The 55,069-nt window shown below is 61.4% G+C and carries 57 protein-coding genes and 4 pseudogenes (2 of these 61 cut by a window edge); 40 read left to right on the forward strand and 21 right to left on the reverse strand.

Translation table 11 applies throughout. The features are described from left to right. Positions 1 to 546, forward strand: partial view of a LysR family transcriptional regulator gene (locus ACFFNA_RS30785; protein ID WP_378923590.1) — the 3' portion only. It extends 348 nt beyond the left edge of the window; 546 of the gene's 894 nt are visible here — the last part of the coding sequence; the start codon falls outside the window, past its left edge; its stop codon occupies positions 544 to 546. Between the two features lie 279 nt (positions 547 to 825). On the opposite strand, the gene ACFFNA_RS30790 is transcribed toward ACFFNA_RS30785, so the two are convergent. Then, a complete protein-coding gene (locus tag ACFFNA_RS30790; protein WP_378923591.1) occupies positions 826 to 2,280 on the reverse strand; it encodes an FAD-binding oxidoreductase in 1,455 nt (484 codons plus the stop codon). 106 nt (positions 2,281 to 2,386) lie between these two features. On the opposite strand from ACFFNA_RS30790, the gene ACFFNA_RS30795 reads away from it, so the two are divergent. Beyond that, complete coding sequence (locus tag ACFFNA_RS30795) at positions 2,387 to 3,085, forward strand: winged helix-turn-helix transcriptional regulator (RefSeq protein ID WP_378923592.1); 699 nt, start codon at positions 2,387 to 2,389, stop codon at positions 3,083 to 3,085. Positions 3,086 to 3,259: 174 nt separating this feature from the next. After that, the gene (locus ACFFNA_RS30800) at positions 3,260 to 3,706 is read left to right on the forward strand and encodes a pyridoxamine 5'-phosphate oxidase family protein (protein ID WP_378923593.1); all 447 of its coding nucleotides are present in this window, start codon (positions 3,260 to 3,262) and stop codon (positions 3,704 to 3,706) included. 167 nt (positions 3,707 to 3,873) lie between these two features. Here the strand turns inward: ACFFNA_RS30800 and ACFFNA_RS30805 are convergent, their stop codons facing one another. From ACFFNA_RS30805 to ACFFNA_RS30820, 4 genes are all read right to left on the reverse strand, one after another. After that, positions 3,874 to 4,521: a helix-turn-helix domain-containing protein gene (locus tag ACFFNA_RS30805; RefSeq protein ID WP_378923594.1), complete on the reverse strand. Its 648-nt coding sequence runs from the start codon at positions 4,519 to 4,521 to the stop codon at positions 3,874 to 3,876. Between the two features lie 61 nt (positions 4,522 to 4,582). Next, positions 4,583 to 4,963: a response regulator transcription factor gene (locus ACFFNA_RS30810; protein WP_378923595.1), complete on the reverse strand. Its 381-nt coding sequence runs from the start codon at positions 4,961 to 4,963 to the stop codon at positions 4,583 to 4,585. Between the two features lie 138 nt (positions 4,964 to 5,101). Then, positions 5,102 to 5,722 (reverse strand): response regulator FixJ, encoded by a 621-nt coding sequence (gene fixJ / locus ACFFNA_RS30815; protein ID WP_378923596.1) that lies wholly within the window; start codon positions 5,720 to 5,722, stop codon positions 5,102 to 5,104. Next, on the reverse strand, positions 5,709 to 7,229 hold the full coding sequence (locus ACFFNA_RS30820; protein WP_378923597.1) for a PAS domain S-box protein: 1,521 nt from the start codon (positions 7,227 to 7,229) through the stop codon (positions 5,709 to 5,711). The genes fixJ and ACFFNA_RS30820 overlap by 14 nt, the downstream gene beginning before the upstream one ends. A 283-nt stretch (positions 7,230 to 7,512) precedes the next feature. Between ACFFNA_RS30820 and ACFFNA_RS30825 the strand changes: the two genes are divergently transcribed. The 10 genes from ACFFNA_RS30825 (at position 7,513) to ACFFNA_RS30870 (ending at position 15,417) form a co-directional block, all read left to right on the forward strand. Further along, positions 7,513 to 7,959, forward strand: coding sequence for a pseudoazurin (locus tag ACFFNA_RS30825; protein ID WP_378923598.1), 447 nt, complete (start codon positions 7,513 to 7,515; stop codon positions 7,957 to 7,959). A 240-nt stretch (positions 7,960 to 8,199) separates the two neighbouring features. Then, complete coding sequence (nirK, locus tag ACFFNA_RS30830; RefSeq protein ID WP_378923599.1) at positions 8,200 to 9,303, forward strand: copper-containing nitrite reductase; 1,104 nt, start codon at positions 8,200 to 8,202, stop codon at positions 9,301 to 9,303. Next, the gene (locus ACFFNA_RS30835; RefSeq protein ID WP_378923600.1) at positions 9,275 to 10,246 is read left to right on the forward strand and encodes an SUMF1/EgtB/PvdO family nonheme iron enzyme; all 972 of its coding nucleotides are present in this window, start codon (positions 9,275 to 9,277) and stop codon (positions 10,244 to 10,246) included. The genes nirK and ACFFNA_RS30835 overlap by 29 nt, the downstream gene beginning before the upstream one ends. A 62-nt stretch (positions 10,247 to 10,308) precedes the next feature. Then, positions 10,309 to 10,761 (forward strand): group III truncated hemoglobin, encoded by a 453-nt coding sequence (locus ACFFNA_RS30840; protein WP_378923601.1) that lies wholly within the window; start codon positions 10,309 to 10,311, stop codon positions 10,759 to 10,761. A gap of 156 nt (positions 10,762 to 10,917) precedes the next feature. Next, on the forward strand, positions 10,918 to 12,570 hold the full coding sequence (gene ccoN / locus ACFFNA_RS30845) for a cytochrome-c oxidase, cbb3-type subunit I (protein WP_378923602.1): 1,653 nt from the start codon (positions 10,918 to 10,920) through the stop codon (positions 12,568 to 12,570). Between the two features lie 5 nt (positions 12,571 to 12,575). Continuing rightward, positions 12,576 to 13,316: a cytochrome-c oxidase, cbb3-type subunit II gene (gene ccoO, locus ACFFNA_RS30850; protein WP_378923603.1), complete on the forward strand. Its 741-nt coding sequence runs from the start codon at positions 12,576 to 12,578 to the stop codon at positions 13,314 to 13,316. Next, entirely contained in the window at positions 13,313 to 13,483 is a 171-nt protein-coding gene (locus ACFFNA_RS30855) for a cbb3-type cytochrome c oxidase subunit 3 (protein ID WP_136619210.1), read from the forward strand. The genes ccoO and ACFFNA_RS30855 overlap by 4 nt, the downstream gene beginning before the upstream one ends. Beyond that, positions 13,474 to 14,355 carry a cytochrome-c oxidase, cbb3-type subunit III gene (gene ccoP / locus ACFFNA_RS30860; protein ID WP_378923604.1) on the forward strand — a complete coding sequence of 294 codons (882 nt, stop codon included), beginning with the start codon at positions 13,474 to 13,476 and terminating at the stop codon, positions 14,353 to 14,355. The genes ACFFNA_RS30855 and ccoP overlap by 10 nt, the downstream gene beginning before the upstream one ends. A 74-nt stretch (positions 14,356 to 14,429) precedes the next feature. Continuing rightward, entirely contained in the window at positions 14,430 to 14,564 is a 135-nt protein-coding gene (locus ACFFNA_RS30865) for a hypothetical protein (RefSeq protein WP_378923605.1), read from the forward strand. A gap of 46 nt (positions 14,565 to 14,610) precedes the next feature. Next, a complete protein-coding gene (locus ACFFNA_RS30870; RefSeq protein ID WP_378923606.1) occupies positions 14,611 to 15,417 on the forward strand; it encodes a DUF2189 domain-containing protein in 807 nt (268 codons plus the stop codon). Here the strand turns inward: ACFFNA_RS30870 and ACFFNA_RS30875 are convergent. Next, positions 15,378 to 15,569, reverse strand: coding sequence for a hypothetical protein (locus ACFFNA_RS30875; RefSeq protein WP_378923607.1), 192 nt, complete (start codon positions 15,567 to 15,569; stop codon positions 15,378 to 15,380). The two genes, ACFFNA_RS30870 and ACFFNA_RS30875, sit on opposite strands and share 40 nt — an antisense overlap. 12 nt (positions 15,570 to 15,581) lie before the next feature. Between ACFFNA_RS30875 and ACFFNA_RS30880 the strand changes: the two genes are divergently transcribed. From ACFFNA_RS30880 to ACFFNA_RS30900, 5 genes are all read left to right on the forward strand, one after another. After that, entirely contained in the window at positions 15,582 to 17,717 is a 2,136-nt protein-coding gene (locus tag ACFFNA_RS30880) for a cation-translocating P-type ATPase (RefSeq protein ID WP_378923608.1), read from the forward strand. Further along, a complete protein-coding gene (gene ccoS / locus ACFFNA_RS30885) occupies positions 17,714 to 17,860 on the forward strand; it encodes a cbb3-type cytochrome oxidase assembly protein CcoS (protein ID WP_378923609.1) in 147 nt (48 codons plus the stop codon). Before ACFFNA_RS30880 ends, ccoS begins: the two co-directional genes overlap by 4 nt. Positions 17,861 to 18,050: 190 nt before the next feature. Further along, complete coding sequence (locus ACFFNA_RS30890) at positions 18,051 to 18,908, forward strand: glycosyltransferase (RefSeq protein ID WP_378923610.1); 858 nt, start codon at positions 18,051 to 18,053, stop codon at positions 18,906 to 18,908. Further along, complete coding sequence (locus ACFFNA_RS30895) at positions 18,905 to 19,894, forward strand: glycosyltransferase family 4 protein (RefSeq protein WP_378923611.1); 990 nt, start codon at positions 18,905 to 18,907, stop codon at positions 19,892 to 19,894. Before ACFFNA_RS30890 ends, ACFFNA_RS30895 begins: the two co-directional genes overlap by 4 nt. A gap of 360 nt (positions 19,895 to 20,254) precedes the next feature. Beyond that, entirely contained in the window at positions 20,255 to 22,483 is a 2,229-nt protein-coding gene (locus ACFFNA_RS30900; protein WP_378923612.1) for a mechanosensitive ion channel family protein, read from the forward strand. An 80-nt stretch (positions 22,484 to 22,563) separates the two neighbouring features. Here ACFFNA_RS30900 and ACFFNA_RS30905 read toward each other — a convergent pair. Next, a pseudogene (locus tag ACFFNA_RS30905) lies at positions 22,564 to 22,749 on the reverse strand (DUF5615 family PIN-like protein); the annotation flags it as partial. Positions 22,750 to 22,905: 156 nt separating this feature from the next. Further along, positions 22,906 to 23,049, reverse strand: a pseudogene (locus tag ACFFNA_RS30910) (LysR family transcriptional regulator); the annotation flags it as partial. 110 nt (positions 23,050 to 23,159) lie between these two features. Here ACFFNA_RS30910 and ACFFNA_RS30915 point away from each other — a divergent pair. The 14 genes from ACFFNA_RS30915 (at position 23,160) to nuoG (ending at position 37,552) form a co-directional block, all read left to right on the forward strand. Further along, positions 23,160 to 23,660 carry an NADH-quinone oxidoreductase subunit J gene (locus ACFFNA_RS30915; RefSeq protein ID WP_111547974.1) on the forward strand — a complete coding sequence of 167 codons (501 nt, stop codon included), beginning with the start codon at positions 23,160 to 23,162 and terminating at the stop codon, positions 23,658 to 23,660. Next, a complete protein-coding gene (gene nuoK, locus ACFFNA_RS30920) occupies positions 23,660 to 23,962 on the forward strand; it encodes an NADH-quinone oxidoreductase subunit NuoK (protein ID WP_111547973.1) in 303 nt (100 codons plus the stop codon). The genes ACFFNA_RS30915 and nuoK overlap by 1 nt, the downstream gene beginning before the upstream one ends. 3 nt (positions 23,963 to 23,965) lie before the next feature. Beyond that, positions 23,966 to 25,420 (forward strand): monovalent cation/H+ antiporter subunit D family protein, encoded by a 1,455-nt coding sequence (locus ACFFNA_RS30925; RefSeq protein ID WP_378923613.1) that lies wholly within the window; start codon positions 23,966 to 23,968, stop codon positions 25,418 to 25,420. After that, positions 25,417 to 25,671 (forward strand): hypothetical protein, encoded by a 255-nt coding sequence (locus ACFFNA_RS30930; protein ID WP_111547971.1) that lies wholly within the window; start codon positions 25,417 to 25,419, stop codon positions 25,669 to 25,671. The genes ACFFNA_RS30925 and ACFFNA_RS30930 overlap by 4 nt, the downstream gene beginning before the upstream one ends. Beyond that, positions 25,664 to 27,424: a Na(+)/H(+) antiporter subunit D gene (locus tag ACFFNA_RS30935; protein ID WP_378923614.1), complete on the forward strand. Its 1,761-nt coding sequence runs from the start codon at positions 25,664 to 25,666 to the stop codon at positions 27,422 to 27,424. The genes ACFFNA_RS30930 and ACFFNA_RS30935 overlap by 8 nt, the downstream gene beginning before the upstream one ends. A gap of 8 nt (positions 27,425 to 27,432) precedes the next feature. Then, a complete protein-coding gene (locus tag ACFFNA_RS30940) occupies positions 27,433 to 28,908 on the forward strand; it encodes an NADH-quinone oxidoreductase subunit M (protein WP_378923615.1) in 1,476 nt (491 codons plus the stop codon). Continuing rightward, the gene (locus ACFFNA_RS30945; RefSeq protein WP_378923616.1) at positions 28,905 to 30,344 is read left to right on the forward strand and encodes an NADH-quinone oxidoreductase subunit N; all 1,440 of its coding nucleotides are present in this window, start codon (positions 28,905 to 28,907) and stop codon (positions 30,342 to 30,344) included. Before ACFFNA_RS30940 ends, ACFFNA_RS30945 begins: the two co-directional genes overlap by 4 nt. Before the next feature lie 154 nt (positions 30,345 to 30,498). Then, positions 30,499 to 30,864 carry an NADH-quinone oxidoreductase subunit A gene (locus ACFFNA_RS30950; RefSeq protein WP_111547967.1) on the forward strand — a complete coding sequence of 122 codons (366 nt, stop codon included), beginning with the start codon at positions 30,499 to 30,501 and terminating at the stop codon, positions 30,862 to 30,864. Next, entirely contained in the window at positions 30,852 to 31,355 is a 504-nt protein-coding gene (locus ACFFNA_RS30955) for a NuoB/complex I 20 kDa subunit family protein (RefSeq protein ID WP_111547966.1), read from the forward strand. Before ACFFNA_RS30950 ends, ACFFNA_RS30955 begins: the two co-directional genes overlap by 13 nt. Continuing rightward, on the forward strand, positions 31,352 to 31,888 hold the full coding sequence (locus tag ACFFNA_RS30960) for an NADH-quinone oxidoreductase subunit C (protein ID WP_378923617.1): 537 nt from the start codon (positions 31,352 to 31,354) through the stop codon (positions 31,886 to 31,888). Before ACFFNA_RS30955 ends, ACFFNA_RS30960 begins: the two co-directional genes overlap by 4 nt. Positions 31,889 to 31,916: 28 nt before the next feature. Further along, a complete protein-coding gene (nuoD, locus tag ACFFNA_RS30965) occupies positions 31,917 to 33,131 on the forward strand; it encodes an NADH dehydrogenase (quinone) subunit D (RefSeq protein ID WP_111547964.1) in 1,215 nt (404 codons plus the stop codon). Between the two features lie 16 nt (positions 33,132 to 33,147). Then, complete coding sequence (gene nuoE, locus ACFFNA_RS30970) at positions 33,148 to 33,660, forward strand: NADH-quinone oxidoreductase subunit NuoE (RefSeq protein ID WP_378923618.1); 513 nt, start codon at positions 33,148 to 33,150, stop codon at positions 33,658 to 33,660. A gap of 4 nt (positions 33,661 to 33,664) precedes the next feature. Beyond that, complete coding sequence (nuoF, locus tag ACFFNA_RS30975; protein ID WP_111547962.1) at positions 33,665 to 34,930, forward strand: NADH-quinone oxidoreductase subunit NuoF; 1,266 nt, start codon at positions 33,665 to 33,667, stop codon at positions 34,928 to 34,930. 33 nt (positions 34,931 to 34,963) lie between these two features. Next, complete coding sequence (gene nuoG, locus ACFFNA_RS30980; protein WP_378923619.1) at positions 34,964 to 37,552, forward strand: NADH-quinone oxidoreductase subunit NuoG; 2,589 nt, start codon at positions 34,964 to 34,966, stop codon at positions 37,550 to 37,552. 56 nt (positions 37,553 to 37,608) lie between these two features. On the opposite strand, the gene ACFFNA_RS30985 is transcribed toward nuoG, so the two are convergent. Genes ACFFNA_RS30985 through nuoH form a run of 3 tightly spaced genes read right to left on the reverse strand, consistent with a single transcriptional unit; the run spans position 37,609 to position 39,678 of the window. Beyond that, entirely contained in the window at positions 37,609 to 38,049 is a 441-nt protein-coding gene (locus ACFFNA_RS30985) for a CBS domain-containing protein (RefSeq protein ID WP_111547960.1), read from the reverse strand. Positions 38,050 to 38,094: 45 nt separating this feature from the next. Beyond that, complete coding sequence (locus ACFFNA_RS30990) at positions 38,095 to 38,661, reverse strand: NADH-quinone oxidoreductase subunit I (protein ID WP_111547959.1); 567 nt, start codon at positions 38,659 to 38,661, stop codon at positions 38,095 to 38,097. 30 nt (positions 38,662 to 38,691) lie between these two features. Then, on the reverse strand, positions 38,692 to 39,678 hold the full coding sequence (gene nuoH, locus ACFFNA_RS30995) for an NADH-quinone oxidoreductase subunit NuoH (RefSeq protein WP_111547958.1): 987 nt from the start codon (positions 39,676 to 39,678) through the stop codon (positions 38,692 to 38,694). Positions 39,679 to 40,056: 378 nt separating this feature from the next. Between nuoH and ACFFNA_RS31000 the strand changes: the two genes are divergently transcribed. The 6 genes from ACFFNA_RS31000 to ACFFNA_RS31025 all read left to right on the forward strand — a co-directional run bounded on the left by ACFFNA_RS31000 (position 40,057) and on the right by ACFFNA_RS31025 (position 44,087). Then, positions 40,057 to 40,515 (forward strand): YbhB/YbcL family Raf kinase inhibitor-like protein, encoded by a 459-nt coding sequence (locus tag ACFFNA_RS31000; RefSeq protein ID WP_378923620.1) that lies wholly within the window; start codon positions 40,057 to 40,059, stop codon positions 40,513 to 40,515. A gap of 92 nt (positions 40,516 to 40,607) precedes the next feature. Beyond that, positions 40,608 to 41,708, forward strand: a complete 1,101-nt coding sequence (locus ACFFNA_RS31005; RefSeq protein WP_378923621.1) for a CapA family protein — start codon at positions 40,608 to 40,610, stop codon at positions 41,706 to 41,708. A gap of 143 nt (positions 41,709 to 41,851) precedes the next feature. Then, positions 41,852 to 42,787, forward strand: coding sequence for an oxygenase MpaB family protein (locus ACFFNA_RS31010; RefSeq protein WP_378923622.1), 936 nt, complete (start codon positions 41,852 to 41,854; stop codon positions 42,785 to 42,787). Continuing rightward, positions 42,784 to 43,512 carry an SAM hydrolase/SAM-dependent halogenase family protein gene (locus ACFFNA_RS31015; RefSeq protein ID WP_378923623.1) on the forward strand — a complete coding sequence of 243 codons (729 nt, stop codon included), beginning with the start codon at positions 42,784 to 42,786 and terminating at the stop codon, positions 43,510 to 43,512. Before ACFFNA_RS31010 ends, ACFFNA_RS31015 begins: the two co-directional genes overlap by 4 nt. Positions 43,513 to 43,550: 38 nt before the next feature. Then, positions 43,551 to 43,706 (forward strand): hypothetical protein, encoded by a 156-nt coding sequence (locus ACFFNA_RS31020; RefSeq protein WP_378923624.1) that lies wholly within the window; start codon positions 43,551 to 43,553, stop codon positions 43,704 to 43,706. A gap of 45 nt (positions 43,707 to 43,751) precedes the next feature. After that, on the forward strand, positions 43,752 to 44,087 hold the full coding sequence (locus ACFFNA_RS31025) for a 4a-hydroxytetrahydrobiopterin dehydratase (RefSeq protein WP_136619151.1): 336 nt from the start codon (positions 43,752 to 43,754) through the stop codon (positions 44,085 to 44,087). A 119-nt stretch (positions 44,088 to 44,206) separates the two neighbouring features. Here ACFFNA_RS31025 and ACFFNA_RS31030 read toward each other — a convergent pair whose 3' ends face one another. The 9 genes from ACFFNA_RS31030 to ACFFNA_RS31070 all read right to left on the reverse strand — a co-directional run bounded on the left by ACFFNA_RS31030 (position 44,207) and on the right by ACFFNA_RS31070 (position 51,870). Beyond that, the gene (locus tag ACFFNA_RS31030) at positions 44,207 to 45,127 is read right to left on the reverse strand and encodes a complex I NDUFA9 subunit family protein (RefSeq protein WP_378923625.1); all 921 of its coding nucleotides are present in this window, start codon (positions 45,125 to 45,127) and stop codon (positions 44,207 to 44,209) included. Between the two features lie 67 nt (positions 45,128 to 45,194). Continuing rightward, a complete protein-coding gene (locus ACFFNA_RS31035; protein WP_378923626.1) occupies positions 45,195 to 45,593 on the reverse strand; it encodes a hypothetical protein in 399 nt (132 codons plus the stop codon). A gap of 38 nt (positions 45,594 to 45,631) precedes the next feature. Then, positions 45,632 to 46,339 (reverse strand): GntR family transcriptional regulator, encoded by a 708-nt coding sequence (locus ACFFNA_RS31040; protein ID WP_136622356.1) that lies wholly within the window; start codon positions 46,337 to 46,339, stop codon positions 45,632 to 45,634. Positions 46,340 to 46,469: 130 nt separating this feature from the next. Then, a complete protein-coding gene (locus ACFFNA_RS31045; protein ID WP_378923627.1) occupies positions 46,470 to 47,228 on the reverse strand; it encodes an aspartate/glutamate racemase family protein in 759 nt (252 codons plus the stop codon). Between the two features lie 10 nt (positions 47,229 to 47,238). After that, complete coding sequence (locus ACFFNA_RS31050; RefSeq protein WP_111547949.1) at positions 47,239 to 47,961, reverse strand: ABC transporter ATP-binding protein; 723 nt, start codon at positions 47,959 to 47,961, stop codon at positions 47,239 to 47,241. Beyond that, a complete protein-coding gene (locus ACFFNA_RS31055) occupies positions 47,958 to 48,737 on the reverse strand; it encodes an ABC transporter ATP-binding protein (protein WP_111547948.1) in 780 nt (259 codons plus the stop codon). Before ACFFNA_RS31055 ends, ACFFNA_RS31050 begins: the two co-directional genes overlap by 4 nt. A gap of 3 nt (positions 48,738 to 48,740) precedes the next feature. Next, on the reverse strand, positions 48,741 to 49,703 hold the full coding sequence (locus ACFFNA_RS31060) for a branched-chain amino acid ABC transporter permease (protein ID WP_245446329.1): 963 nt from the start codon (positions 49,701 to 49,703) through the stop codon (positions 48,741 to 48,743). A gap of 18 nt (positions 49,704 to 49,721) precedes the next feature. Further along, entirely contained in the window at positions 49,722 to 50,588 is an 867-nt protein-coding gene (locus ACFFNA_RS31065; protein WP_111547946.1) for a branched-chain amino acid ABC transporter permease, read from the reverse strand. 79 nt (positions 50,589 to 50,667) lie between these two features. Beyond that, positions 50,668 to 51,870: an ABC transporter substrate-binding protein gene (locus ACFFNA_RS31070; RefSeq protein WP_111547945.1), complete on the reverse strand. Its 1,203-nt coding sequence runs from the start codon at positions 51,868 to 51,870 to the stop codon at positions 50,668 to 50,670. 201 nt (positions 51,871 to 52,071) lie between these two features. Here ACFFNA_RS31070 and ACFFNA_RS31075 point away from each other — a divergent pair. Next, positions 52,072 to 52,410, forward strand: a pseudogene (locus ACFFNA_RS31075) (aspartate 1-decarboxylase); the annotation flags it as partial. 107 nt (positions 52,411 to 52,517) lie between these two features. Further along, positions 52,518 to 53,012: pseudogene (locus ACFFNA_RS31080) on the forward strand (PfkB family carbohydrate kinase). Positions 53,013 to 53,969: 957 nt separating this feature from the next. Here the strand turns inward: ACFFNA_RS31080 and ACFFNA_RS31085 are convergent. Next, positions 53,970 to 55,069 carry the 3' portion of a basic amino acid/polyamine antiporter gene (locus ACFFNA_RS31085; RefSeq protein WP_378923628.1) on the reverse strand. It continues 331 nt past the right edge of the window, so the window shows 1,100 of its 1,431 coding nt (coding positions 332–1,431); its start codon lies off the right edge, out of view — the gene reads right to left on this strand; the stop codon is at positions 53,970 to 53,972.

Genomic DNA, 55,069 nt, shown 5'->3' on the forward strand with positions numbered 1-55,069 from the left:
GCCGCCCATCCGCAGATCGAGGTGCGGCTGAACAGCACCATCTGGACCGATCCCAACGTGGAATTGGCGGATCTGAGTATTCTGGCGCTCGATCCGTTGCAGCCGGTATCAGGCGCTGTGCAATTGGGAAGAGAGCGACTAATGCTTCTCTGCGATCCCGAGACCGCTCGCCAAGCCAGAGCGAGACCCAGTGCAGACTGGTTCAACGCTGCTCGGCTCATTTATGTGCAGGGCAGGATGCAATTGCTGGATCTCTGGGCGAAGAAGCAAAACATTGTCATTGCCCCACAACAGGCGCCGATCAAGGCCGACAATGCGGCAGCAGCATTGGAGATTGCAGCATGCGCTGGCGGCATCACGACGGTCATGTCGACTTATGCGGCAACCTACCTGGCCTCGGGGCGGCTGGTAGCGCCATTCGGCGCAGGGGAACTCCTGCCGGTTGCCCTGCATGTGGTCCCCAATCAACAGCGCCGGCTCTCGCGGTCCGCGACGCTGTTCCTGCAATGGCTATCAGGGGAGATTCCACTCCACGGCGAGATCTAGATTTCCGTTCAACACCGGTGCGCCCGAAAACGTATTCGTTTGATGCGCTGTTTGGTCAGGTTGTGATGCAGCGTGGCATAGCCCGACCCTACGACGATATCGCGCCACAACCTGCCGTGGGCAAGCGCAGCAATCTGTGTGTGTAAAGATCGCGGTAGGGACGCTCATTTGCTGAGCTCCCCCGCGCTGTATACCGTCCCGGCGACATCGCCATCTCCCGAAATCGCGCCCCGACGAGAGCTCCCAACGGATTCTGCTGCGCCTCCCGACAACTGGGCATTAATGAGGACACACCCTGAAGGTCCCGCTAACGCGCGTGGTACCGGGGCAGATGTTCTGGTTATGATGGAAGACGTTGTCGGGGTCGTACGTGGTCTTCACGTCCACCAGTCGATCGTAGACGGAGTCGCCGTACGCCTCGCGGACCCGGTCGGGATCCTCGTCGCCGCCGAGGAAGTTGACGTAGACGCCTTCGCGGAAGCGGGTGAGGGCAGAGAAGAACCCCCTCGTCCAGGCAGTGTCCCGGTCGCCGAAGTCCTCGCCGGGCCGCCACACAGCGTCTAGGGTGATTGCGTGCGACGCCTGCCGGTTCCCGAACGCTGTCCCGCCTTCGGCCACTCGGCTTACGGCCCCCTTGAGATGGAACATAGCCGCGTACGACCGCGGCGACGAGGAAGAGAACGCGTGCTCGGCGATCACGTCGATGAGGTCGTCGCGGAGTTCGGGGAGGTGGGTGGACTTCCAATAGTAGTTCCAACCGTGGACGACAGTCGAGTCGAGCGCGCTCTGGAATCCCACGTACGGTGTGGGCCCAACTAGATCGAGGAGAGGAGTCCGGAACGTGCGGAGCGGGCGTAGCACCTGCTCACCGTCCGTGATCGGCCCGGCATAGCAGGTACCGACCATCATCACCTGGCGCCAGTGCAGATCCGCGGGGATGACCGGTAGTGGTGGCGCGGCGCCGAACCTCACGACCGTGCCGAGCTCGTCGGGAGCGTCGCGGACGAAGTCGCGATAGAAGCGGAGGACCTCCCCGGCGTCGGTTGCGTCCCAGAGGATGGGTCCCGTCAGAACGATGGGCCCGACGGAGTGGAGGCCGAACTCGAACGAGGTGACCACGCCGAAATTGCCGCCGCCGCCTCGCAATGCCCAGAACAGGTCGGGGTGCTCGTGGTCGGATGCCCGCAACAGCTCGCCCTCGGCTGTCACGACGTCGACAGCGAGGAGGTTGTCGACCGTGAGGCCGTGCTTGCGCATCAGCCAGCCGACGCCGCCGCCCAGGGTGAGCCCGGCGACTCCGGTGTGGCTCACGATACCGCCGGTGGTGGCCAGACCGTACGCTTGCGTCTCGTGGTCGACGTCGCCCCACAGCGCCCCACCCTGCACCCAGGCCCTGCGGCCGACGGGGTCGACTCGCACGCCCCTCATGGCCGAGAGGTCAATGACGATTCCATCGTCGCAAACGGCGGTGCCCGCTACGTTGTGGCCGCCGCCGCGTATGGCGATCTCCAGATTGTGGTCGCGGGCGAAACGCACGGCCGCGACCGTGTCGGCGGCCCCGATGCATCGGGCGATCAGGTGCGGGCGCCGGTCGATGGCACCGTTCCAGACTGCACGGGCGATGTCGTAGTCGGCGTGGTCGGCACTGACCAGCTGGCCTCGGAACCCGTCGATTTCCACGACCGATGACTGCATGCTCCCGCGGCCAACTTCCGCGGTCGTCGGTGTCCTCATCGTGTCCTCCTCTCTTCGAGAGGCCACATCGGACCACTGCGGACCACGGCCGTATAGTCAAAAATCTGGACTTCACAAGCGAAGGCGGGCTTGCAACAGTAGGGTCATGAGGACATACGGCCAGTACTGCCCCATCGCTCGTGGCGCCGAGATCTTCGCCGAGCGCTGGACACCGCTGATCATCCGCAACCTGCACCTTGGCTGCGGAAACTTCAGCGAAATCCTGGAGGGCGCGCCGGGTCTCTCCCGTACCTTGCTCTCACAGCGGCTCAGACAGCTAGAACGGCTCGGTGTCGTCGAGTCAGTGCCCAAGTCCGACGGGCGCGGGCACCACTACGAGCTCAGTTCGGCGGGCCACGACCTCTTCGCGGTCTGCCAGTCGCTCGGTGAGTGGGGTGCGCGTTGGCTCGAGATCGCCCCCGAACATCTCGATCCCTTTGTGGCCCTGTGGTCCATGTGCAACGCGCTCCGCCGAGACCGACTCCCGAATCGACGCGTCGTCATACGTTTCGACTTCACCGGCCGGCCGCATCGTGAGCGCTACTGGCTACTTATCGAGCTCGGAGATACCGAAATCTGCAAGAGATACCCCGGCTTCGACGAGGACCTCTACATCACGGCGGAAGCCGAAGCCTTCGTCAAATGGCACGCCGGCCAGCTTACCTGGGCCCAAGCCATCGGCGGGGGCCGAATCCAACTCGAAGGTCCGCCGTCGCTAGTAAGGGCCTTCCCCACCTGGAACGCCCGCAGCATGTTCGCGCACATCAGGCCGGTCTCCCGCGCCGCCACGAGCCCCGCAGGGTGACATCCTCGATGCGGCCTCCCACTCACCGCATTACATTGGGGATCGACGGGGAATGTGGGGCCTGGCTGAAGAAGCTCAACGTCGCGCGGCGCGGGATATAGTGCCCCTACCTGAACAGCAATCCATGCGGACCCGGACGACAAAGAAACGACGCAGAACACAGGAGACCACAAGATGCTTATCCGTACACTCTCCGTCCTGGAATGCACCAAAATACTGACGGCCAATCGTGTGGCTCGCCTGGCATGCACCAAGGACGGGCAGCCGTATGTTGTTCCGGTGCACTATGCGTACGCCGACAATCATCTCTACGCGTTTTCCATGCCGGGAAAGAAGATCGACTGGATGCGCGCCAACCCGCTGGTGTCCGTCCAGATCGACGAACACGGCGAAGGACGGGGCTGGAAAAGCGTAGTTGTCGATGGCCGCTATGAGGAACTGCCCGACCGGATAGGCCACAAGCTCGAGCGCGACCACGCCTGGACGTTGCTGAGCAAGCACGCCGACTGGTGGGAGCCCGGCGCCCTCAAACCGGTTACGCCTCCGGTGTCGGATAGCACGCCGCACGTGTTCTTCCGGATCCTCGTCGAGCAGGTGTCCGGTCGCGAAGCACGTGAGTAGGCTGGTTTCAGTGTCTCAATACATCGCCACCGTCGAAGCGCGACGGCTGGGCCGACGTGGAAGTGCAGAAATCGCACGGCAAAACCCGAAGAACGGCTCGGAGTGGGCGCATCTGCGGCTGTGCCGTAGATGCGGTGTCGGCTGCTGCGACGACCCTGGAGTACAGATCACTCGCATAAGGAACGGAGCGCATCAGGCTTGAGGATTTCGAGGGTGCGAAGTCCGTGGAATTTGAGCACACCCTTGTCGCGCAATCTCGACAGCACTCGCGAGACCGTCTCGATGGTCAAACCCAAATAGTCGCCGATATCCTGGCGGGACATCGGCAGCTCGATGTGAGCGAGTTCTCCCTGGCGATCAGCCATGTCGATCAGGAAAGCGGCAATGCGTTCGATCGCTGTCTGCCGGCCGACCACCAGCAAATGTTCCTGGGCCCGCACCATGCAGCGAAGGGCAAGCGGCAGCAGTTCGCGCGATCTGTCCAAGCCGATCACCGGGCGGAATGTCCGCAGCCCTGTCGTAACGATCGCCTCGGCAAAGAAATGGTGGGCGAGGTCAGCTTCAAAGCCAAACATCTCTCCGGCCAGATGGAACGCCGTGATCTGCCTGCGCCCATCGGCAAGCAGCCGGTAAATGCGGACCGCGCCAAACTCGATCAGGTAGTGGGAAGTGACCTTTTCGCCTTGTGCGTAGATCTCAGAGCCTGCGTGGAAGAACGAGAGCGGCACCGGCCGGCCATCATTCGGCACGTCCAGTTGCGGGACCAGGGCGGTCAGGATCTCGTAGGGCACCCGAGTGTCGGCGATCGCGTTCATGGCTGTTTCCCAGATTTCGGTGAAACAGCAATCGCGTAGAATGCCGGCCTGCGAAATTGGGTTATGTCCTAAGGGGTTCTACGTAGTCAGTCGAAGGGTGGCCGGGCGAGAAGACCCGCACCAGGTCAATCAGGTCATTCCCCTCGACCGGTTTGGTCAGAACCGCGAACCCTTCGGTGCCGGCGGTCGTGTCACCTCCTTCTACAAGCAGGATCACCCGCCCGGCGAAACGGGCAAGCGGCTGGTGTCCAGCCGGACTGAGCCGAATTGCGCTATCATCGACGATGAGGCAGGCGGCGGCGTCTGCCTCAGATGACGCTTCAATTGTCGAAAGCGACGCATGCGATTCAACCGGGAAGCCTTCCACTTCGAGCGCGAACTCGAGCGAACGCCTGAGCCCGGGGTCGGGCGCCACTACAAGGATGGTTTTGGCGGCGGGCAAGGATCGCGGCTTTCGGACATGCCAGCGAGGTCATCCCGCCAGTCGTCTCACAGCAAGCGGCAATTTGGCGCTTCACGCCTTGCGCCAGATCAATCCTTGCAAAAATTCAGGTCGGGCGGAATTAGGCTGGGCGAAAATTCAGGCTGGACCGAAACCAGCGGCCAATGCCATCCGGACAAGCTGCGGCAGGCTTTTTGCCTGCATCTTGGCCATAACGCTGGCGCGGTGCACCTCGACGGTGCGCGGGCTGATGTTCAGGTCATAGGCAATCGACTTGTTCGGCAATCCAGCCACCACACCAGAAAGAACCTGGCGTTCACGGTCGCTCAACCGTCCAAGCCTTGTTTGGATCGAAGCGACATCGTCGACCTCCAATGGTTTATCGACAAGTTGTTCGGCCGCACGCTGGATAGCTTCGATGAGGATAACGTCCTCGAATGGCTTTTCGATGAAATCCGTTGCGCCGGCCTTCATCGCCTCAACCGCCATCGGGACATCGGCGTGACCTGTGATGACAACGGCCGGAAGCGACGCATTTGCTTTCACGAGATTGCGCAAGAGGTCCACCCCGGTCATGTCAGGCATGCGCAGGTCGGTCACCAGAACGCCATTTCTTATGCCCGATGCCGCAGCCAGAAAGTCCGTAGCGCTCTCGTGCATCTTGACGGCGAATCCGGACATCGTGAGCAGAAAAGCCAATGACTTCCTGACCGGTTCCTCGTCATCGACGATATGAACGATGTAGTCACCCGTCTCCATGCGCGTCCTCTTCCGTGAATGCGGGCAGCGTGAACCTGAACGTCGCGCCACCAGCGGCGTTCCGACTCACCGTCATCGTTCCGCCATGCGCCTCGACGATCCGCTTGGAGATCGACAGTCCAACCCCCATGCCTCCAGGCTTTGTCGTAACGAAGGGTTTGAAAAGCTGGGCGGAAATCTCCTCGGAAATACCTGGCCCGGTATCTTCGACCACGACGGCGATTTCGCCGTCTACCGCGGCGTGCGTCCGGACAACAAGTTCGCGGCGCGCGCTGTCGCGCATGGCGTCCATGGCATTTCGCATCAGATTGGTCAGCACCTGCTGGATCTGTATGCGGTCCACCATCACGGTTGCCGGCCCGGACTCGAAGTCGAACACCGTCCGCACCCCGCGCTCACGCGATCCCACCAGTGCCAGAGCCCCTGCCTCTTCCACCAGGCTGCGAATGTTCTCCGGCGCTTTCTCTGTGGCGCCTTTGGTGACGAATTCGCGAAGATGGCGGATGATCTGCCCCGCACGCAGCGACTGCCTGGCGGTTTCTTCCAATGCAGCCCTCATCTTTGTGGCCACGGCGTCGTCCATGTCGCGCAGCAGGCGGGCGCAGCCTTGAACGTAATTCGCAATCGCCGAGAGCGGTTGATTCAACTCGTGAGCGAGCGTCGAGGCCATTTCGCCAAGTTCATTGAGGCGGGCCAACCTTGCCAGTTCACCCTGGATTTCATGCAGGCGTGCCGCCGATTCCTCGCGCTCCGTAAGGTCTCGGATGAAGCCGGTAAAAAAGGTCTTGCCGCCCGACTTCATCTCACCGACCGCCAATTTCATCGGAAACGTCGAGCCGTCCTTGCGCCGGCCGGCAACGACGCGATCGATTCCGATGATCCGTTTTTCTCCCGTCGTCAGGTACCTGTGCATATAGCCGTCATGCTCGTGGCGATAAGGCTCGGGCATCAGCAAGCACACATTCTCTCCGACGACCTCAGCTTCGGCATAGCCGAACTGCCGTACCGCGGCAGCATTGAACGAAACGATCGTGCCATCCTTTTCGATGACGACGGTCGCGTCGATCACCGTATCAAGAATGGAGCGAAGATGGGCCTCCCTCGTGTCGAGCGCGCTTTCGGCCCGATCAATTGCCTTGCTGGCGCGGTGCAGCATTTCGCCCATCCAGGCGATCGCCAGGCCGACCAGGGCGAAGACAACGAGTTCAACCGGATTTTGGGCACGATCTGACTGAAGATTGTCCAGCCAGAACGCTCCACCCAAGGAAAGCGCTACGGACAACAACCCAGGCCAGATGCCGCCAGCGATCGACGCGACGAGGATAGCTGGGGTGAAGAGGGTAAATGTCGCCCGGTCTTCGAGTAGTCCCTGCAACAGAAATCGCAGCAGGACAGCGACCGCCACCATGAAAATGGCAAGCAGATAGCCCTTGCGTCCTTCGAAACGGCGAGACAGCACCGCCCGCAGGAAGCGTCCTTTGATACCGGTAATGTCCCGCGCTGGCATGAAATTTATTACCGCTGAACTGAAACGATGCCGCCAAGATCAGCCAACGTAACTGAACGGCTGTCACTTAGCGCATTTTTTCCATTCGTTGCCGAACAGAATGAGATCGAGCGCTCGCTGCGCGAGGCAGGCAAACCAGAGCTCCTCACAGGAGCGTCAGATCGCGACGTCATACCCAGATATTTCGTGCGCCGGTTTGCGCCAGCGCAAATCGCAACGCCATCTCGTGGAGTAGAAAGCCGCAACGGTTGATGCCGTGCTGAACCTAGGAAAGGACTATTCCATGAAACTGCCCCTGATCGCCGCCGCCATCGCGTTATTTACTCTGACCGGCGCAGCAAACGCTGAAGAACACGTCGTGCAGATGCTCAACAAGGGCGAGAAGGGTTCGATGGTCTTCCAGCCCGCCTACGTAAAAGCGGTACCCGGAGACACCATCAAGTTCGTTCCCACCGACAAGTCCCACAATGCCGAATCCGTCAAGGGAATGCTGCCGGACGGCGCTGAAGCTTTCAAGGGAAAGCCGAGCGAGGAGATAACCGTGACGGTGACCAAGGAAGGCGTCTATGGCGTGAAGTGCGCCCCGCATTACGGCATGGGCATGGTAGCACTGATCGTCGTCGGCAAGCCTGTGAACCTCGACGCGGCGGAAGCCGTCAAACAGACCGGCAGGGCCAAAACGGTGTTCGCGGAGCTGTTCGGCGAAGCGACCAAGGCCGCCTCCAACTGACACCTTCATCATAGATACCCTCCGGTTGGCGGTCGCCGGAGGGAACGGCCGGACGGACCACGGGGGAGGTCCAGTCCGGCCTATTTCATATGGATCGAGGTGTGCAGCGGCACACGTTCCTCTCCACACTCGCAAACCCGATAATCGCACGGAAACTGAGTGAGGTTTGCGCCAGCGCAAAGACGATCTCCGCAAGCAGGCTAGTCTCGGGCATCAAGTGATTGGCACAAGGAGATTGAAATGCTTACGCGACGTGAAGCTCTGTTGGGATCTGTCCTTACCGCCGCCGCGGTGGCAACGGCCGGCGCAATGCCGGCTGTGGCCAGCGCGAAGGAAGTAGCCGGACTGCCGCGCGAAAAGGTCACCCTCGTCGCGCCACCGTTCGTCCACGCTCACGACCAGGTGGCCAAAGACGGTCCGAAAGTCGTCGAGTTCACGATGACAATCGAGGAAAAGCCCGTTGTCATCGACGCGGATGGGACGCAGCTCAATGCGATGACCTACAATGGCTCGATCCCCGGTCCCCTGATGGTTGTCCATCAAAGCGACTATCTCGAGCTCACCCTCATCAATCCCGACACCAACACGCTTGCGCACAACATCGACTTCCACGCTGCCACCGGCGCGCTCGGCGGCGGCGGGCTGACGTTGATCAACCCCGGCGAGCAGGTAACGCTGCGCTTCAAGGCAACGCGCACGGGGACGTTTGTCTACCACTGCGCGCCCGGCGGACCGATGATCCCATGGCACGTCGTGTCGGGCATGAGCGGTGCTGTGATGGTGCTGCCGCGTGACGGCCTCAGGGACGACAAGGGCAAACCGGTGCGTTACGACCGCATCTACTATATTGGCGAAAACGACTTTTACGTCCCCCGCGACGAGCAGGGGAAATTCAAGAAATACGATACGGCCGGTGACAACTACGATGACACCGTCAAGGTCATGCGCGGGCTGATTCCGACCCATGTCGTGTTCAATGGCAAGGCAGGATCGCTGACCGGCGAGAATGCGATGAAAGCGAAGGTCGGCGAGACTGTCCTGATCGTCCATTCGCAAGCCAATCGCGATACGCGGCCGCATCTGATCGGCGGCCATGGCGATTATGTCTGGGAACAGGGCAAGTTTGCCAACCCTCCGGCAAAGGACCTGGAAACCTGGTTCATTCGCGGCGGCTCTGCCGGCTCGGCTCTCTATACGTTCCTGCAGCCGGGCGTCTACGCCTATGTGAACCACAATCTGATCGAGGCCGTGGAACTCGGCGCGACCGCACATTTTACGGTCGACGGAACCTGGGATGACGACCTGATGACCCAGGTTGAAGCCCCAAGAGCCATCACGTCGTAGTGATGAGGATCCGATCCTGAACATCGACGCGACCTTGCGCACTCTGCGCAGGGTCGCGTACGCGCCCGGACGAAATGCCATGTCTTTCAACCCCATCGTAGCCCTCGGAAGTATCGCGATTGCCGCGCTGATCGTCGTGAGTGCGGCCAGTGCGTTTGATCGGTTGGCCGGTTCGCTCGTGGCGGGCCCCGAACTTGTGACCCTCGCGCCCGGATCGTTCGACCATCCTCAACCAGGTGAATTCCTCGGGGAAGGCCATCCAGTCGCGGCGCCGCGGATCCTGGCAACGGTCAGTGTTCCGCTGAAAATCATGAAATACCAGGTGAGTGCATCGGAATACGGACAGTGCGTCACGGCCGGCAGTTGCAAGGCGTCTGACACTCTGGGCAGTGGCAATTTTCCGGTCACCGGCGTCAGCCACATCGACGCCGGGGCCTATGCGGCCTGGCTCTCGGTCCAGACAGGTGCGACATGGCGGCTGCCGACAGACGCGGAATGGGCCTACGCCGCTGGCGAGCGGTTCCGCAGCGACATCGAGGGCGGCGCCGGCGACCCCAACAATCCGGCGCTGCGCTGGCTCGCCCAGTATCGCACCGAGGCTTCGCTTGGACGGAAATCTGATCCCGAGCCAAGGGTTCAAGGGGCGTTTGGTGTCAACTCAAAAGGGTTGGCGGACGTCGCGGGCAATGTCTGGGAATGGACATCGACCTGCTACATCCATGCAACGGTAGCCGCCGACGGCACCAGCATTGTGAGTTCGATCGACAATTGCGGGGTGCATGTCGTGGAGGGCTTCCACCGCACATACATGTCGAACTTCATCCGGGATGGGAAAAGTGGTGGCTGCGCGGTCGGCACGCCGCCAGACAATCTGGGTTTCCGCCTTGTCCGCGAACATCTCAACGTCGTGCGAGCCACCCTACGGCGTCTTGGGTTCTCTTGACGCGCGGATGCCGCGTTTCGAGGCGAGGATCGGAAAAGAGCACAATCGCGGAAAGGATCAACATGAACTCATCTGCCATCGATCAGGCGCGACCGCCCGCCGAGCGGCCGTTGGCCGATCCGGGAGTTGGCCGGGCGAGCATTGGCGCGCTGGTCCGCGAGTTCTACTCCAGATTAAGGAAAAACGAACGGCTCGGGCCGATCTTCGCGCGTGAAATTACCGGCGACTGGGAGCCGCATCTCGAGAAAATGACCGACTTCTGGTGTTCCGTCATTCTCAAGACCGGCGACTATCACGGACGCCCGGTGCCTGCGCATCTGAAACTCAAGGATGTGACCGAGGCCGATTTCGACATCTGGCTGGGCCTGTTTGGCGAGACGGCGGCGGCGCTCTTTGCCCCGGAAACGGCTGCGGTCTTTGTCGATCGTGCCGAACGCATTGCAAAAAGCCTGAAGCTGGCGATGTTCTTTCGCCTTCCACCGGCTGATAATTTTTCGGCTGCCCAGGACGGCTGAGCCGGACACTTGCCCGCCGCCCCGCCGCCCGAATACGGCAATCTGTTTTGGGTGCCATCAGCTTCGTTTTTGCGCCAGATCAAATCAACCGCCGCACAGCCATGCGAAACCCGAGGGACGATTTCGCCCTGACTGGGCATCTGACGGTGGACGCACATGCTCGCTCAACTGACATCCGGCGAACGCCAACTTTCAATCGTCATGCTGATTCTGATGGCTATGGTCGGACTGGCCATGGCGGCAGCTGGTCGCGGCGATCCGATCGGCGTGCATGGCTTTATCGTGCTTGCAGCAAGCGTCGCGATGATCTTCGTCATGCTATCGGCGCTCAACGCCCCCGAGCCCTCCGCCGAACGTCTGGACCACTATTATGACGACCCGAGCAAGGTGGGCGTCATCCTGACCATGATCTGGGCCATGGTCGGCATGTTCTTCGGCGTCTGGGTAGCGAGCCTGCTTGCCTGGCCCGATCTGACCTTCGACGCGGCCTGGGCAAGTTTTGGCCGCTTGCGGCCGGTCCACACCAGCGGAGTGATCTTCGGCTTCGGCGGCAATGCGCTGATCGCCACGTCTTTCCATGTGCTGCAGCGGACCTCGCGCGCCCGGCTGCCCGACCAGTTCAGCCCCTGGTTCGTCCTGCTCGGCTACAATTTGTTCTGCGTCCTGGCCGCGACCGGCTATTTCATGGGCGTCACGCAGTCGAAGGAATATGCGGAACCGGAATGGTACGCCGATATCTGGCTGGTCATCGTGTGGGTGGTGTATTTCGCGATCTACATTCGCACACTGGCTCGCCGCAAGGAGCCACATATCTATGTCGCCAACTGGTACTACATGGCCTTCATCCTGGTCGTGGCGATCCTCCATATCGTCAACAATCTCGCCATGCCGGTGTCGCTCGGCCACGCCAAGAGCTATTCGGCATTCTCCGGCGTCCAGGACGCCATGACGCAGTGGTGGTACGGCCACAACGCCGTCGCGTTCTTCCTCACCTCCGGTTTCCTGGGAATGATGTATTACTACCTGCCCAAGCGGGCGGGTCGGCCGATCTATTCCTACCGGCTGTCGATCATCAGCTTCTGGGGCATCACCTTCATGTATATGTGGGCGGGGTCACACCACCTGCATTACACCGCCCTGCCCCAATGGGTCCAAACGCTGGGGATGACGTTTTCGCTGGTTCTCCTGGTGCCATCGTGGGCCTCGGCAGGGAACGCGCTCGCGACCCTGAACGGCGCCTGGCACAAGGTGCGTGACGACGCCACGCTGCGTTTCATGATGGCGGCGGCGGTCTTCTACGGCCTGACCACTTTTGAAGGGTCGTTCATGGCGATCCGTCCGGTCAACGCGCTTTCCCACTACACGGACTGGACCGTCGGCCACGTCCATGCCGGCGCCCTGGGTTGGGTGGCGTTGATCACCTTCGGCTCGATCTACACTTTGGTCCCAGCATTGTGGAAGCGTGAACGGATGTATTCGGCCAGACTGGTCGAGGTGCATTTCTGGTTGGCGATCTCAGGAACGGTCATCTACGTCTTTGCCATGTGGAATTCCGGCATTCTGCAAGGCTTGATGTGGCGGACATACAACGAGAACGGAACGCTCACCTATTCCTTCATTGAATCCATGGTGGCGATGCATCCCTATTACATCGCGCGGGCCTTCGGCGGGCTGCTGTTTCTGCTCGGTGCCATCACCGGCTCTTACAACATCCTGATGACGATCCGCGGCCATTCTCAAGCTGCGCTGCAACCGGGCGACGACACGCCGCAGCGCCATCTGGCGCCTGTCGCCCAGCCGGCGGAGTGAGGATCATGCCTGAATTTCACCGCAAAATCGAACGCAGCGCCATCGGCTTCGTGCTTGCCATCGTCGTGGTCGCCAGCATCGGCGGCTTCGTGGAAATCGCCCCGCTGTTCACGATCGACGACACGGTCGAGAGCGCGCCGGACATGCGGGTCTACACCCCGCTGGAGCAGGCTGGGCGCAACATCTACATGCGAGAGGGATGCTACGCCTGCCATTCCCAGATGATCCGGACATTGCGTGACGAAGTCGAACGCTACGGCCCTTATTCGCTCGCCGTTGAATCGAAATACGATCATCCGATGTTGTGGGGATCAAAGCGCACGGGCCCCGATCTGGCCCGCATCGGCGGAAAATATTCCGACGCCTGGCAGGTCGCCCACCTGATCAACCCGCGCGCGGTGGTTCCGGAATCGATCATGCCCAAATTTGGCTGGCTGCGTGACAACCCGCTGCGCATCGACGACCTTGGCGAGCATCTGGCCGCTCTCCGGGATGTCGGCGTTCCCTACACCGACGACATGATCGCCAACGCGACCCAGGATGCGCTCGGCCAAACCGCGCCGGACGGCGATTTCGCCGCCGGTGTCACCAAGCGCTACGGGCAAGCAACGCAGGTCAGGGCCTTTGACGGCAATCCGGTAACCGTCACCGAAATGGATGCGCTGGTTGCCTATCTGCAGATCCTTGGCCACCTGACCGGTGCCGCTCAGGCGGAGGTTGCCGTGCAGCCGGAGGACGCACAATGAGCTGGGAATACGAAGCCGTCGTCGGCTTCTCCAAAAGCTGGGGCCTTTTCTATCTGATCGCGATGGCCGCAGGCGTCCTCGTCTACACGTTCTGGCCGTCGAACAAGAAGCGGTTTGAAAGGGCGAAAGACAGCATTCTCGACGGAGATGACAAGCCATGGAAATAGGCGAGCGCGATCCCGTCACGGGACAGGTCACGACCGGTCATGAGTGGAATGGCATCAAGGAGCTCTACACGCCAGTTCCGCGTATTGTGTTCTTCTTCCTGGCCACCACCATCCTTTTTGCGGTGTGCTACTGGGTCCTCATGCCCGCCTGGCCGCTGGGCAGGACCTACACCAAGGGTCTGCTTGGAATTGACCAGAAAGCCAGCGTCGACCGTCTGGTGAAGGACGCGACGGTAGAACGCTCGACCTGGACGCGTCAGATCGATCAAATGGATTTTGCGGCAATTCAGGCCGATCCTTCGATGATGAAGATCGTCGAAGAAACCGGCCACACGCTGTTTGGCGACAATTGTGCGGCTTGCCATGGGACCAAAGCGACGGGCGGCCCCGGATTTCCAAACCTCACCGCCGGCGTCTGGCTCTGGGGCGGTGATCCCAGAACAATCTTTGAAACACTTCGCGTCGGCATCAACTCGACCCATCCCGATACGCGGACCTCGCAGATGTTGGCCTTTGGCCGCGATGGGGTGATCGAGAGCAAGCAACTGGCTGACGTCGTCGCCTATGTGCGGTCTCTCGGCGGCACCACCGACGGCCCCGATGCCGATCCGCAAAGCATTGCCGCCGGACAGGACGTGTTCAAACAAAACTGCGTCGCCTGTCATGGCGACGATGCCAAGGGCAAGAGCGACGTCGGCGCGCCTGATCTGACCGACAGCAACTGGATCTATGGCGGCGACCTCCAGTCCGTCACCACGACGGTCTATGGCGGCCGGCAAGGCACCATGCCTCATTGGGAGCAGCGCCTCTCCGCGACCCAGCGCAAGATACTCGCCCTCTATGTGCTTTCCCTCCGGGAGGGACCTCAGTGAGCCCCACCTTGTCGCCGAGGCCGCGATCTCGCTCCCGTTCGCGAATTGCCGCGTTCGTTTTGGTCACCGCAGGATTGGCGCTGGTCGCCGCCGCCAATGTCCATCTGGTCTACGTGTCCTTCGCGTCGCAAGCCGACTGCGTGCCGCATCTGAAGGAACCCGGCGACCCCGCGAAGAACAGCTACGCCGCGGCCAGTTCGTCGTGCTGAAGGGCAAGATGCGCGGCACGACGAAACGACAGGAAGGATCATCGGAATGAGTGATCTCCATCTCGCCACTGACGAAGAATTCGTCCGCGTCGGGTCACGCAACCGCGGTCTCCCGGCCAATGCCGCGTTCGGTTGGCTGCGCGCCGGCTGGCACGATCTGATGACGACGCCGGCCCCCAGTCTCGCCTACGGGCTGGCGGTCTTTGCCGTGTCCGCGCTGATCGTCGGCGGCCTTTTCCTGTTTCGGCTCGACTACATCCTGTTTCCCGCTACCGCCGCCTTCATGGTGGTCGGCCCGCTTATAGCAGTCGGCCTCTATGAAAAAAGCCGGTCGCTGGAACAGGGCAGAGCCATCTCTCTTGCCAGGATGATCTTCGTGCGGCCGGCCTCTGGCGGCCAGATTCTCTTCGTCGGCTTCATCATGCTCGGCCTGGCGCTGCTGTGGATGCGTGCCGCGGTCATCATCTACGCCCTGTTCTTCGGCTGGCGGCCGTTTCCCGGGCTCGACCATCTTGCCCCGATGCTTTTCACCACCACTATCGGTTGGGCAATGCTGGCCGTCGGTACGGTGGTTGGCGGAGTGTTCGCCGCATTCTCCTTCGCCATCAGCGCCTTTTCGATTCCCATGCTGCTCGATCAACGAACGGACGCGTTTACCGCGATGGGCACCAGCATTTCGCTGGTCTGGAACAATCGCCCGGTGATGATCACCTGGGGCGCAATCGTACTGTTGCTGACCCTTCTTGGTCTTGGAACCGGGCTGATCGGATTGATTGTCACCTTTCCTCTGCTGGGGCATGCCACATGGCACGCCTACAGGACGATTTCGGTTGAGCCGAGGTTGAAGGAGTAGCGGTTATGAGCTGCTGCGCACCCGGGGCCGAGGCTGCCCTCGAGATCGGCCCAGCGGGCCGGGTTTCCAGTCCGCGCGAAGAGCTTTTGCTTGTCAGTCGCGATGTTGGTGGTGGCCTTTTTCAAACCGATCTGTCGGTGCCCGAAATCCATTGCGCATCCTGCATGGCCACAGTCGAACGCGCTCTCTCGGCCTTGCCCGGCGTCGAATATGCCCGAGCCAACCTTTCCATGAAACGGACCATCGTGAAATGGCGCCCCCGCGCCGACACGGCGCCCGATCTCATTGGCTCGCTAAGGGCTGCGGGCTACGAGTCGCATTTCTTCACTGCGGACGCCGACCAGCGTAGTCCCGAATATTCCCGGCTCATCAAAGCGCTCGCGGTCGCGGGCTTCTGCGCCATGAACATCATGCTGCTGTCGGTTTCGGTCTGGTCCGGAGCCGAAGGCGGAACCCGTCAAGCGTTCCACTGGATTTCCGCAGCGCTCGCCTTGCCTGCAATTGTCTATTCCGGGCGGATATTCTTTTCCTCGGCATGGGCAGCCTTGCGAAATGGCCGGACAAACATGGATGTGCCGATTTCCATCGGTGTGTTGATGGCGTTCGGGCTCAGCCTCTACGATACGATTCATGCTGGGCCGCATGCCTATTTCGACGCGGCGACATCGCTTTTGTTCTTTCTGCTGATCGGCCGCACCCTCGACCATTTGATGCGGGAAAAGGCGCGCTCGGCCGTGGCAGGGCTTGCGAGCCTCGCACCCAGGGGAGCGATCGTGGTGGATGCCGACGGCCGGCGCTATGTCCCAATTGCCGAGATCAGGCCGGGAACCTCCGTCATCATTGCCGCCGGCGACAGAGTCCCTGTCGACGGGGTTGTCACGAAAGGCGCTTCGGAACTCGATTGTTCGGTTGTCACCGGAGAATCGGCACCCAGGCCCGCCATTGTGGGAACCCTGGTCCAGGCCGGGCTTCTCAATCTGACGGGGCCGCTGACGATAAGAGCCGGAGCCGAGGCAAAGGATTCATTTCTGGCGGAAATGATCCGAATGATGGAAGCCGCCGAGGGCGGCAGAGCGCGCTATCGTATGCTGGCGGATCGTGCCTCGGCGCTCTATTCGCCGGTCGTGCATACCATCGCTTTGCTGTCTTTTCTGGGCTGGCTGTCCATCACCAGGGACTGGCATGCGTCGGTTTCGATTGCCATCGCCGTGCTGATCATAACGTGCCCGTGCGCGCTCGGTCTTGCCGTTCCGATCGTGCAGGTCGTCGCCGCCCGGCGCCTTTTCGAAAAAGGCGTGATGGTCAGGGATGGTTCTGCTCTCGAGCGCCTCGCCGGAGTCGACACTGTGCTGTTCGACAAGACTGGCACGCTGACGCTCGGCCAGCCACATCTCGTCAACAGCGCCAGCGTTGATCCCGGTGCGCTCGCGCTGGCGGCCCAAATGGCATCGGGCTCGAAGCATCCGATGTCCGTCGCAATTCTGGCTGCCGCATCGCCAGGCTCCCTTGGAGCCTCCCCGATGGACAGCCTCGCCGAATACCCCGGCCGCGGCCTCGAAGCCAGGATGGGAACCGCCGTCTACCGCCTAGGTCGACCGGACTGGGCGGTAGGCCGCAAAATGGCGGAAGGCACGGACGGCTGGCTTTCGGTGTCGCTGCTGGTCCAGAACGGGCAGCAGCTGGCGCGGCTGGTATTTGAAGACATCATGCGAGGCGGCGCGCGTCCGACGATCGAGCGACTGCGCCGGCAGGGCCTCAGTGTCGGGATCCTGTCCGGTGACCGCAGATCTGCGGTGGCAGACTTGGCTTCGAACCTCGGCATCGATGATTTCACGGCGGAAATGCTTCCATCCGACAAGGTTGACCGGATCGCGGCTCTCACCGCCGCCCACTCCAAGGTGCTGATGGTGGGAGACGGACTTAACGACGCGCCGGCTCTCGCGGCCGCGCATGTCTCCATGGCCCCTGCGACGGCGGCCGACGTGGGGCGCAATGCAGCCGACTTCGTGTTCCTGAAAGAAAGCCTTGCGAGCGTCGCGGACGCCTACGAGATTTCGCGCAATGCCGGAAAGCTCATCCGGCAGAATTTCGCCTTGGCAGTCGGCTACAACGCCATTGCGGTGCCTCTTGCCGTGTGCGGCTATGTCACTCCGCTCGTGGCGGCGGTTGCAATGTCGCTTTCGTCTGTCTTGGTGGTGGCCAATGCCCTGCGTTTGGGTCATGCCTCCCCTGGAAACCTGCCCGCCGGGCAAGTCGCATCCGTTCATCCAGACCTGCAGCCGATAGGCGCGGGATCATGAGTTACCTGACTGTCCTTGTGCCGGTCGCAGTCTTGATGGGGCTCGCCGGACTTGCGGCCTTCATGTGGACCCTGCGGTCCGGGCAGTATGACGACCTCGACGGCGCAGCGCAGAGAATCCTTCTGGATGACGACCTTGAGTGACAAGCTCAGAGCTCGGCCCAAGGGGCCGCTTTGCGCCATAAGCGGCCGTTTTGCCTGTTTCGGAACACGCATATTCCTGAGACTTGCGATCGCGACGGGAACCGCTATGAGCGCGTGTTGCACTTCCTTGGCATGGCCACTCTGATTCTTTAGGCTGAATCCGAAAGCACACGACGAAGGATTGAGGGACTTGGTCGATCTCGATACCCACATTGCAAATGCTGCGCTTGATCGTAGTTCCCCGCGAGTCGTCGCGGTTCTTACAACACGGAACGAACAACGGTTCGTCGCCGGATGTCTCGAGAACCTCTTTCGTCAAGGCGTGCAGGTCTACGTCTGCGACAATCAGTCGACGGACCGAACGCTTGAGATTGTCCAGCGCTACCGCGGGGCCGGATTGATAGGAGTCGAAAGCATCCCGCATAACGGCTGGTATTGCTGGGAGCACCTTCTTCGTCGCAAAGAGGAACTCTTTCAGTCGCTCGAAGCAGACTGGTTCATGCACCTTGACGCTGACGAGATCCACCTTCCGCCGACTTCGCACTCATCGTTGGTCTCCGCCATTGCGGCAGCCGACGCACTCGGCTGCAACGCGATCGAGTTTTCCGAGTTCACGTTCATTCCAACCCGGGAAGCCCCCAATCACGACAATCCCAATTATCAACACACGCTGCGCACCTACTACCCGTTCCGGCCGTCCTCCCCACACTGCGTCCGTGCGTACAAGAAACAGGACGGCCCCATGGAGATTGCGTGGTCAGGCGGTCATCGCGTACGCTTTGGGGGTCCGGTGAGGCTCTACCCCGAGCGTTTTCGCATGAAGCATTATCTGTTCCTGAGCGCAGAGCACGCCGCGCGCAAGTATGCTGGCCGCCGGTACCTGAGCGAGGAGGTCATTGATCTTGGTTGGCACGGATGGCGACCCCGCTTGCGATCAGAGGATATCCGGCTGCCGGACGCTACCCAGGTGCGCGCCACTGCGACGGACGACGATCTGGACGAGGCCAATCCATGGTCGGCGCACTGGCTTGAGCGGTACGCCTCGTGAGCGATGTACGCCTCCCCCGCATCCTGGCGATCGCGGACCGACCCGGCTGGGCGATCGATCGCAAGACCCAAAATCTCCGGCGCGTGCTGGAAAGAAGGTTCGAGATCGTCGAACGATTTCAGCATGATGTGACTGAGTCCGACGTGAACGCGGCGGACATCGTGCTCATCTTCTATTGGCTCCAAATCTCGAAACTGCCCCTGCCGGAATCGGCCCTCGCCCGGCGGTCTGACAGGCTGGTCATCGGGATCTGCAGCCACGCAGAGTTGGAGGGCGAATTCCGCGAGCGCGGGCTCGCTACCCTGAACCGGCTGGCACGCGCTGTCTTTGTCAATAATCGGCGGCTTGAACACGAATACGCTCCTCTACTGCGTGTTCCGGTCCACTACACGCCCAATGGAGTCGACACGACATTCTTTTGTCCGCCACAAGAACCACAACCCTGTTCTGGCGAACTCCGCGTCGGATGGGCGGGAAGTCTCGGCAACCATGGTCCGGCACATCGCGGCTTCCACGACGTCATCGAGCCCGCGGTCGCTGCCGTGCCGGGCGCGCGACTACTGACTGCCATTCGGGAGCAACACTGGCGTAGCCATGACGAGATGCTCGACTTCTATCGGGATCTCGACGTTTATGTCTGCGCCAGTCGCAGCGAAGGAACTCCCAATCCTTGCTTGGAGGCGGCGGCGTGCGGTGTCCCCGTGGTGACGACCCGTGTGGGAAACATGCCCGAGCTGATTCGGGATGGCGACAACGGGCTGTTCTTCGATGGAACTGCGGAGGGGCTTGCGAACAAGCTCGCCCTATTGCGGGGCACGCCATCGCTCCGGTCGCGGATGGCCGTCCGCATGATCGAGACGATCCGAGAGTGGGATTGGGGCGTGCAGGCGGAGAACTACGCGCACATGTTTGCCTCGTTGCTTACTGCAGGCGGAGCGGTCGGGCCTGTGAGATGTGCGGCTTCAGATGTGCCCTGCCAAACCTGACCTTTGTAGCGCCATTCGAGATTTCCCGGACCCTTGTTCTTCCATACCTCGCTCAGCAAGGATGACGAAGCGGCGCTGCGCAAGGCTATCGAGGCCTCGTAAGGGTGCCGTTCGCTATTCCGATGGTGGCGACGATCATTGTTCCCGCGCAGACGCTCGTCCCGGCGCAAACGGTCTGGCTCGGAACGATGACGTCTTGCACCGCAACATCGGTTTCTTCAAGGTAGGGCAACAACGGACATAGATGTCGTTGCTCGCCGATTTGACCGGAAGGTTAACAGCACGATGCCACTCATGATTCGACGATTGGGAACCAGGAACCTGGCGCGCCCGGCACGACGTCTCGGAGATCTGACTGCGATGTTTGTCCTGATTGCCAGGCCGATCGTCTTTGGGATTGCCCTCTTGTTGGCTGGTCCGGTGGCACAGGCGCAGGCGCCGGCGACCGTCCCGCCTGAAAGGGTCAAACAGCTGTTCGAGCTTCTCGACGATCCGTCAGTGAAGGCCTGGGTGGCCGAACAACGAAATCAGGACGCCGGATCAACGGGAGCGCCTGCCGAGGCAGGAGCTTCGCCGACCGACGCATCGTCCGGCGCCGTGGCCGCACCAGGCCAGATGAATACGATGGCATCCTCGACGCTCGATCGGATCAGGCATCATATCGAAAGAATCGTGCGAACTTTGCCCCTGCTGCCTGGCCAGTTCGCGCGCGTTCGGGCGGAGACCATGGAGGATATGTCCAGCAAAGGGGCTGCCGGCGTATTTATCCTGATTGCGATGTTCATCGCTGCCGGCCTGGCGCTCACTTGGGCAACGTACAAACTCACCCGTCCATTTCGTCTTTGGATTATCGCGCAACCGAGGGATACGCCCAATGGGCGAGCCAAGAAGATTGGTGGTCGCACGCTTTATTCCAGCATGCTGATCGTCTCGTTCGCACTGGGCAGCGCCGGCGCGTTCATGTTGTTCGACTGGCCAATGCTTATCCGCGAGATTGTGCTGACCTTTTTGATGGCGGCAGTCGTTACGTGGGGTGTGCGCATGTACGTCACAGCCATGCTCGTCCCTTCCTTCATGAACGTCGAGAACGCCGTCGAGGTTCGTAGTTTGCCGATCACCAACGAAGTGGCTGACCATTGGTCCTATTGGCTACCCCGGATCGTCGGCGTCTTCGCCTTCTTCGGCGCCGCGTTTATCCTCTTGCCGGGTCTCGGCATCGATCAGGACGGAATGATGGTCCTGTCACTGGGCGCCGATTTCGTGCTGCTGTTGCTCTTGCTGCTTGCCATTTGGCGTCGGCCAGGAACGCAGCGAGACGGTGCGCGCCAAAGCGGTCACACGGAAGCGACATGGCTATTGACTGCTTATTTCGTCGTCCTGTTCCTGCAGCGCATCGCCGGCCTCTATACATACTTCTGGTTTACCTTCGCCGCATTCTTCCTGCCTTTGGCAATCGTGCTGACGCGGCGCGGGGTTAATTTCGTTCTGCGGCCTGGTTCGGAAGATGTCGGCCGGCCTACGATCCCGGCAGTGACGATCGCTGTCATCGATCGCGGAATCCGGATGATTTTGATCCTAGCGGCGGCTTACTTTCTCGCGCGTGTCTGGGGTCTGAACATGCAATCCATGCGAGACAGCGACACGACGACCATGTTCATATTGCGCGGCTTGATCAATGTCATGGTCATTGCCCTCGCAGCCGATTTCGGCTGGTCGATCATCAAAGCTTTGATCGAACGAAAGCTGGGCATCGAAATGCCGCACGCGGTAATCGGCGACGAGGACGTCCCGACCCTCGATCCGCATCAGGCGCGGCTGCATACGCTCTTGCCGATCATCCAAAACATTCTGCTTGCATTGATCATCGTGATGGCAGTGCTGATGATGCTCGCCTCGATGGGTATCCAGATCGGCCCGCTGATCGCCGGCGCTGGCGTCGTCGGCGTCGCCGTGGGTTTTGGCGCACAAACCATCGTCAAGGACGTGATCTCAGGCGTGTTTTATCTGCTCGACGATGCGTTTCGCGTCGGCGAATATATTTCCTCGGGCAATTACAAGGGTACGGTGGAAAGCTTCTCATTGCGCTCGGTGAAGCTGCGCCACCATCGTGGTCCGCTGTTCACGATACCGTTCGGTGAACTCGGGGCAGTCCAGAACCAGAGCCGTGACTGGGTTGTCGACAAATTCAACATCACCGTTGGCTATGACACCGATATCGACTTCGCGCGCAAGCTGATCAAGCGGATCGGCCTCGAACTGGCGGAAGATCCCGAGTTCAAAAACTGGGTGCTCGAACCAATCAAGATGCAGGGCGTACAGGAGTTCGGCGAGTACGGCATCGTATTGAGGGTCAAGGCCACAACCCGACCCGGAGGCGCCTTCGGTATGAAACGCAAATTCTATGTACGCATCCGCCAAACCTTCAAGGAGCAGGGCATCGAACTCCCATTTCCGACCGTCCAGGTCCAGGGGCTACAGAACCCACATGGGGCAGAGAATGCGCCGTTGGAGATCACACCCGAGCTAAAAATGGCCGTCGCGCAGTCGCACACTATTCGGCGCAGAAAAAAAGCTAGCACAACGGAGTAGGAAAGCTGTGACACCTGCCGGTCACAGCGCGGCTTCCGCGCAGGGCCAAAAAAATCAGTGACTTAGGTAGTCGATAATTTCAGTTTTCTGAGGTCCTTGGCATTGTTTGTGACAAAGGTGAAATCCCCCTCGATGATGCCGGGCATCAGGCCCCAGTCGGTTTCGCCGCTCAGCCCGAGCCAGTTGACGTGGTTTGCTTCATGTCCCCTTTCCTGCGCTACCGCCACGAGGGACGTGTGCAAGCACTCGTCGATCAGAAACCTCACGCAGTCACGCGCGTCTTCGAACTGGTCGAAGGACGTGGGTCGCCCCTTCAAGACCATGCGCTTCGACGACTTTATTTTCACGCCCTGCTCGGAGAGCTTCTTGGGCCGCCCGCGCACCGGATGAGCGCCCACCCTGCCTGGCAAACCGTTTAATGTCAGCGCCTCTTCCAAGCCTAGTGTTTGTTGGGCAACAGCTCCCTGAGTGACACCCAACTCTTCCGAGGCAACCCGGAAATTGAGCTGGCGCGCTGCGCTCTCGAATATGCGTAGTGAGCTTAGCGTAGCGCCAAACCACGACAATCTTGAGAAAAATCCGAGACTAGGGCACTATCCGTGAACGGAAGTGGACAGCTATCTCAAGTCCGGCCCTGTCGCGTCGCGTGACAGTTCGTGTCGGAGGAGCGGCGTCGATGGATCAGGGGTTCTTTCTTCTGTTCGCTGCGGCGTCCGTAGTCGCAGCTCTGACTTTGGTCCTGGCGCGCAATCCGGTTCACAGCGCATTGGCGCTGATGGCGTGTTTTCTGCAGATATCGGCGATCTTCGTCTTGCTCGAGGCGCCGTTGCTCGCAGTCATCCAAATTTTCGTCTATGTCGGCGCGATCATGGTCCTGTTCCTATTCGTGATCATGATGATCGATGTGCGCGAAGCGGTGTTGCAGCGGTTCTTGCCGGGCAGCAACCTGCCTGTTCTGGTGCTGCTCGTCCTGCTTGGGGTCGAGATGCTTGTACTGGTGCTCAGGAGCGACCGTTTTTCGGTCGCCGAGCCCGTCGCAATGCGCACCGGCGGTGAGGTCAGGCAACTCAGCACGACGCTTTTTGCTGACTATCTCCTGCCGTTTGAAGTCGCCTCCATCATCCTGCTGGCGGCCCTGGTAGGTGCCATCGTGCTGGCGCGTAAGGAGCCGCGGTGATGGTGCCGCTCTGGTGGTATATCGTGCTCGGAGTGGCCCTGTTCGTGATCGGAGCGGCGGGCGTACTGCTCAGACGCAATATCCTGGTCGTGCTGATGTCGCTGGAACTGCTGCTCAACTCGGTCAACGTCAATTTCATCGCTTTCGGACATTACTACGACGACTACCGCGGGCAGATTTTCGCCATTTTCGTCATCGCGATCACTGCGGCGGAGGTTGCCGTTGCCCTCGGCATCTTGGTCGCCCTCGCGAGGAACAAGTCCACTCTCAAGGTCGACGAAGTGAGCATGATGAAAGGATAGCCGGTGATATCGATCCGGCCGCTGCTTGCCGTTGCCGTCGCACTTCTGGCGGCCCTTGCAGTTCTCCTTCTAAACAAGCGCGTGAAGCTCCGCGATGCCGTCTCGCCGTTGGCCGCGACGGCCATGTTCGCAATTGTCGCCTCGATGGCGCCCACGGTGCTGGCGGGCGGGACAGTCGATTTGCGCCTGTTCGAGATTCTGCCGGGGATCGACTTCGCTTTCCGTGTCGATGCGCTCGGCATGGTGTTTGCCACCGTCTCGTCGCTGCTGTGGATCGTGGCGTCGATCTATTCCATCGGCTACATGCGGCACTTGAATGAGCATGCGCAGACCCGATTCTTCGCCTGCTTCGCCGCCAGCCTCGCCGCCGCCGCCGGGGGCGCCTTTGCCGCCAATCTGTTCACGTTGGTGATCTTCTACGAGGTGCTGAGCCTCGTTACCTATCCGCTTGTCTACCACCACGAGGACGAGGAGGGATGGACGGGCAGCCGCAAATACCTCGTCTATTTGATGGGCGCGTCGAAAAGCGTGCTTCTGGCCGCGCTGGCGTTAACTTACAGCATTGCGGGGTCACTCGACTTTGTACCGGGGGGGCTGTTGGCGGGGGTCGACGCCTCGGCGCCGCTGCTGACCGTCGTCTATTTCTGCTATCTCTTCGGCTTCGCCAAGGCCGCGGTGATGCCGATGCACGCCTGGCTGCCTGCCGCGATGGTGGCGCCGACACCGGTTAGCGCGCTCTTGCATGCGGTGGCCGTCGTCAAGATGGGTGTGTTCTGCGTGCTGCGCGTCGTGTTCCACGTCTTCGGCGCAGGGCTGGTGGGCGGGCTGGGGCTCGGCATCGCCACGGCCTATGTGGTCTCGTTCACGATCCTGATGGCGTCCATCTACGCCCTGACGCGGGACGACCTGAAGGCACGGCTCGCCTATTCGACGGTCAGCCAACTCTCCTACATCGTGCTGGGCGCGGTTCTGCTGTCGCCCGCCGCGATGGTCGGCGGGATCATCCACATCGCGGCGCATGCATTCTCGAAGATCACGCTCTTTTTCTGTGCCGGGTCGATCTACTGCGCATCTGGCAAGCGGAACATTAGCGATATGGCCGGCATCGGCCGCAGGCTGCCCTGGACGATGGGGGCGTTCTTCGTCGGCTCGCTCAGCATGATCGGGGTGCCGCCGACTGCGGGCTTCATCAGCAAGTGGTATCTGGCGCTCGGCTCGGTGGAGGCCGGCGAGACCCCGTTCCTTATCGTGCTCCTGGCAAGTTCGGTCCTGAACGCCGCCTATTTCCTCCCGATCAGCTATGTCGCCTTCTTCGGGACGGAGGCGCAGGAGAGCCCGGCGACCGTTCGTGAAATTCCGATGTTGACGATCCCGCTGGTCGCGACCGCCATCCTGTCGGTGGCGATGGGCATCTTCCCGGACTATTTTCTCGCCCTAGCGGAAAGAGTCGTCAGATGATCAAGCGCGTCGTCGATTTCTTTGGCGATGAGAGACATGCGAAAAAGCGTCGCCGGCTATTTTATCTGGTGCTCGTCCTGATCGTCATCGCCGACTTTCTGGTCTTCCGCGAACACGCCGAATACCTGTGGGAGCGGTTGCCTGGCTGGTCTGCCCTCTACGGCTTCGGCTCCTGCGTGCTTCTGATCTTCGTGTCCAAGTTTCTTGGCCATCAGTGCGGGCTGATGCGGCGCGAGGACTATTATGACTGACTTCGTCCACCCCGGCCTGCTGTTCATTCTCGGCGCGTTGCCGATCCCCATCCTGAAAGGGTCTGTCCGCAAGGCCTATGTGCTGCTGATCCCAACGCTGGCGATCTTGGCCGTGCTGACGATGCATCCTGGCAGCTACGGCGCGGCGCAGTTCATCGGGCAGCAAATCATGATCGCGAAGGTCGACAAGCTGAGTGTCCTCTTCGCCACCGTTTTCAGCATCATGGCATTGATCGGCACGGTCTATGCGTTGCATCTGACGCACGCAGCCCAGCATGTGGCGGCGTTCGTCTACGTCGGCAGCGCGCTCGGGGTAGTGTTCGCCGGCGACTACCTGACCCTGTTCCTGTTCTGGGAGGGTATGACGTTTGCCTCTGCCTACCTGGTCTTTGCCCAGCGCAGCGAGCAGGCGCTCCGCGCAGGGTTCCGCTACCTCATGGTCCATATCACGGGCAGCGTTGCCCTGCTCGGCGGCATCATTCTCCATGGGTTCGCCACCGGTTCGGTGCTCTTTGGCCCGATCGAGGACGGGCTTGGCTTCGCCACCTGCCTGATCCTTGCCGGGTTCCTACTCAACGCCGCGGTGCCGCCACTCAACGCCTGGCTGACCGACGCCTACCCGGAAGCGACAGTCACCGGGGCCGTATTCATGAGCGCCTTCACCACGAAGACCGCCGTCTATGTGCTGGCGCGGGCGTTTCCGGGGACCGATCTTCTTGTCTGGCTCGGCACGGTGATGGCGCTTTACGGCGTTGTCTACGCGGTGCTGGAGAACGATTGCCGGCGGCTCTTGGCCTATCACATCGTCAGCCAGGTGGGCTACATGGTGGTGGGCATCGGCATCGGGACCGAGATGGCGGTGAACGGCGCCGTCAGCCATGCCTTCGCGCATATCCTTTACAAGGCGCTCCTCTTCATGGGCGCGGGGGCGGTGATCCACGTCACCGGGCGGCGCAAGCTCACCGAACTCGGAGGGCTCTACAAAACCATGCCGGTAACCCTTGCGCTCTACATGGTTGGCGCCTTGGCGATCTCGGCATTCCCGTTCTTCTCAGGCTTCGTCACCAAGTCGATGGTGGTGGCCGCCGCCGGACAGGATCATCGCGCGCTGGTGGTGCTGGCGCTGACAATGGCGTCGTCAGGGACGTTCCTGCACACCGGGCTCAAGCTCCCGTACTACATGTTTTTCGGCACGGACCAAGGGCTGCAAGCGCGAGAACCGCCGCGCAACATGCTGGTTGCGATGGGTATGGCAGCGGTGCTCTGCATTGCGATCGGGGTGTTCCCCCAGACGCTCTACGCGCTTCTGCCCCATCCGGTCGACTTCGATCCCTACACCGGCGTCCATATCACCGAGAGCCTCGGCGTGCTGATGTTCACCGCCTTGGGCTTCGTCATCTTCCTCAGAGCGCTCGACCCAGAGAATACGATCAGCATCGATACCGACTGGTTCTACCGCATGGGCGCGCGGCGCTTCATGTGGCTCGCCGAAAAACCGCTGGCGCGCTACGAGAAGGCGGTGAGTGACGTGTCCGAGACCGCGGCGCTGCCCTTTCTGCACGGGATGGCACGGGCAGGACTGCGGATCGATCTGCGCGGCGTGGACGCCTTCGTGAACGCCGTCGCTCGCGCGATCCTGCGCGGCGGTGGGGCGCTGCGGCGGCTCCAGAGCGGCGTCGTGACCCATTACGCGCTGGCGATGATCGCTGGTGTGATCGCGGCTATCGCCGTATTCGCTGTGGCGTGGCGGTAGGGGGCGCGATGACGATCCCTTTGCTTAGCCTCATCGTGTTCACGCCAGCCGTCGGGGCAGCGGCGCTGATGTTTGTCCGCAACGACGATGTGGTGCGGTGGATGGCACTGGGTGTCACTGTCCTCGACTTCGTGCTTTGCATCGCCATGCTCGGCGGCTTTGACACCTCTACCCACGAAATGCAGTTCACCGAGACGCGCCCGTGGGTGCCGGCGCTAGGGATCACCTACTCACTTGGCATCGACGGGATCAGCGCACCCTTCGTGTTCCTGACCGCGCTGTTGGGCTGGATCAGCGTGCTTGCCTCGTGGGTTGCGATCGACCGCAAGGTGAAAGAGTTCATGGTCAGCCTGCTGGCCATGCAGGCGCTGATGCTGGGCGTGTTCTGCGCACTGGACCTGTTCCTGTTCTACGTCTTCTGGGAGGCGATGCTGATCCCGATGTATCTGATCATCGGCGTCTGGGGTGGCGACGGCCGGGTCTATGCAGCTTTCAAGTTCTTCCTCTACACACTGGCAGGCAGCCTCATGTTCCTGATCGGTGTCATCGTGCTCTATTTCCACGGTGGCGAGACCTTCGACATCCGCACCCTGATGGCGCAGGATTTGCCCCTGCAGGTCCAGTCATGGCTGTTCTTCGCCTTCCTGATCGCCTTCGCGGTCAAGGTTCCGATGGTCCCGGTCCATACTTGGCTGCCGGACGCCCATGTGCAGGCACCGACGGCCGGCAGCATCATCCTCGCCGCCGTGCTCCTGAAGATGGGCGCCTACGGGTTCCTGCGGTTCTCGCTGCCAATTCTGCCGGAGGCGTCGGTGCATTATTCGACGCTGATGCTGGTCCTTTCGGCGGTCGCTATCGTCTATGGCGGGTTGCTCGCCTTGGCGCAGGACGATCTGAAGAAGCTGGTGGCCTATTCCAGCATCAGCCACATGGGCTTGGTGACGCTGGGGATTTTCACGCTGAACCTCCGTGGGCTCGAGGGCGGCATCCTGCAGATGTTCAATCATGGCGTAACGACGGGCGCGTTGTTCCTGTCTGTGGGCCTTATCTACGAGCGGACCCATACCCGCAGCATCGCGGATTATGGCGGGCTGATGAAGGCGGCGCCGGTCTATACAGCGTTTCTTGCACTATTCACCCTGTCGTCGATGGCTCTGCCGGGAACGAATTCGTTCGTTGGCGAGTTGCTGGTGCTGTCAGGCGCGTTCGCAGCCAACCTCGCTGTCGGCGCTGCCGCCGTTCTAGGGGCCTTGCTGGGAGCAGCCTATCTGCTTGGCATGTATAGGAAAGTCGCGCTTGGTCCGGCCAGCATCGGCGTGCGGTTCAAGATCCGCGACGTGAACGCCCGCGAGATGGCGGCGATCCTGCCGCTAGCCGTCTTCGTTCTTTGGGTCGGGCTCTATCCGAAGCCCTTTCTCGAAATCATCGACGCCTCGGTCAAGCATCTACTAGCGCAGGTGCACGGTAAGGGGGGCGCCCAATGACCGCCGCCGCGCTTTTCCAGTCGATTCTGGCGAGCCTGCCCGAGATCGTCGTGGTTACCGGGGCCTGCATCCTGCTGATCCTGGGGCAGTTGGTGCGGAAGGGGCAGCAACAATTCCTTGTCTGGGCTTCAATCGCGGTCGTGCTGATTGCCGCCCTGGGGACACTCATGCTTGCGGGCGAGGTGCGGCCGGCCTACTCGGGCATGTTCGTCGCCGACCGCTTCGCGGTCTTCTTCAAGGTCGTGTTCTACCTGGTCACAGTTCTGACATTCCTTCTTTCGCGAAAATATGCCGAGATCGAAGGGATCGGGAGCAGTGAATACTATGTACTGCTGCTCTTGGCGCTTTCGGGTATGATGATCATGGCCTCGGCGACCGACCTCCTGTCGATCTATGTAGGCCTCGAATTGATGGTGCTCTGCACTTATGTGCTGACCGGCTTCCTGCGGCAGCAGCAGCGGTCGAACGAAGCGGCGCTGAAATACGTGATCCTTGGCGGGGTCTCGACCGGGATTTTCCTTTACGGCGTTTCGCTGATCTACGGGCTCACCGGCACGACGCAGTTGGACGAGATGGCTGCGGCGGTGACCGGTGATCCGCTCGATCCCGGATTGCTCCTGGCTGTGGTTTTTATCGTCGCGGGGCTGGTATTCAAGGTCGGCGCGGTGCCGTTCCATATGTGGGTGCCGGACGTCTATGAGGGCGCGCCGACGACGATCACCGCCTTCATGTCGGTGGGACCCAAGGCAGCAGGGTTCGCCGTGATCCTGCGGGTGTTCCTCAACCCACTGGTCGCCGCCTCGAACGTCTGGATCATCGTCGCCGTCATTGCAGCAGTGACGATGGCGCTCGGCAGTTTCGTGGCGCTGGTGCAGGACAATTTCAAGCGCCTCTTGGCCTATTCCAGCATCGCCCATGCCGGGTTCGCCATGTTCGGCGTGGCGGCCGGCGGTGCGGACGGCGCCGCCAGCGTGATGCTCTATTTGCTGATCTATGCGTTCATGAATCTCGGCATCTTCGGTATCGTCATCATGATGCGGAACGGCGATTTCTCGGGCGAGGTCATCGAGCACTACGCTGGTTTCGCCAAATCGCATCGCGGACTGGCGCTTCTGATGCTGCTTTATCTGTTCTCATTGGCCGGAATTCCGCCAACAGCCGGGTTCTTCGCCAAGTTCTACGTGCTGGTCGCCCTCGTCGAGCGTGGTTTCGTCATGCTGGCGGTGATCGCAGTGCTGCTGAGCGCCGTTGCCGCCTACTTCTACATCCGTATCGTGATGGTGATCTACATGCGCGAGCCGGAGGGCGCGTTCGACCCGGCGCTGACGCCCGCGGTCGCCGCCACACTCGCCTTCACCGCTGCCGGCACCATCGGCATCGGCCTATTTCCGGCGTGGTTTCTGAGGCTTGCGCAACATGCCGCAGTTGGCGGCTGATCGATTGGATTTGCAATGATCCGGCTGACGGAATACTCTGGCCGTGCAAGAAAGGAATGCCCAAGTCGCTTTCGAGGGCGCCCGCATCACCGGTCCCAAAGGGGTCGGTAGCGGCCAGAGCAGAGCCCTCGGTAGGTGACCGGGGCTACGCGACGTGACCGGAATGGAGTTCCTGCCGGTTCTTTTCATGGTTGCCGGAATTGTTCTGGTGGCGATGGTTACGCTTTTTGTCTCCTCGCTACTGCGCCGATCCAATCCCTATCCCGCGAAGAACATGCCCTATGAATGCGGCATGGACCCGGCGGGCGAAGCCGCCGGAGGCCGCTTCAGGGTGCAGTTCTTCATCATCGCGATCCTATTTGTCGTCTTCGATGTCGAGACGATGTTCCTCTTTCCCTGGGCCGTTGTCCTGAAACAGATCGGGTTGGTCGGCTATGTCGAGATGTTCGTCTTCATATTGCTGCTTCTCGTGGGCTTCGCCTACGCCTGGCTGAAGGGGGCGCTAGAATGGGAGGCGTAAACAACGCGATCCGCGACAGCGTGCTGTTCACCACGGCCGACAGCCTGATCAGCTGGAGCCGAAGGTCGGCGCTATGGCCCGAAACCTTCGGCATTGCCTGCTGCGCCATCGAGATGATCTCGGCGGGGTGTGCCCGCTACGATCTCGACCGCTTCGGTGTGGTGTTCCGGCCTTCGCCGCGCCAGTCCGACGTGATGATCATCGCCGGCACCATAACGCGGAAATTCGCGCCCGTGGTGCGCCGGCTCTATGACCAGATGCCGGAACCGCGCTGGGTCATCGCCATGGGCACCTGCGCCATCTCGGGCGGGGTCTACAACACCTATGCCGTGGTGCAGGGGGCGGAGACCTTCGTGCCAGTGGACGTGCATGTGCCCGGCTGCCCGCCGCGGCCCGAGGCGCTGATGCACGGCTTCCTTCTGCTTCAGGAGAAGATCAAGAAATCCAGGGCGTTGGCCGGGACGCCTCTGGACCGGGTCGCGGTGCCATGAGCGTGGAGACGTCCCTCATCCGCACCCTGATCGCGGAGCGTTTCGGGGGGGCAATCGAGGAGCTTGGCTTCTCGCATGGGGTTCACGCTTTCGCCGCTCCGCCTGACACGATCGTCCAGCTTTGCCGGTTCCTGAAGGAACACCCGGCGCTGCGGTTCGATTTCCTGTCCGACATCTGCGGGGTCGATCACTACCCCGAAGCACCGCGCTACGAGGCGGTGTACCATCTCTTTTCGCTGCCGAACAAATGGCGCGTGCGGATCAAGTGCCGCCTCCGCGATCCTCCGCGGATCCCGTCGGTGACGGGGGTCTGGCGCACCGCCAACTGGCATGAGCGCGAGGCCTGGGACATGTACGGGATCAGGTTCGAAGGCCACCCCGACCTGCGCCGGATCTATATGTGGGAAGGGTTCGAGGGCTTCCCGCAGCGCAAGGACTTTCCGCTGCGAGGCTACAAGGACAAGCTGAACCCGTTTGGCGCCGAAGGCCCACCGCCGACGCAGCCCGACCTTGCCACCAAGGACATTCCATAGGGAGGCTGTTCCACACCGAGGACTTGAGATGACCGAAGTCACGGAACTGAGCTGGCCGGAAGCCGATGCGCCCCACACCAAGGAGGTGCTTCTCAACCTCGGCCCGCAGCATCCCAGCACGCATGGGGTGCTGCGGCTCGTCCTCGAGTTGGATGGCGAATATGTCGCGCGCGTGGACCCGCATATCGGCTACCTGCACCGCGGCACAGAGAAACTGGCAGAGAGCTTCACCTACACCCAGATCTTCCCGCTAACCGACCGGCTCGACTACCTCTGCCCGCCCTCGAACAATCTGGCCTTCGCACTGGCTGTGGAGAAGCTCCTGGGCATCGAAGCCCCGATCCGCGCGCAATATATCCGCGTGCTGATGGCCGAACTGGCACGGATCTCCGGTCATCTTCTGATCACCGGCGCCCTCCCGCTGGACCTGGGCGCCATGACCGCGCTCCTTTACGCCATGCGCGAGCGCGAAATGATCATGGACTTGTTGGAGATGATCAGCGGGGCGCGGATGCACACCTCCTTCTGCCGGGTCGGCGGTGTGCGCGAGGATCTGCCCGACGGGTTCTTCCCCAAGATCCGGGAGTTCTGCGACATCTTCCCGAACCGGATCCGCGACTATGAACGGCTGGTCGATAACAACCGCGTGTTCCTGAAGCGAACGCAAGGGATCGGCGTGATCTCCGCCGCGGACGGCATCGATCTGGGACTGAGCGGCCCGAACCTGCGCGCCTCGGGCGTCGACTGGGACATCCGCCGCGACGAGCCCTATGAGATCTACGACCGGCTCGCGTTCAACGTTATTACCCGAGATGAAGGCGATTGCTACGCACGCTGGCGATGCCGCGTCGACGAAATGCGCGAGAGCGTCCGGATCATCGAGCAATGCCTCGACCAGATGCCCGATGGGCCGTTCCAGATCGACATGCCGACAATCGCCTTCCCGGTGGACAAGGATCGGGTGCACTGCTCGATGGAGGCGCTGATCCAGCATTTCGACCTGTCGGCCTATGGCTTCAAGGTGCCTAAGGGCGAGGTCTACTCGGCGATCGAGGCGCCAAAGGGCGAGCTCGGCTTCTACATCATCAGCGACGGGTCGCCAAAACCGTTCCGCATGAAGGTCCGGGCACCTTCGTTCGTCAACCTTCAGGCACTGTTCGGGGTCACCAACGCGCGCTACCTGGCGGACATGATCGCCGTGCTCGGCAGCCTCGACCCCGTGATGGCGGAGGTGGACAAGTAGCAGGGAATTGGACGCGATGACCATGCGCGAAAAGATCGAAGAGGCGGCGTCGCGGTATCCCGACCAGCGCTCGGCCATCATGCCCGCGCTTCTGATCGCGCAGAGGGAACATGGCCATCTGCCCGGCCCGGTGCTGGAAGAGGTCGCCGACATCCTCGGCGTCGAGCGTATCTGGGTCTACGAACTGGCGACCTTCTACACACTTTTCCATACCGAGCCGGTCGGCATTTTCCACCTGCAGCTCTGCGACAACGTCTCTTGCATGCTGTGCCGATCCGAGGACCTGCTGAGACACCTGGAGGAGGTGCTCGGCATCAAGAAGGGCGGCACGACGCCGGACGGGCTGTTCACGCTTTCGACCGTCGAATGCCTCGGCGCTTGCGAGATGGCCCCCGTGATGCAGGTCGGCGACGACTATCACGGCGACCTCGACATCGCTCGGATCGACGCGCTCCTGGACAGGCTGCGCGCGACGATGCGGCAGGCGACTGGCGCCGATCTCGTCGCCCCAGGACCGCCGGGAGAATAGCGCCATGTTCGAACCCGTCCTTCTCAAGAACTTGGACGTGCCGGATGGCCATCTGCTCGCGACCTATGAGGCCGGCGGCGGCTACCGGGCGCTGGCCAAGGCGCTGCGGGAGCACACACCCGACGAGATCATCGACCTCGTCAAGAAATCCAACCTGCGCGGACGCGGCGGAGCCGGATTCCCCACGGGCATGAAATGGAGCTTCGTGCCCAAGCGTACCGGCAAGCCGAAATACCTGTGCTGCAACGCCGATGAAGGCGAGCCGGGCACCTTCAAGGACCGGATCATCATGGAGCGTGACCCACACCAACTGATCGAGGGCATGGCGATCAGCGCCTACGCGATAGGGGCGGAAACCGCCTATGTCTACATCCGCGGGGAGTACACGCTGGCGATCGCGCGGCTGGAGCAGGCGATCGCTGAGGCCCATGCGAAGGGTTATCTGGGAACACGGATTCTGGGCTCGGATTTCAGCTTCGTCGTGCACATCCATTGCGGCGCCGGCGCCTATATCTGCGGCGAGGAGACCGCGATGCTCGACTCGCTCGAAGGCAAGCGGGCGCAGCCGCGTCTGAAACCGCCGTTCCCGGCGGTCGAAGGGCTTTACGCCAGCCCGACCGTGATCAACAACGTCGAGACGCTGGCCTGCGTCCCGCATATCGTGGTGCGAGGGGCCGACTGGTTCCGCGGCATCGGCCCGGACAAGAGCCCCGGCCCGAAGCTCTATTGCCTCAGCGGACAGGTGCGGAAACCGGGCCTTTACGAGCTGCCGATGGGGATACCGCTGCGCGAACTGGTCTGTGACTATGCCGGCGGGCCGCTGCCGGGGCGCAAGCTCAAGGCGGTGATCCCAGGCGGGGTCTCGGCGCCGCTGATCCCGGAACGCGGGCTGGACGTCGGGATGGACTTCGACTCGCTGGCCGCCGCTGGCTCGATGCTCGGCTCGGCCGGGGTGATCGTGATCGACGACTCGACCTGCATTGTCAAAGTCGCCACCCGGATCATCGAGTTCTTCCATCACGAGTCCTGCGGCAAGTGCACCCCCTGCCGCGAAGGGTTGAACTGGGTCGTCAAGGTGCTGCGCCGGGTCGAGGCGGGCCAGGGCGCGCCGGGCGACCTGGAACAGTTGGCGGAGCTCTGCAAGGGCATTTTCGGCAACACGTTCTGCGCTCTGGGCGACGGCGCGGCGATGGGCCTGCGGGCGGCACTGGCGCATTTCGAGGATGAATTCGTCGCGCATATCGAGGAGCGGAGGTGTCTGTTTCACTGAGGAGGACGCAGCGAGAGGACCGCGAGGAAAGCCATGGTTAGCGTGACAATCGATGAACGAATGCTGGAAGTGGAGGCGGGCTCTACGGTGCTGCAGGCCGCCGAGCGTTTGGGCATCGACATCCCGACCTTCTGCTATCTGAAGCGGCTGCCGGCGCTGGCCTCCTGCCGCATGTGCCTGGTGGAGATTGAGGGACAGCGGCGGCTACAGCCTTCTTGCGCCACCGCGGTCACCGACGGCATGGTGGTGCGGACGAACACGCAGTTGATCGACGAAACACGCTCTTCCATGCTCGACATGCTGCTCGCCAACCACCCTCTCGACTGCCCGATCTGCGACAAGGGTGGCGAGTGCGAGCTGCAAGACATGGTGATGGCATACGGGCCCCGCACAAGCCGGTTCCGCGATGCCAAGCGCGTGTTCCACTCCGAGGACATCCGTCTCAGCCCGGTCATCATCATGAACGTCAACCGCTGCATCCAGTGCCAGCGCTGCGTCCGGATGTGCGAAGAAGTCGTCGGCGCGGTCGCCTTGGGCACCGTTGAAAAAGGCATGGATACCGCCGTCACTGGCTTCGAGGGCAGTCTCGCGAGTTGCGATCAATGCGGCAATTGCGTCGAGGTCTGCCCGGTCGGCGCGCTGATGAGCTTCCCCTATCGCTACAAGGCGCGGCCCTGGGATCTGGTCGAGACCGACACGGTCTGCCCGCATTGCGGCACCGGCTGCCAATTAACCGTCGGCGCGCGCAAGGGCGAATTCATGCGGGTCCGCTCGAAGGTGGAGCACGGCATAAACCGCGAAACGCTCTGCGTGCGCGGGCGCTTCGGCCTCGACTTCGTCGGCAGTCAGGACCGGATCAAGCGGCCGATGATCCGTCGTGACGGGGCCCTGGTTCCGGTTTCCTGGGACGAAGCCGGGGACTACCTCCGCCGGCGGCTGTCGGCCGTCGCCAGCAAGGCCGCGGGCGGGCTGGCCTCGCCGCGCCTGCCCAACGAGGTGCTTTATCAGTTCCAGAAGCTGATGCGGACGGCATTCCGGACCAACAATATCGACTGCTCCTCGCGCTGGTCCACGCCCTTTGATGCGCTCGGCCCGTTGGTGGCCGCCTTCTACACCCGCGCGCCGCTGGAGGAGGTGATCGGCAACGACTGTGTGCTCGTCGTCGGTGGCAACGTGACGGACGAAAACCCAGTCACCGAATATCTGCTGCGAGACTGTGCACGGCGGCGACAGACCGGCTTACTCATGCTCTCGGCGCGGCCATCCCGCCTGGACGCCGATGCGCGGGCGGTCGTTCGCGTGCCGCCGGGCGGTGAGGCTCAGGGCCTTGCCGCGGTGGTGAGCGCACTGGGGGCGGCTGGTCAGGCATTGCCGGGCGATGTTTTTGCGGACATGGGCGCGAAAACCGGCCGGCCGGCAGCGGCCACCGACAGTGACGGTCCGGACCGTCTGGCCGCGGCGCTGCTGGAAGGCCGCAGCGTCACCGTGCTTGTCAGCGCTGACCTCTTGAGATCGCCCCAAGCGCGCGCGACGTTGTACCAGCTCAACAACCTTTTGCAGGTTCTGCGCGCACTCGGCAAGGGCCTGGCGATGCAGTTCCTGTTCGACCGTGCCAACCAACTGGGTGCCTGGGACATGGGCGTTCTGCCGACGGCGCTGCCGGGGCTGTGGGCGCTCGCCAATGATGCGGCGCGCGCAACTCTCGAACGAGCCTGGGGCGTCGAAATCCCGTCTGAACCGGGCGTGGATTTCGACGCCATGCTGGAGCTCTGTGACAGGAAGCGAATGGGTGCGCTCTATATCGTCGGAAGCGACCCCCTGATGTCCTATCCCGACCGGGGATTCGTGCAGCGGGCGCTTCGTGCCGCCGATCTCTTGATCGTGCAGGACGCGTTCCTCACGGATACGGCGGGCCTGGCGGATGTCGTGCTGCCCGCGGCGAGTTATGGCGAGGAATCCGGCACGTTCACCAACAACGAAGGCCGCACCCAGAAGGTCTGCAAGTTCCGCGAACCCGCCCTCGAGGCGCGGGACAATCTGGCGATATTCGACTTCGTAGCGGCGCTTCGCGGCCAGGCGTTGCGGCCGTCGATCCAAGGCGAAATCTTCGGCGAGATCGCCCAGCTGGTTCCGGCCTACGAAGGATTGACGCAGGACGGGCTTGGCGCCGACGGAGCTTTCACGAAGGCGGCCCTTGCGCCACCGGTTGGCGAGTTCTTCGCCCTCCCGCCTGCCCCCATTGCAGCCGACCGGCTCATACTGGTTACCGGCAACTGCCTGTTCCACAACGGATATCTTTCCGAGCGCTCAAAGATCCTGAATACGGTCGCGGATGACCCGTATGTCGAGATGAGCGCGCCGGATGCAACGCAGCTTGGCCTTGCGGATGGCGATCAGGTGGTCGTGCGGTCCGCCCAGGGCGAACTGACGGCGAAGCTCAAGGTCAACAAGCGTTTTCCCAGGGGCCTCGTGTTCGTTCCCGAGAACTACAGATCCCTGCGTCTCAACAGCCTGATGCGGCGGGGCGAATACCCATGTCCGGTGGAAGTTGAAATGGCGCACGCCGCTTTCGAGATCGCCACTGTCGCCGTGGCCGAGGCGCGGCCTGACAATCCGATCTGAGGCTTCACGGGTTCCCTGTGCAGCCTGCCCTGATCCTGCGCCTTGAGCCGGTGTCGTCAGTGATAGCCGGTCCCGGCAATGTAATCGTGCAGCACTTGCTCGTTGCTCATCAGTTCGTCGAGCCGGTGCTTGACCACGTCGCCGATGCTCACCACGCCGACAGTAGCGTTGCCATCCATGACCAGCACATGGCGCGTACGCCGTTTGGTCATGGTCGCCATCACCGACGGCAGCAAATCCTGTGTCGAACAGGTCGCCACACTGCGGTTCATGATGTCGGCGACCCGCATCAAGGGCGCCTCGGTTCCGTATTCAGCCACCGCATTGCAGCAGTCCCGCTCCGAAAGCGTGCCCAGGCATTGCCCGGGGAAACGGCTGACGACCACGAAGCCGATGTTGTTCTCCCGAAACAGCCGTAGCACTTCCACCATCGTCTGACTTGGAGTGACCGAGATGACCTCGGGAGCCTTGGTCTTCAAGATATGGCAGACCAGCATTTGAGCCTCCTGTCTGCGCGCTCCGGCTTGCCAGCTGGCGCGCCTTCACGTTCGTCGGATATTCCGCCACCAGTTGTACCCCTGCGGCTCGCTCGTCTCGACCAGCACGTCCTGCTCGGTGTTCAGACGTGCAGCGACCACGCCGCCGCCGGTCATCGCCTTGCCCGGTTTGCCGAGCAGATCGTCGCGCCCGATCACTAGGTCACGCGAGGAAAAACTCGAGAACTCGTACTGTTGGCCAAGCGCGATCGCGTCGGCCGGACAGGCGTCTTCACACAGCCCGCAGAATAGGCACCGGGCCATGTCGATCTCGAATTTTGCCGGGCGTCGGTTGCCCTTCTCGTCCTCGTAGGGGATGACTTCGATGCAGTAGCAGGGACAAATCCGCGCGCAGAGTTCGCAGGCCACGCATTTGATCTCGCCCTCTTCGTCACGCTTCAGGAAGTGATGCCCGCGGTAACGCGAATAGGGCAACCATTTTTCCTTGTCAGGATACTGCATGGTCACGGATTTGGAGAACATGTACCCGAAGGTCAGCGCCAAGCCGTTCGCCAGATCGGCGAAGAACGCCCAGCCGATCCATGTTCCAATTCTGTCCAGTGCGCGCGACATCGTCGCCCCGCTGCGGAGCCGCTACGGCCCCTAAAGGAAAGCAACACCGGTTATGATTATGTTCGCCATTGACAGAGGAAGCAAGACTTTCCAACCGATCGCCATCAGTTGGTCGTAGCGATAGCGCGGGAAAGTGAAGCGGAACCAGATAAACACATAGACGAAGAACGCGACCTTGAGCACGAACCAGACGAGCGGTGGCAACGGGACCAGCACGCCGTTCCAGCCGCCGAAGAACAGGATCACCGCCAGGACCGACGTCAAAAGCATGATGGCGTATTCACTGACCATGAAGAACGCAAAGCGGATACCGCTGTATTCGGTATGGAACCCGGCCCCCAGGTCGCCTTCCGCTTCCGCCAGGTCGAAGGGAATGCGCTGGGATTCGGCCAGCCCAGCGACGAAGAACACGAAGAACCCGACCGGTTGGTAGACGATGTTCCAGACATTGGCTTGCGCCCGCACGATGTCGAGCAGGCTCATGGATTGCGCCAGCATGACCACGCCGATGACCGCGAACCCCATCGGGATCTCGTAGCTGATCATCTGCGCGCAGGTCCTGAGACTGCCCAGAACAGCGTATTTGCTGTTCGCTGCCCAGCCTCCGAAGATGACGCCATAGACCTCGATCCCGATCACCGCGAAGACGAAAAGCAGCGCGACGTTCATGTTGGAGACGTAGAGAGTGATCTCGGTGCCGAGGACCGATACGGATTCGCCAAAGGGGACCGCGACGAACACCACGAAGGGCGGGGCGAGTGCCAGGATTGGCGCCAGTTTGAACAGGAAGCGGTCGGCCTCGGCAGGGATGTGGTCCTCTTTGGTCAAGAGCTTGACCCCGTCCGCCACCGGCTGCAGCAGCCCATGCCATCCCACACGCATCGGCCCCATCCTCTGCTGCATGCGCCCCGCGATCTTGCGTTCCAGCCAGGTCAGCGGCAAGGGCAGCAGCAGCAGGATCGCAATCAGCAACGCGACCTTGAAGACGATCAGCCCAAGAGCAACGACGAGTTCCATGATCCGAGGCCACTCGTTCAACGGGACGAGACCCGCGACCCGATTAGCACTGCGCAGTGGTCAGGCTGCGCGGGCGTGGCAATTGCCAACGGTGGCGCAACCTGTGCAATGATATCACAGCCTTGCCATCGCTGGCTACGATCCGTGCGGCGCGGCGCGGCGCGGCGCTTAGCCGGGACGGCAAGGCGAAGCGAACTGCCATTCAATATTGTCTCGTACATTTTCGATAGAGCGCTTATCCTCGCGCCCGATCAACCGTGAAGCTCGTGTCGGAATGCAGCCTCAAGGCGACGCCCGCGCTTCCTACCAGTTTTGCCTGGCACCTGGCGTTTTGGGACTGAGTGTTGCGCGGCGCGGCAACAGCGTAAGGGGCGACCTATGCAGCTCAGTTCAAGCAGCTTTGCGAACGGTACGACGATCCCGCGGCGCTTCACTTGCGACGGTGAGGATCGTTCCCCTCCCCTCGGTTGGACTGGCGCTCCAGCCGGAACCGGCAGCTTTGTCCTTCTCTGCGATGATCCAGACGATCCGGCGAAGATCTGGCATCACTGGGCGGCCTATGACATTGCGGCCGATTGTGTAGGGTTGGCCGAAGGCGCCGCCCAGCACGCTGGCAAGCAAGGCTTCAAGCAGGCAACCAACGATTTCCGGCGACCAGGTTACGGTGGTCCCTGCCCGCCGCATCGCCACGGCCGACACCGCTATCACTTCCGGTTGCTTGCGCTGTCGATCAAGCACCTGCCGCCCGGCAACGACCGATCGTGTCAGGCGGTCGAACGAGAAGCGCGCAAGCATCTCCTCGCCGAGGCGGTTCTCGTCGGAGTATATGAGCGATGATGGTCTTCGCTCGTGTGAATTCTGGCAATTGAGGAAGGCCTGCGGGTCATGAGCGGCATGACTGATCGTGATGGGCCCGGCTGGTACGCGTCATGCGGATCTTTCTCTGTGGCGATGTGATGACGGGGCGAGGCATAGACCAAGCGCTTCCACATCCGTGTGACCCTCGTCTTCACGAGCGCTATGTGCAATCGGCCATAGACTACGTCCGGATGGCGGTGGCTGCGAACCAACCGATACCGACACCGGTCGACTTCCCCTACATCTGGGGCGCTGCGCTGCAAGAATTGGAGCGGGCTCGGCCGGACGCGAGCATCATAAATCTCGAGACCAGCATTACGCGCTGCGACGCCTATGTCGCCAAAGGCATCAACTACAGGATGAGCCCCGAGAACGCCGACTGCCTCGTCGCCGCGGGGGTCGACTGCTGCGTGCTCGGCAACAATCACGTTCTTGATTGGGGGCGCGCTGGGCTGCTGGAGACCCTGGCGACGCTCAAGCGTTTGCAAATCAAGACCGCAGGCGCGGGGCGCAATGCCGCCCAGGCAAGCGCCCCGGCGATTTTGGCAGACACCGACGCAGGGCGCGTACTTGTTTTTTCGTTCGCCTCGAAGACGAGCGGCGTCCCTCGACATTGGGCGGCGACGCATGACCGGGCCGGAGTGAACTTTCTACCTTCGCTTTCCGATGCGACTGTCGCAGCGATCGCCGATCTGGTGGCCGCTGTCCGACGAGAAAATGATGTGGTTGTGGTCTCCCTTCATTGGGGACCAAACTGGGGCTATGACATCCCGGAGGAGCAAAGGTGGTTCGCCCACGAACTGATCGACAGGGCCGACATATCCATCGTTCACGGCCATTCATCGCATCATGCCAAATCCATCGAAGTGTACAAGAACCGCCTTATTCTCTATGGCTGCGGCGACTTCCTGAATGACTATGAAGGCATCAAAGGCCACGGGGAATTTCGGCCCGACCTTGCCCTGATGTACATCGCTGACCTTGGTCCTGGAAGCGATCTGGTCACGCTCGAACTGGTGCCCCTCCAGATCCGCCGTTTCCAGCTCATCCAGGCGGCGAACAGCGACATTGGCTGGTTGCAGCAGACCCTGGACCGCGAAAGCCGGCAGTTTGCTACGTGCGTTGGCACTGCGCCAGGGGGGAGGCTTGCGCTGTCCTGGCCGACAATGTGAACTGGCGGTGGGCGCTGTCTGCCAATTGAGCTATAGTAAGTGATCGAGCACCGTAGAAAGTGGCCGTAGTTTCGCCAAGTGCGTCCAGCGGCCCAACTTCGCTGTTCGGAAGCACGCGTTTCTTGTGAATGGCGCTCGTTGCCATGACCACGCCGATCGTCCTGCCTTGGCCGTTGCAAAGCCTCCTGGAGGCGGTAGCGCGGGCGGTGCTGCAACCTGGCGACCGGCCTCACATCGATTTCTCGCGACCGATCGGCGAGGCCGCACTGGTATCGCCGGACTCCGTGTCGTGGCGCGTGTTCAAGAACCCGCTTTCACTGTTCATCGGCGGCGTCACCGCAGTGATCATGGAGCTTGCAGAACCGCGGGTGCGCACCGGCGTATGGGAGCATACGTCTTTCCGCCTGAATCCAATTCGGCGACTGCACAGCACGGGGCTCGCTGCCATGGTGACGATCTACGGTTCCCGCACCACGGCCGAGGCCATGATCGCCCGCGTTCGGCGGATACACGACCGGGTCGCAGGCGTAACATCGTCAGGCGAGGCGTATTGCGCCAATGACCCCGACCTTCTGAACTGGGTTCACGGCACGGCGGCGTACGGCTTTGTCCAAGCTTATCACACCTATGTGCGGCAGCTCTCCGCATCGGAACGCGACCGCTGTTATGCCGAGGGCGTTCCCGCCGCGCGCCTTTTCGGCGCCACAGGCGCACCGGAATCGGAAGCCGAGCTTGAAACGCTGTTCCATGCGACAGCCGGACGGCTGGATCGCTCGGCCATCGTGCTCGAATTTCTCGAGATCATGCGTTCGGCGCCTATCCTGCCGCTGCCACTGGGGCCGGCACAGCACCTGCTGGTGTCGGCTGCCGTTGATCTGGTGCCTGGTTGGATGCAGGCGCTGTTGGGGCTCACCGGGCACGGCTTGCACAGCTGGGAAGCCGAGACGGTCCGGCAGGCAGGAGCTTTGGCGGATCGCCTCGTCATGGAAACCAACCCGGCCGTTCAGGCCTGCCGGCGGATGCGCCTTCCGGCCGACTATCTGTATGTCCATCGCAGCGCAGTCGGCCCCCGTCCATGATTGTCTTGTTCACGGATTTCGGCTTGCACGGCCCCTACACGGGCCAGATGAAGGCTGTGTTGCACCAGATGGCGCCGGGCATTCCCGCGATCGACCTCTTCTCCGATGCGCCGGTCGGCAATCCCAAGGCGTCGGCTTACCTGCTGGTGGCCTACGCGGAATGGTTCCCTGCGGGAACCGTCTTTCTCTGTGTCGTCGATCCAGGCGTCGGAGGGACGCGGCCGTCCGTCATCGTCGAGGCCGACGGTCGCTGGTATGTCGGCCCCGGCAACGGCCTGTTCGAGCTGATCCAGCGCCGCGCGGCCAAGACGTTGAGCTGGGATATCGACTGGAGGCCAGAGCGCCTGTCCGCCAGCTTCCACGGGCGTGACCTGTTTGCCCCGGTCGCGGCCATGCTGGCACGCGGTGAGCCGCCGCCCGGCAGGCCGCGCCTGGATGAAGCAGATCGTCGTAGAGACTGGCCTGAGGACCTCGCCGAGATCGTCTATATCGACCATTTCGGCAATGCCATGACCGGCCTGAGGGCGGCCAGGCTGCCGGCAGGCGCAAGGCTCGCCGCAGCAAATCGCCTGCTGGAGGGCGCGACGACCTTCAGCGATCGGCCGCCAGGCACGGCCTTTTGGTACGAGAACTCGAACGGGCTTGCCGAGATCGCTGTCAATCAAGGGCGGGCGGACGGTGAGCTCGGTCTCGTGATCAGCAGTCCTGTGGAAATCGTCCTTTGAACGAAACCGGTTGTCCGTCACGGCGTTGATCTATTGCGATGCGCAAATCAACGAAACAAGGCCCGGGCGCCGATCTGCCGAAGCTGCAAAAAGGCGATGACAAGGTGCGGGCGACGACCGGCAACAAGCGCGTTGCCGAGCAGATTCGCAAGGTTCTTGCCAAGCACTATGCGAGCAAATACCGGGCGAGGTGAAAAACGCGATCGCTACACCCGGAACGAGCACGAAGGGAGGTTGTCATGACCGATGGTATTGCTCAGAAAACCTGTACGCCCTGCCGCGGTGGCGTCGCGCCGCTAACGCAGGAGGCAGCCGAGGGCTATCTGTCCCAGACCCCTGGCTGGGAACTGGAGGAGGGGCGCCTGCTGCGCCGCAAATTCAAATTCGCGGACTTCCGTCAATCGCTCAGCTTCGTCGACAAAGTTGCTCGATTGGCGGAAGAAGAACGGCATCATCCCGACATCTGTTTCGGCTGGGGTTATGCGGCAGTCTCGCTGCAGACACACAAGATCAAGGGATTGCACGAGAACGACTTCATCATGGCCGCGAAGATCAACCTCATCGCCGGTTCGTAGAGAGGGCACCCGGCACCAAACGGCCGGAACGGGGTCCAAAAGCTCGCTTTCACGATTGGCCGGTTAGCGCGATTTCGGACACTCAATCGCGGCGTCTGAGTACGGAAGAAGGTCGTTGATCAGGGATTACGCAACATCTCCTGGAGTATTTCCTCGAGCGGGTGCGGCGAAATGCCAAGTTCTTCAAATCCGGGCATCTGCGGCGATGACACGTTGTCGACCTGCATCAGTTCCACCTGATTACGAGTGACGGGCGGACTCGCAAGCATTTCCGCGGCCCATGCCAGTGCGTGCCAAGCGGCAAATGGGATTGGAATCAGTTTGGGCTTAAGACCGGCTTGGTGCGCAACGGCTCTGAGAAATTCCTCGTAAGAGTAGACGCGAGGACCGCCGCACTCATACGTGATCGCATGCGTCTCCGTCCCCTGCAGCGCCCTTGCGATCGCCTCCGCCACATCTTCCACATAGGCCGGCTGCAATCTCGTCAGGCCGCGACCGAACATCGGATAGATTGGAAGCCGGCGGAGAAGTTTGAGGATAATCGTGAGAAACGCGTCATCCGGTCCGAACATCACCGCCGGGCGGATGATGATGGCGTCAGCAAACGCGGCACGCACCGCCTGTTCGCCTTCGCCACGCTTGCGGATGTAGAGCGACGGCGAGGCAACATCCGAGCCGATTCCTGAAACGTGAGCGAGCCGTTCAACGCCAGCTCGGTGTGCTTGAGCTGCAACCCGCCGGGCCGATTCGACATGCACGGAATGAAAGGTCTCCTGTCCCCGTTCGACATAGAGACTGACCGCATTTACAACACCATAAGCACCAGCGAATGCACCGGTGATCGCCCGCTCATCGTGGATATCGGCTTCGACCGATTGAAGTTGCGGATCATCAGAACCAAACAACTTCTCGGCCCGTTCCGGATGTCTTGATGCAATCCGAACGAAAAAACCGCCATCGCGGAGATGCCGAACAACGCGGCGGCCGAGAAACCCGGTTCCACCGAACACGGTGACGACGCGATGGTTCATGGCAGCCATGGCCTGGACTCTGTCAGCTCATGTCAGCCGCCTCGACCCGGCGGTTCAGGTCACTTGGGCGGCACGCCTACTGACCACTATCTGCCACCTGGGCTACCTCGTACAGATTGCTATCGATCTCGTCCGTCAACTGATCTGGTGGAGCGCCGTAGCGCGACAGGTCGAAAGCCTTCATGACCGCAGTGGATTGAGGGAGGGCGGCGATGCGTGCCAACACAGCGGCAGTGCGAATGCGGGTTGCGAATTGTCTGTTCCAGACCTTTGAGTAGCGACTGCCCGCGACAACGCGCGCTGCCCGATCCCGTCGGTCGAACCTGGCCAATTCGTTGGCCAACAGCCAGCCGGACTGCAAGGCGCAGGGCCGCTTGCCAAACCCGCTTCGTTCGATCCGTTCCTCGAGCGCCGCTCCCATCGCATCAAGCGCCGAAACTCGAGAGACCATAATCCAGGCAGTGCCGGCAACCACGGCTGCTCGCGTACAGCAGCGCTGAGTGCTCTCCCGCTCTACGGACGAAGCAAGTCGGAGAGATTGTCAGACTTTTCTATCTTGTCTGTGAGGTCGAGCCCCGACAGGAGGTCGACCAGATGACTGGTCATCAGCTCGGCCGCTTGGGAACTACGCCCTGCTTCGATTGCATCGACCAGCGCGTGATGGGCGTGTTTCTCACAGGTCGCGTCGCGCCGTTTCCAATAAAGCGCGATGATGAGGGAAGAATGCGAGACAAGGTCGCGAACGAATTTGGTGAACACCGAATGTGCAGCGATCTCAGCGATGCCAACGTGGAAACGTGCCGACAGCATGATCGCCTCGCTGTCCCGGCCAGCGTGAAGTGCTTCATGCTCCTTCTCGAGATGCTGCCGCAACCATGCAATGTCGCTTGGTACCGCCGCGCTGGCGGCGAGCCAAGCCACCTTGGGTTCGATCAGCGCCCGTGCCTCGAACACCTCGCGGGCTTCAATTTTCGACGGCTGTGCCACGAAAGCACCGCGGTTCGGCTCCAGCCGCGCCAACCGGTCATGGGCCAGAGCTTGCAGGGCAGCACGAATGACGGTGCGGCTCACCGAATAGATCGTCGCCAACTCATCTTCCGGCAGCTTGGTGCCAGGGGCGAGACGATGACTGACGATGGCATCTCTCAGACCATAGTAGATCGGCGACCAGCGGGTTGCCGGTTTTTCGTCACGATCCTCTTCTCTGAGCACTGTCAACATGCTTTTCAACGCGCAGGCACAACACCGCCTGATCTATCCCAAACCGCTTAACGGTCGATGCAATCTAGTATCGCTTGCGCGGCGGTCAATCCCGGGACACAGGATCTCAATTCGTAAGGCCAAGCGCGTTCTAGGTCGGTGATATAACCGCTGCGGCAGCTCCGGCCGGAGACAGCGATTCATAGATCCCCGAAAACCGTTTGCTGCGGGGAGCAGCGTATCCGCCGACCTTCGACGTCCTCAAACCGACTCTGAACAGGCTCTCTGCCAACGTCACCGCGCAGGCGACACCGTCGAGTACGGGAACGCCGTGTTCCTGCGACAGGCTGCTTGCCAGATCGGCCATTCCGGCGCAGCCGAGAACGATCGCCTCCGCCCTGTCCTCAGCGATGGCGCGCGCGATCTCGTCCGAGATTCTGCGCCTGGCGTTCGAGCCCGGTGGTTCGAGATCGAGCACGGCAACCTCCGACGACCTGACTTTGGCGCAGCGCGACGCGAGGCCGTATTTCACCAAATTGTGCTCGATCGCCGGAACGGAGCGGGCGAGCGTCGTCACAACACTGAACTTGCCTGCAACAAGGCTGGCTAGGTGGAAGGCGGCCTCGCCGATACCGATGACCGGAGCCTCGGTGGCGCAACGTGCCGCGTCCAGCCCGGTATCGTCGAAACAGGCAATCACATAGGCATCGATGGCCGCTGCCTTGCTCATTTCGGCGATGATACCCGGAACGGCGAAGGCCTCGTCGAAATAGCCTTCGATGCTCGGCGGACCATCACCGGGGTTGACCGAAATGATCTCCGTTTCTGCGGAGGCGACGCTCATTGCCGCCTTGCCGATCTTGGCGGTCATCGATTCGGTGGTGTTGGGATTTATGACAAGTATGCGCATGCGATAAGCCTCAGACCTCGCCGCCAAGATAAAGACGCTTGACTCGTTCGTCGGTCAGCAAATCGGCGGAATTCCCACTAAGGGCGACGCTGCCGGTGGTCAGCGCATAGGCACGCTGCGAAATGCGCAACGCCATGCGGGAATTCTGCTCGACCAGGAGAACGCTGACCTTTTCGTCGCGATTGATTGCCACGATCGAGCGGGCAATGTCCTGGACAAGCTTCGGTGCGACGCCCAGTGACGGCTCATCGAGCAGCAGCAGGCGTGGCTTGGCCATCAACGCTCGGCCGATAACCAGCATCTGCTGCTCGCCGCCGCTCATCGTTCCGGCGGCTTGCGAATATCGCTCCTTGAGGCGAGGAAAACGGCCGAGCACCATCTCCAGCGAGTTGGCAATCTCGGCCTTGTCGGAGCGGGTGAAGGCGCCCATCAGGAGATTGTCCCGGACCGACATGTAAGGGAAGACACGGCGCCCCTCTGGAACCATGGAGATGCCCATCTTGACCACGTCATCGGGAGCAGCGCCATCGATGCGCTGGCCATGGTAATGGATCTCGCCGGACTTGATTTTGCGCAGCCCGGTGATGGCGCGAAGGATCGACGATTTGCCAGCACCGTTGGCGCCGATCAACGCAACGGTCTCGCCCTCGTTGACCTCAACCGACACGCCTTTCAGCGCATAGACGTGATCGTAATAGAGTTCGACATTAGCGAATTTCAGGATCTGGTTCATAGGCCGATCGCCTCGTCTTCGCTGCCGAGATAGGCCTCGATCACTTTGTCGTTGTTCTGGATTTGCGCCGGCGTTCCCTCGGCGATCTTCTCGCCGAAATTCAAGACGACGATGCGGTCGGAAATCTTCATGACGGCAGGCATGTCGTGCTCGACCAGAAGGATGGTGAGGCCAAGCTCGCGCAACCGTTTGACCATCGCCACCATTCTCATCGTCTCGTCGTGATTCATTCCGGCGAAAGGCTCGTCCAGCAGCAGGATCGACGGGTTCGTGGCGAGACCGATGGCAATGCCAAGGGCCCGCAAGTGACCATGCGGCAAGTTTCGGGCGATTTCACCGGCGAGCGACGATAGGCCGAGCAGCTCAAGAATGTCGTCGGCCGAGGCGCCGAAGGCCGCCTCGTCGGCCTTGGCCGTGCCGGTGCCGAGGAAGAAGCCAATCAGGCTCGCCGTGGAGCGCAGATGGTGAGCGATGATGACGTTTTCGCGCACGCTCATGTTCTTGAAGATCGTCGTTTCCTGAAACGTCCGGACGACGCCCTTGCGTGCCGCGATGTGCGGCGCCAGATCGGAGATGCGCTCGCCCTTCAAGCGCACCTGGCCCGATGTCGGCCTGAGGAAGGACGAGATCAGCTTGAACAGCGTCGATTTGCCGGCGCCGTTGGGGCCGATAACCGACAGTATCTCCTTCTCGCGCACCGAGAAGGAGACGTTGTTGACCGCGACGAGACCGCCAAAGCGCTTCGTCAGGGCCGAGACTTCGAGCAGATCGGCCATGGCTCAGCCCTTCTTCCGGGTCGTGGCGGCAAGGCTCAGCAAGCCGTTGGGCAGGAACAGCATCAGCACGATCATCAAGGTCGAGTAGATCAGCAGCTGGAACTGGCCGGTCTGGAACAGCAGGTCCCAGCCGAAATAGAGCACCAGCGTGCCCAGCATCGGACCGAAAACATAGCCGAGCCCTCCGAGGAAGCAGTTCAGCATGAAGTTGACAGAGTCGGTGACCGTGAAGCTGGACGGATAGATCGATTGCGAGATGGCGGCGAAGATCGCTCCGGCGACGCCGCCGAAGAAGGACGAGACGGCATAGGCGATGACGCGCAGATAGGCGATGTTGACGCCGATCGACGAGGCCAGCTCCTCATTCTGCTGGAGTGACTGGCAGAGCTTGCCAATGCGTGAATGAACCAGCCGGTACACCACCGCGAAGCAAGCCACCATGAGCGCGGCCGCCAGCAGGTAGAAGGCAAGCCGGGAATTATGCAACGTGGCGAAATCCGGAATGATGATGAGGCCGAAGACCGACAGCGCCCCGGGCAGCGGGATGCTGACCATCCCCTTGGCGCCGTTGGTGACCGGCAGCGCCAGCGCCAGAAGCCGCGCGACCTCAGTCAGCACCAGTGTCACCATGGCGAAATAGACGCCGCGCAGCCGCAGGATCGGCAGGCCGATAGCGACGCTCGCCGCCGCGCAAAACAGGCCGGCGGCCGGCAGCGTCAGCCAGAACGACCAACCGTAGGTCACCACGAGTATGGCCGAGACGTAGCCCCCCATCAGTGCGTAGGCGCCCTGACCGATATTGATCCGGCCGATATAGAAGGTGAGCCACACGCCGGCACTGGCAATGCTGAGCAGAGCCACCGAGGTGAGCGTGTAGTAGAGGTCGGTCCGACCGCTGGCGGAGATCAGAACCGGCACGGCGATGAAGACGATCGCCAAAAAGGCGGCGACTGAAGCAATTTTCATGTTATGCGTCATCGCGCATCAACCCCACGGCTTGCCCATCAGCCCATTGGGGCGGATCGAAAGGAACACCATCAGCGCCGCGAAGATGACGAGGTAGGTAACGTCGCCATATTCGCGCAGCACAGTGAGGCCGACGGACTCCATCATGCCGAGGATGAAGCCGCCGGCGATCGCGCCGCCGACGACGCCGGCGCCGCCGATCATCACCATCATAAAGGCCTTGATCGAGATCGGCCCGCCGATTCCGGAATTGACACCGGTGATGGTGACCAGGAGGCCACCGACGATGCCGGCCAGCATGGCACCCATGGCGAAGCCGATCATCGTGTAGCGATCGACCTTGACGCCCATCAACTGGGCAGCGACCCGATCCTGGGCCAGCGCCCGCATGGCTCGCCCTACCCTGCTGTACTGCATGTAAAGGACGAAGGCGGCGATGAAGACCAGTGCGAGCACGCCGACGAGCATACGGTCATAGGGCATGATGATGCCGCCATCGTTGAAGACGCCCTTGACGATCTTGGGTACGCCGCGCTGCTTTTCACCGAAGATGAGCAGGATGACGGCGTCGAAGAAAAACGCCGTCGCCGCCGCCAGCAGCATGGTGCTTTCCTCTCGGAGGCTGCGCTTGATGACGGTCCGGAAAAGAAACTTCTCCATGAGCGCTCCGATGACCGCAAGGGTGACGCCCGAAGCCAGTAGCGCCAGAACGAAGGGCAGTCCGAGCTGCCCGTAGACGGTGTAGCTGATGAAGCCGCCCAGCACGTACATCTGCCCGTGGGCAAAGTTCAGCACGTTCATCAGGGCGAAGATCAGGGTGAGCCCCAATGCGATCAGCGCATATTGGGCGCCGAGGTAGAATCCATTTGCGATGACCTGTTCCATGGACGCCTTCAATCTTCCGAGGGACCCGGAGAATGTTCCGGGCCCCCGGCAACGCGGGAGGAAGAAACCGCAGCTAACCCTAGTCGACCGTGCCGACGAACAGGGTCTGGAAGGCACCGTCCTTGTACTCGTTGACCACCATCGGCACCGCGAGCTGGCGCTTCTGGCCGAAGGAGGTCGTGCCGACATAGCTCAGCTTGGCATCGCCCTTCAGGTAGGGGTTGGGCGCCGAGAAGGTGTCCATGGTCTTCTTGAATTCATCGACATTGTCGATCGCCGCCGGATTGGCCTTCAGCGTGTCGATGATGTACTCGAGCGCATAGACCTTGGTGTTGGACTCGTCATTGTACTCACCGAACATCTTGGTGTAACGGGCGACGAATTCCTTCATCGCGTCCGAGGCGATCTCGGGCGTGGAGGCACCGCCAACCGAGATGAAGCCGTTGGCGTATTCGCCGGCGCCCTCCTCGAGAACCTTTGCGTCCTGTGCCGTTTCGGTCGAGATCAGGCCTTCGAAGCCGAGCTCGCGGGCGGCGCGGATGAGCAGCGGCGCATTGGCCGGCGCGACGCCTGACAGCACGAGCAGATCGGGCTTCAGCGCAACGATCGGCGTGAGCACCGGCGTGAAGTCGCGCGTATCGTTCTGGTAAGTGTCGTTCTGGGCGACAATCTTGAGGCCGAGCGCCTTGGCTGCCTCAACGCCGCCGTCACGCTGGCTCAACGGATCCGATTCATTGGCGGCAACGAAGGCAATCGTCTTCACGCCCTTGTTTTCCTTGAGGTATTTGTAGATCGCCGGGCCCGATTGATAGTTAGCGATCATGCCGAGCACGGCATTCGAGGCAGGCTTCTGATAAAGCGCCTTGGGGAAAGCGTAAGGGAAATAGATGATGCCGTTGGCCTCGGCGACCGGGCGCACGGCGGCAGCACCGTCATCGACATTCGGGCCGACCACGTAGTGGATGCCCTCCTGCGCCATCTTTTCCATGCCGGCAATGGCGCGCTTGGGGTCTTTCTGATCGTCGAACGTAACGATGTTGACGTTGTAGGTGGCGTCGCCAATCTTGACGCCGCCGGTCTCGTTGATCCAGGCGGCACGCGTCTGCATCGAACGTACGTTCGACGTGCCCCAAGCGGCGGCGGGGCCACTGGTGACACCGACGAAACCGATCTTCAGTTCCTTGTTCTGGGCCTCCGCGGACGGCATGCCCGCAGCGGCCATAGCGAGAGCGGAGACGGCGCCAAGCACCATCGATTTGAGAGTCGAGCGTCGGTTGATCATTCTGGCATTTCCCCTTCTGGTTATCGCGCTTTGTGTTTTTGCTCTTTGGCTGCGCGGATGCCCTAAGGGAAACCTCTAGCGCAAGATTGTCAACACAATTTTGATATTTTGTGTACAATCTCACCACAGATTGCAGACCGAGAGGCAGAGAAGACGCATCCTGCACTGCTGCGGCAGCGATATCCTCTCGCCCGCAGGCACGGGATCCTGCCGATGGAATTCGTGGAGATATGGAACAAGAATTCCGGCGCTCGGATTTCGACCTATGTCATTCTGGGCGAGCGCGGCTCACGGTGCTGCATCCTCAACGGTGCGGCGGCCCGCACCTGCCAGACAGACGACCAGATCATTGTCTGCAACTCGATCTACCTGGACGAAGTGCATATCACCTCGCTGAAGCCGCGGATCGTCACGTTCGACCAGGACAACCACATCCTGAGCTACTCGGTCGATCTCGACGCGCAAGGGCGATACAGTTTCTCCATCCTTGACGGGGCGAATGCAACTTTGGCCATCCTTGCCTTGGCCTCCGGGACGTAATTTGTTCTCGATCTTTGCGCGCGCGCTTCCCTGGGTTTGATTGGCCGCCGATCACCGCCGCAGGCCGAATGCGCTTGACAAAGTAGCGCTGGCCAACGGCTGAGATCATCGCTGCCGTTGCCGCCGTGCTGCACGAAAATCCGCACGTGCCGGTAGTGCTCGACCCCGTACTGGCCTCCACTTCAGGCCGGGCTCTGCTGGAAGCAGGCGCCATCGCCGTCATGAAGCGCAATCTGATGCCGCTTTGCCGTCTCGTCACACCCAATCTCATCGAACTGGCGCTCCTTGTTGGCTCGGAACTGGCGGTGGATGAGGACGGCGCAGTATGGCAAGGCTAGGGATTGCTGGCCGCCGAAGCGCAGGCCCTGCTGATCAAGGGCGGCCACGCATCGGGACCTCGATCAACCGATATTCTGTTGCGCTTCGATCAAGCACCGGTCCGCTTCGACATGCCGCGCCTTGCCACATCGATGCGCGGGACGGGTTGCATGCTGGCCAGTGCGATTGCATCGCATCTGGCGAAGGCGGGCCCACTCGAAGACAGCGTGCACATGGGCAAGCTGCTTGCCTTCGAGAGGCTGCAGAAGAAGGCAGCCGAATGACAGTGGTTTATGCTCAAGTTGATCGGCCTCGGTTGCCGCTTGCCCCAGAGCGGACGCCCGTCTTTCGACACCCCAGCCTTTGTCATGGGCGCGAGCCAGACCCGCCGATTCGCACGCCATTGTACGCCGCAGCCCTCTGCGACGCTGAACGGGATTTACCTCCGAAGCAACGACATGTCAGATCACCCGAACGGTCAGGAAGGAGCGAGGAAATGGCCGACGGCGTGTGATGATGTGCACGAAAAATCGAAATCACAAGGGCGGCCGTTTCTACGCAGCAGCCTCCCCTACTCCCACTCGATTGTTTCTAACCCAGCTGTGGGTGGTTCGCCCAGCCATATCCCTCGTATGTTCTCGTATTCGGTGGCGAACTGGGTAAGAGCTCCAAATGAGCACCCCCACCCTCTGATCCCTAATCTGAACGTCACAGGTTCGATTCCTGTCGTAATCACCAAAGTTTTCAAGTACTTAGCGAACCAGCGCCGTCCTTTTTTTGCGAATTAAGTACGGCGAATTTTCTTGGACGCACGACATCGAACAGATTGGCATACGCCTCGACAATGCGAACGGAAAGTTGTCCTTCCGGCTAGAGGCGCTCCCGTTCGATGGGCGTCACACGCCATTCCTGGCTGGACTCCAGTCTTAATAGGGGTAGTCTGCCTCCGCCGGTGACAAAAGATCACAAGTGTTGGCCGGCTTGCACCGAGCTGCCATCCGGGTGGGCGTGAGCTGTGGCTAACCCCAAAACGTTCAAATTTGGAATCACTCATCGGAGCGACCTGATCCTGTTGAATCGGGTCTATAACCGTGTTTGCCGCGAGCAAGGAATTGCCAAAGGCAGTCATCGCGCGGCCGAACTGAGAGCGAGTGCAATGGCGCTTGTCTCGGTGGGCGAGATCGACGAAGCATCTCTTTACGAGCGCCTTCGACGGGTCGAATATCCCGTTCCTCCTGACGCTAGATAGCGATCTGGCCCGTTGCGACGCCGTAGATCCCAAAAAGGCAGCCAGCTGCTGCGGCCGCAAAGACAATCCATTCCGCGCCGACCAACGCCGGCTTGTTCTGCTCCCGTCTGACCTGAACAAAAAGTAAGGTGCCGGGTGCGTAGAGGATGGACGACAGCAAGAGGAATTTCAGGCCGCCTGCGTAGATCATGAACGCGGCATAGAGCGTTGCTATACTGGCAACGATCAGGTCGCGAGATCGCTCCTGGGGTCTGGTGTCGTAAGTCTCATGGCGCATCGCGAGAAGAAGGCCGTATGCAGCAACGAGCAAGTAAGGAACCAGGATCATAGCGCTGCTCAGCTTCACCATCAGCACGAATGCGTCTTCCGAAAAAAGAGTGCTGATCAGAAACAACTGAATCACGATATTGGTCAGCCAAAGGGCGGCGGCTGGCACTTTGTGACGGTTCTCGCTTGCAAAAATCTTTGGCATGTCTCCGCTCTTTGCGGCTGCGAACAACACCTCCACACGAATCAACGACCAGGCCAGATAGGCCCCGAGCACCGAAACAATCAGTCCGATGCTGACGAAAATTCCTCCCCACGGTCCGACAAGGGACTCCAGCACGGAGGCCATGGATGGCTGTCTCATAGCCGCGATTTCCGTCCGCGCGAGCACAGCGTAAGGCAGCAGCGTAACCAGGACCAGCAGGCACAACACGCCGACAAAACCCAGGATCGTAGCGGCGCCGACGTCCGAGCGTTTTTGTGCGTAGCGGGAATAGACGCTTGCGCCCTCGATTCCGATGAAAACAAATACGGTGATCAGCATGGTCGCGCGGATTTGCTGGAAGAGACCGCCCGGCGACACGGGCTCCGCATCCCAGAGGTTCGCGGCGAAAAGGTCGGCGTTGAACGCGCTGATCAGAATCACGATAAAGACAAGGATAGGAACGACTTTCGCGACTGTGACAACGGTGTTGATGACGGCAGCTTCTCTGATCCCGCGCAGGATCGTGAAATGGAACAGCCAGAGTCCGAGCGAAGAGACCAGGACAGCGGGAACCGTGTCGCCGTTGCCGAAGAAGGGCAAGAAAGCGCCAAGCGTCGATT

The organism is Mesorhizobium kowhaii (assembly GCF_042431665.1).
Taxonomy (GTDB): Bacteria; Pseudomonadota; Alphaproteobacteria; order Rhizobiales; family Rhizobiaceae; genus Mesorhizobium; species Mesorhizobium kowhaii.

Excerpts from the sequence above, each read along its gene's own strand:
- ACFFNA_RS30800 (WP_378923593.1), top strand. The coding sequence starts at position 3,260 with ATGCTTATCCGTACACTCTCCGTCCTGGAATGCACCAAAATACTGACG.
- nuoD (WP_111547964.1), top strand. The coding sequence starts at position 31,917 with ATGACCGAAGTCACGGAACTGAGCTGGCCGGAAGCCGATGCGCCCCAC.
- ccoO (WP_378923603.1), top strand. The coding sequence starts at position 12,576 with ATGCCTGAATTTCACCGCAAAATCGAACGCAGCGCCATCGGCTTCGTG.
- ACFFNA_RS31055 (WP_111547948.1), bottom strand. The coding sequence starts at position 48,737 with ATGGCCGATCTGCTCGAAGTCTCGGCCCTGACGAAGCGCTTTGGCGGT.
- ACFFNA_RS30880 (WP_378923608.1), top strand. The coding sequence starts at position 15,582 with ATGGCCACAGTCGAACGCGCTCTCTCGGCCTTGCCCGGCGTCGAATAT.
- ACFFNA_RS30870 (WP_378923606.1), top strand. The coding sequence starts at position 14,611 with ATGAGTGATCTCCATCTCGCCACTGACGAAGAATTCGTCCGCGTCGGG.
- ACFFNA_RS31060 (WP_245446329.1), bottom strand. The coding sequence starts at position 49,703 with ATGAAAATTGCTTCAGTCGCCGCCTTTTTGGCGATCGTCTTCATCGCC.
- nirK (WP_378923599.1), top strand. The coding sequence starts at position 8,200 with ATGCTTACGCGACGTGAAGCTCTGTTGGGATCTGTCCTTACCGCCGCC.
- ACFFNA_RS30990 (WP_111547959.1), bottom strand. The coding sequence starts at position 38,661 with ATGTCGCGCGCACTGGACAGAATTGGAACATGGATCGGCTGGGCGTTC.
- ACFFNA_RS30945 (WP_378923616.1), top strand. The coding sequence starts at position 28,905 with ATGACCGCCGCCGCGCTTTTCCAGTCGATTCTGGCGAGCCTGCCCGAG.
- ACFFNA_RS30795 (WP_378923592.1), top strand. The coding sequence starts at position 2,387 with ATGAGGACATACGGCCAGTACTGCCCCATCGCTCGTGGCGCCGAGATC.
- nuoK (WP_111547973.1), top strand. The coding sequence starts at position 23,660 with ATGGTGCCGCTCTGGTGGTATATCGTGCTCGGAGTGGCCCTGTTCGTG.
- ACFFNA_RS30930 (WP_111547971.1), top strand. The coding sequence starts at position 25,417 with ATGATCAAGCGCGTCGTCGATTTCTTTGGCGATGAGAGACATGCGAAA.
- ACFFNA_RS31005 (WP_378923621.1), top strand. The coding sequence starts at position 40,608 with ATGCGGATCTTTCTCTGTGGCGATGTGATGACGGGGCGAGGCATAGAC.
- ACFFNA_RS30790 (WP_378923591.1), bottom strand. The coding sequence starts at position 2,280 with ATGAGGACACCGACGACCGCGGAAGTTGGCCGCGGGAGCATGCAGTCA.
- nuoE (WP_378923618.1), top strand. The coding sequence starts at position 33,148 with ATGACCATGCGCGAAAAGATCGAAGAGGCGGCGTCGCGGTATCCCGAC.
- nuoG (WP_378923619.1), top strand. The coding sequence starts at position 34,964 with ATGGTTAGCGTGACAATCGATGAACGAATGCTGGAAGTGGAGGCGGGC.
- ACFFNA_RS31025 (WP_136619151.1), top strand. The coding sequence starts at position 43,752 with ATGACCGATGGTATTGCTCAGAAAACCTGTACGCCCTGCCGCGGTGGC.
- ACFFNA_RS30955 (WP_111547966.1), top strand. The coding sequence starts at position 30,852 with ATGGGAGGCGTAAACAACGCGATCCGCGACAGCGTGCTGTTCACCACG.
- ACFFNA_RS31065 (WP_111547946.1), bottom strand. The coding sequence starts at position 50,588 with ATGGAACAGGTCATCGCAAATGGATTCTACCTCGGCGCCCAATATGCG.
- ACFFNA_RS31050 (WP_111547949.1), bottom strand. The coding sequence starts at position 47,961 with ATGAACCAGATCCTGAAATTCGCTAATGTCGAACTCTATTACGATCAC.
- ACFFNA_RS30820 (WP_378923597.1), bottom strand. The coding sequence starts at position 7,229 with ATGCCAGCGCGGGACATTACCGGTATCAAAGGACGCTTCCTGCGGGCG.
- ACFFNA_RS30875 (WP_378923607.1), bottom strand. The coding sequence starts at position 15,569 with ATGGATTTCGGGCACCGACAGATCGGTTTGAAAAAGGCCACCACCAAC.
- ccoS (WP_378923609.1), top strand. The coding sequence starts at position 17,714 with ATGAGTTACCTGACTGTCCTTGTGCCGGTCGCAGTCTTGATGGGGCTC.
- ACFFNA_RS31000 (WP_378923620.1), top strand. The coding sequence starts at position 40,057 with ATGCAGCTCAGTTCAAGCAGCTTTGCGAACGGTACGACGATCCCGCGG.
- fixJ (WP_378923596.1), bottom strand. The coding sequence starts at position 5,722 with ATGGAGACGGGTGACTACATCGTTCATATCGTCGATGACGAGGAACCG.
- ACFFNA_RS30805 (WP_378923594.1), bottom strand. The coding sequence starts at position 4,521 with ATGAACGCGATCGCCGACACTCGGGTGCCCTACGAGATCCTGACCGCC.
- ACFFNA_RS31070 (WP_111547945.1), bottom strand. The coding sequence starts at position 51,870 with ATGATCAACCGACGCTCGACTCTCAAATCGATGGTGCTTGGCGCCGTC.
- ACFFNA_RS30940 (WP_378923615.1), top strand. The coding sequence starts at position 27,433 with ATGACGATCCCTTTGCTTAGCCTCATCGTGTTCACGCCAGCCGTCGGG.
- ccoP (WP_378923604.1), top strand. The coding sequence starts at position 13,474 with ATGGAAATAGGCGAGCGCGATCCCGTCACGGGACAGGTCACGACCGGT.
- ACFFNA_RS31040 (WP_136622356.1), bottom strand. The coding sequence starts at position 46,339 with ATGTTGACAGTGCTCAGAGAAGAGGATCGTGACGAAAAACCGGCAACC.
- ACFFNA_RS31045 (WP_378923627.1), bottom strand. The coding sequence starts at position 47,228 with ATGCGCATACTTGTCATAAATCCCAACACCACCGAATCGATGACCGCC.
- nuoF (WP_111547962.1), top strand. The coding sequence starts at position 33,665 with ATGTTCGAACCCGTCCTTCTCAAGAACTTGGACGTGCCGGATGGCCAT.
- ACFFNA_RS30840 (WP_378923601.1), top strand. The coding sequence starts at position 10,309 with ATGAACTCATCTGCCATCGATCAGGCGCGACCGCCCGCCGAGCGGCCG.
- ACFFNA_RS30960 (WP_378923617.1), top strand. The coding sequence starts at position 31,352 with ATGAGCGTGGAGACGTCCCTCATCCGCACCCTGATCGCGGAGCGTTTC.
- ACFFNA_RS31015 (WP_378923623.1), top strand. The coding sequence starts at position 42,784 with ATGATTGTCTTGTTCACGGATTTCGGCTTGCACGGCCCCTACACGGGC.
- ACFFNA_RS31010 (WP_378923622.1), top strand. The coding sequence starts at position 41,852 with ATGACCACGCCGATCGTCCTGCCTTGGCCGTTGCAAAGCCTCCTGGAG.
- ccoN (WP_378923602.1), top strand. The coding sequence starts at position 10,918 with ATGCTCGCTCAACTGACATCCGGCGAACGCCAACTTTCAATCGTCATG.
- ACFFNA_RS30915 (WP_111547974.1), top strand. The coding sequence starts at position 23,160 with ATGGATCAGGGGTTCTTTCTTCTGTTCGCTGCGGCGTCCGTAGTCGCA.
- ACFFNA_RS31030 (WP_378923625.1), bottom strand. The coding sequence starts at position 45,127 with ATGGCTGCCATGAACCATCGCGTCGTCACCGTGTTCGGTGGAACCGGG.
- ACFFNA_RS30985 (WP_111547960.1), bottom strand. The coding sequence starts at position 38,049 with ATGCTGGTCTGCCATATCTTGAAGACCAAGGCTCCCGAGGTCATCTCG.
- ACFFNA_RS30855 (WP_136619210.1), top strand. The coding sequence starts at position 13,313 with ATGAGCTGGGAATACGAAGCCGTCGTCGGCTTCTCCAAAAGCTGGGGC.
- ACFFNA_RS30825 (WP_378923598.1), top strand. The coding sequence starts at position 7,513 with ATGAAACTGCCCCTGATCGCCGCCGCCATCGCGTTATTTACTCTGACC.
- ACFFNA_RS30900 (WP_378923612.1), top strand. The coding sequence starts at position 20,255 with ATGTTTGTCCTGATTGCCAGGCCGATCGTCTTTGGGATTGCCCTCTTG.
- ACFFNA_RS31020 (WP_378923624.1), top strand. The coding sequence starts at position 43,551 with ATGCGCAAATCAACGAAACAAGGCCCGGGCGCCGATCTGCCGAAGCTG.
- ACFFNA_RS30935 (WP_378923614.1), top strand. The coding sequence starts at position 25,664 with ATGACTGACTTCGTCCACCCCGGCCTGCTGTTCATTCTCGGCGCGTTG.
- nuoH (WP_111547958.1), bottom strand. The coding sequence starts at position 39,678 with ATGGAACTCGTCGTTGCTCTTGGGCTGATCGTCTTCAAGGTCGCGTTG.